Source organism: Citrobacter sp. wls619, assembly GCF_005281345.1.
GTDB lineage: Bacteria > Pseudomonadota > Gammaproteobacteria > Enterobacterales > Enterobacteriaceae > Citrobacter.
Window position 1 is genome coordinate 1 of the sequence record NZ_SZXJ01000098.1, and the last position, 57,671, is coordinate 57,671.

Here is a 57,671-nt window from a genome sequence, read left to right on the forward strand (position 1 = left end):
GATGGCGCTACGCTTATCCGGCCTACAAACAACAGCACTTCCTCGTAGGCTGGATAAGGCGTCAGCCGCCATCCGGCAAGACATCCGGCTACGCTAAACCAATAAAGAAACCGGCTATTGTGGCGCTCATCAGGTTAGAAAGCGTTGCCGCAGCCAGTGCTCTCATCCCAAGCTGTGCGATTTCCGGTGCGCGCTGCGGCGCAATGGCTGAAAACGCCCCGACGACGACACCAATCGAACCAAAGTTTGCAAAACCGCACAGCGCAAAGGAAATAATCGCAATGGTCTTCACATCCAACGTCCCACCGGTTTGCAGGTACGGCGAGAAGTTGAGATAAGCGACAAACTCATTAATCGCCAGCTTCTGCCCGATCAGGCTCCCCGCCAGCGTTGCATCGCTCCAGTCCACCCCCATAATCCACGCCAGCGGAGCCAGGATATAGCCAAAAATCCCTTCCAGGGTCGCGTGACCGAAACCAAACCAACCGCCAACGCCGCCAATAATGCCGTTAATTAACGCAATAATGGCGACAAATGCCATTACCACCGTCGCAACGCCTGCGGCAATCTTCAGCCCGGTCATCGCCCCACTGGCCGCCGCTTCGATGATGCTTTTCGGTGGTGTCTCAGTAAACGACAGGTTCTCGAAGGTGACGCGAGACTCTTCTGTTGCCGGGCTCAACATACGCGCGAACAAAATTCCGCCAGGAATTGCCATCAACGATGCCGCCAACAAATAATCGATGGGTACACCCATTCCGGCATAACCAATCATCATTGAACCCGCAATAGACGCCATCCCGCTACAAATTGCAGTAAACAGCTCATTGCGATTCAGGCGATCAATAAAGGGTTTCACGATTGCCGGAATTTCGTTTTGCCCGAGAAAAATTGTCGTCACCGCGACAAACGATTCGATTTTGCTGATGTTCAGCGCTTTCTGGAAAATACCACCGAGAATACGGATCAACAGTCCCATTACGCCAATGTAGTAAAGCAGGCTTATCAGCGCGGTAACAAAAATGATCGCGGGGAGTACCCTGAAGGCAAAGATAAAACCGGCACCGTCAAACAGCACATCCATTTTAGGACCGACCAACGAGCCGAAAATAAATGCACTTCCCGCATCGCTATATGACATGACCTTGTGGACGCCGAGTGCCGCCTGTTCAACCAGCCATTTCCCCGGAGGGAAATACAACATGATACCGCCAATGGCGATTTGCAAAACCAACGCGGCGCCAACGGTACGCAGACTAATCCGTTTTTTATTTACTGACAGCAGAAACGCGATGGCCAGTAATACCACCATACCCACAACACTTCTCATTATATCCATAATGAAATCCCTTCATGCCAGGAAACCCGGCGCTAACGCCAGGTTTTGGTAGGTTTGATATTCACGGGCGACCGCTTTCTGCCCGGTAAATTCGGTCAGGCGAGGCGTTGGTATTCCTTCGCAATCTCGCAAGCCAGTACGGCGTTGTTGAACACCAACTGAATGTTAGATTTCAGACTGTCGCCTCCGGTCAGTTCCGCAACCCGTGCCAGCAGGAACGGCGTACTATCTTTGCCCACAACGCCCTGCTCTTCAGCTTCTTTCACTGCCCGATCGATTGCCGCATTAATTTTTTCTTCTGCCATTGCGAACTGTTCAGGGATGGGGTTTGCGACAACCAGGCCACCGTTCAGGCCGGTTTGCCATTTCACCGCCATCGCACGGGCAATGTCTTTTGCGCTGTCCAGACGAATACTGACGTCAAACGGACTGGTGCGGCAGAAAAATGCTGGCAGTGAGGTTGTCTGATAACCAATGAGCGGCACACCGAAGGTTTCTAAATATTCGGTTGTTAATCCAAGATCGAGAATAGATTTTGCCCCTGCGCAAATAACCGTGACATTGGTATGTGCCAGTTCTTGCAGATCCGCAGAAATATCAAATGTATGCTCAGCCCCGCGGTGAACACCGCCGATACCACCGGTTGCAAATACTTTAATTCCCGCCATAGCGGCAATAATCATGGTAGAGGCAACGGTAGTCGCGCCATTTTTCCCCGCGGCGACAACAAACGGTAAATCTCGACGGCTAACTTTAGCAACGTTATGCCCTTCACGTCCTAAAAGCTCAATTTCGTCTTTACTCAAGCCCACTTTCATTACCCCACCAATAATGGCAATGGTTGCAGGCACAGCACCATGTTTGCGAATAGTTTCTTCTACTTCAATTGCTGTCTGCGCATTCTGTGGAAATGGCATGCCATGGGAAATAATGGTTGATTCAAGTGCAACAATGGGTTTTTTACTGTTTAATGCGTCCTGAACTTCTGGAGATATTTGTAATAATTCAGAGGAAAGAGTTAATTCAGACATTCTGTGTTCTCCACTAATGAGCTAACATTCGCAACAGACAAATCAGGGTTATTGGTATATTCACAGGCCAGTGCCATCGATGAGCAACCCTGCGCAAATCGAACCGAATCAATAAAGGGCAAACCGTCTACCCAGCAGGACGCCAGTCCCGCCATCATGGCGTCACCCGCCCCCGTGACATTAATGACGTGAGTTTTAATGGGCAGCGACCAGCCGCTACTCCCCGAGATATCACTATAATAAACACCGTCTCCCCCCATGCTGAGCACCAGGCGGTTTAGGCCGCGTTCATGAAACCACGTGGCAACTTTGCCAACATCCTCTCGCCCGGAGAGGGCAATACCACTCAGGGTTTCAGCTTCAAGTCGATTAGGTTTTAAGGTATGGATTTTGCCGAGCTGCTCGCGAATTTTAACGCACTTCCATGCCGATACCGGGTCAACAAACACCGGTACCTCACCCGCATTTTCCAACACCCATGTCAGCGCGTCTTCACTGATATTACAATCAGCGACAATGACTTTTGCTGCACGAATAAAATCACGATGTTGCGATAAAAAATCCGCTGAAATGTGGTCGGTAATACTCATATCATTAATGGCAACCAGCATCTCACCGGTATTATCAAGCAGCGACAAATAGCTTGATGTATTTTCTCCAGCAACAATCAGGCATTTTTCGACATGAACACCAGATTGATTAGTTTGCGCCAGCAGTGATTGCCCATAGAAATCGTTACCAACGGCAGTCAGTAACCATGAATTTTTCCCCAGTAGCGCCAAATTATGAGCGATATTGCGTCCCACGCCGCCTGGCGTAAATTTTATTTTCCCCGGATTCGAGTCCGCATAATTAAGAGAAGCATGCGAATACCCGGCGACATCCATATTGGCCGAGCCAATGGTTACTATGTATTCCTTTTCACGCATAGCACGCCCCCTGGCAATATAATTACCACTAATGAGTTCGTCAGAAATAACCCTTACCACACCAAAGATTATTAGAGCACATGTTCACTATCAAACATGTGTTCATGTTAGCCAGGTTTTTTGTAAAGTAAATCCATCCGCAAGATCTAAAACAAATAGATATGAACAGAATCACAATTTTTTATAGATACAGTTTGCAAGGGTGCGAAAAAATGAGAGGTAGAACGCAAATTGAGCAAGTCAGAAAAAAAACCTCCGGATAACCGGAGGTTTTTCAGATGCGCCAGGCGGACTGCGTGTATTAACTGAGCGAAACCAGATCCTCCGGCATGTGGTTGTACAAAATCCGCCAGAAGTGCTCAGCCGTTTTATTCAGGCGGGTATCCATCCGGTAAATATAGGCCTGAATAGGCACCATCAGTTCCGGCGTCTGCAGACAAACCAGTCGCTTGTCACGCAGTTCGTTTACGATAGTCCACGCCGGTAGCCAGGCGATACCATGCCCATCTAATGCCATATTTTTCAATAACTCACTCATCGAAGACATAAACAGTGTACGAGCAGAAATGCCCCCTACTTCCGCCAGATGACGGTTTACCAATCTTCCCATGTAGGATGTGCTGGTATAGTTCAGGATCGGCACCTGAGGCTGATAGATATCAAACAACGCCTTCCCCTGCGCGTCAGCCGCACAGACGGGATACAGCTCAGACTCAAAAACCTTCAAACCACAGAAAGGTGACTGCATTAAGTCTTCATCCCGAAAGGAGATAATAAAATCACTTTTCCCTTCACGTAGGGTATTCACCGCTTGCACCACATCAATCGCCTCGACGTGATAAACAAACTCTTCCCCCCAGGCCGCCATTGAGTGCACTAATCGGGGCAACATAGTCAATGACAGAGAATGTGCCGCCGCTATTTTGATATTAGGTACCCCAAGCAGGTTGTGCCCACTTAGCTCATCCAGATTGCATTCCAGCTGTTGCAGCAGGCTACGGGTTTGTGAATGGAATAACTTACCCTCCTCCGTGAGTTGCAGTGGACTCGTCGTGCGATCAAAAAGCTGTACCCCCACGGCTGATTCGAGCGCCTTGATCCGCCGGCTAAATGCCGGTTGCGATATATTGCGTTCCTCAGCCGCCTGGGAAAAATGACGACACGCTTCCAGCGTCAGGAAATCATATAACCATTTTGTCTCAATATTTTTCATGCCCGTCACGCGGATGTTTAAATATGCCAATTGGCTTTAAGCATCATGCCTGAATATTTCCAGAGATGAAATTCATCATCGCCACCTGGTGATTCGTTTTTTGCATCAAGCCTTCGTTTTTAACATTACCATACCTCCCTCCCACTCGGCCACAACCGCTCGCCTGCCGCGTATTGTCGGACCTCAGGATGAATACCGGCCTGATGAGATGACAAACGAAGCCACATCCATGCGGTTTTTGCATTGAACAAAACATTATTGCATTTCTCCTCACGCCTCACTGCTGTTAAACATTACCAGCAGATACAACGTAGCTCTGAATATTAATCATCGGTGAATTGAGGTATATATCGTGAAAGGTTTAATTGGCGTACTTGGTGGTATGGGGCCAGCGGCAACAGTCGATCTCTTTAATAAATTCGTCACCTTTACCGCGGCACAACGTGACCAGGAACATATCCCATTAATTATTTCATCTATTCCTGACATTCCTGACCGAACTGACGCGTTAATGCATCATGGTAATTCCCCGCTCCCGGCAATGCGCGATTATATGCATAAACTCGAAGATGCTGGCGCTGAGTGTATTGTGATCCCCTGTAATACCGCCCACTTTTGGTTTAATGAATTAAAAGAGTGCTGTCACACAGAGCTGCTCAGTATCGTTGAAACGACCATCAACGAGGTCAAGAACTGCGGAAAATCACGTATTGGACTGCTCGCCACCAACGCCACGTTGTACATGGGTCTCTATCAAAAAGGCATTGAATCTCTTGGGCTAACCTGCATCAGTCCTGACTCGGCCAGTCAGGAAAAAGTGATGGAAAGCATCTATTGCTTAAAAGCCGGTGATGCTAAGCGGGCACAAATGCTGATGAATGAACAGGCTCAGGCACTCTTCTCTCGCGGCGCACAAGTTATCGTACTGGGATGTACTGAGGTTCCCGTCATCCTTGCTGAGGCTGTCAAAACGTCACCTGAAAAATATATTGACTCAACCGGTTCGTTGGTTCGCGCCGGTATTAAATGGTACGAGAAACGCGTGGGTAAAAATCACCTTTTGGTGCAATGAAAATCTATGCCTGGTTAATTATTGTATTACATAAACACCCATTTTAATAACGAATTATTCTCTGGCGGAGGCCATTATGATTTGGCTGGAAATTATCGTAGTATTGGGCGCAATATTTTTTGGCATCCGCCTCGGCGGAATTGGTATCGGTTTATGTGGCGGGCTGGGGCTGGCTATATTAACGCTGGGATTTGGGCTGAGAATTGGTTCGCCGCCCGTTGACGTTATTCTCATTATTATGACGGTTGTCGTGGCAGCATCGGCGCTACAGGCCGCCGGGGGTATGGATTATCTGGTTCGCGTTGCCGGTAATTTCATGCGGCGTAACCCTAAATATATCAATATTATTGCGCCGATCATCACCTGGTCGATGACCATTATGGCGGGGACCGGGTTTATTGTTTTTTCTACCCTACCGGTCATTGCCGAAGTCGCAAAAGAATCCGGTATCCGCCCCTCACGCACGCTCGCAGGCTCCGTCGTCGCCTCCCAGGTGGCCATATCCGGCTCGCCGATCAGTGCTGCGATGGCCGCAATGTTAACCATCATGGAAGGAAACGGCGTCAGCTTTATACAGGTCATGGCGGTATGCCTGCCCGCCTCGTTCGTTGCCGCCATGGTGGCCGCATTAATCGCTTCACGCCAGGGGTGCGAGCTACAGGATGATGAAGTGTATCTGCAACGCCTGCAAAAAGGCCTGGTCCGTAAATATGAAAGCCAGAGTAGTACGACGCCGGGTGCCGTGCTTTCCGTGGCCCTGTTTATGCTGGCAACCATCGTCATCGTCATCCTTGCCGCCTGCCCGCAGCTACGTCCGGGATTCGACATCGGTAGTCCGATGAATACGCGGGATATTATTATTATCTGCATGTTATCTGCCGCTTGCCTGATGGTCGTGCTGTGCAAAACATCTACAGATGCCATTGTACTGACATCCACTTTTCGAGCAGGGATGAGTTCGCTGGCCGTCATTCTCGGCATTGTTACGCTGGGAACCACATTCATTGACGCACACTTAGCGGAAATTAAAGACATCGCGGGTAATATTCTACAGGCCTATCCGATGCTGTTGGCTCTGGTGCTGTTTGGGACCTGCGCGCTGCTCTATTCGCAGGGAGCCACCACGCCGCTGATTATCCCGCTTGCCGTCGCGCTCGGCGTACCCACCTGGGCCATTCTGGCTTCCTATGTGGCAGTGACTGGTGTATTTGTTCTCCCCACATACCCCACTTCACTGGCGGCAATGGAGTTCGACACCACCGGGACAACACGCGTGGGCAAGTATGTCTTAAACCATCCGTTTATGTTGCCAGGACTTGGCGGGATCATCGCGGGCGTAGCCTTTGGTTTTATCATCGCGCCAATGATTGCCTGACCCGTTTTATTCAGGGGGCCGAAAGCGATATCGCCCCCTGAATACTTCGCGACTTACCTGACCTGGCTCACCATAGCAATACCGTCCTACCTTTATCTATTTGCTTCACATCGCTGCTTTTAATCACGCGGTGATAGCCATAGGTGTCAGCATATTTTGTCAGTCCTGTCCCGGAATCCTGCTCAGGCTTGCCTTGCGTCTCTATCGTTGCCCCTGATGTTGTTGTCATCACATAAGTGGTTGAGCACCCCGTAAGCAACAGCGTAGCGAGTGACAGAGAGGCAAAAATGTGCGTTTTTTTCATATTCGATTTCCGTGACGAGTTTGATTTAAGGGCACTTTATCGAATTTGGTTAAGGCCGGATGGATGATTGTGGCGGTGCCGCAACTGTCGGGCTCAAAAAATAAAAAAGGGCAGAGGAATCTCTGCCCTGGGAAGTAAAGTAGAGTTAGGCGACTTTCGCGACGGCGTCCACTTCCGGGCGCTTCAGCACCGCGTAGGAGAGACCGGCCACCAGCGTACCAGCAACAATCGCCAACAGGTAACCAAGTACAGGGGTAATGGCGCCTGGGATCAGCAGTACAAACAGTCCGCCGTGTGGCGCCATCAACTTCGCACCCACAGCCATTGAGATTGCTCCCGTCACCGCGCCACCGACGATACAGCATGGCAGAACACGCATCGGATCGCGTGCCGCGAACGGAATTGCCCCTTCAGTGATAAAGCACAACCCCAGAACCAGCGCCGCTTTGCCACCTTCTTGTTGTGCTTTGTCGAACTTACGACGCGCAACCAGCGTTGCCAGACCCAGAGCCAACGGGGGCACCATACCTGCCGCCATAATGGCTGCCATCGGTGCATAAGTTTGCGTACTCAGCAGCCCCACCCCAAAAGCGTAGGCCGCTTTGTTCACTGGACCGCCCATGTCGGTACACATCATGCCACCAAGAATAGCGCCAAGCAGAACCGCATTCGCCGTCCCCATGGTTTGCAGCCAGTGAGTCAGGCCTTCCAGAATGCCCGCAACGGGTTTACCAATCAGGTAAATCATTGCCAGACCAACGACCAGGCTCGAAAGCAGCGGAATAATCAGAATCGGTTTCAGCGCTTCCATACTCTGTGGGAGTTTCAACTTCGTGCTGATGAGCTTCGCCACATAACCGGCAAGGAAACCGGCGATAATCCCACCGATAAAGCCAGAACCGGTGCTTACCGCCAGCATACCGCCGATAAGACCCGGCGTCAGACCGGGACGGTCAGCGATAGAAAATGCAATGTAACCTGCCAGAACGGGCACCATCAGTGCGAAGGCTGAGCCCCCACCAATCTGCATCAGTGCTGCCGCCAGCGTACCCTGTTCTTTGAATGCTTCAATACCAAAGGCGAATGACAGCGCAATACACAGACCGCCCGCAACCACCATCGGCAGCATGTAAGACACACCGGTCAGCAGGTGACGATACGCGCCCGCGCCCTCTTTTTTTCCTTCGGTGGCCGCAGTCTGATTCTTCCCGGCAGGCTGGTACGGGGTCGCTTCATCCAGCGCTTTATCCAGTTCCTGCTTCGTTTTCTTCAGCGCCAGACCCGTAGACGTGCGATACATCGGTTTTCCAGCAAATTTCGCCAGATCAACCTCAATATCAGCCGCCACAATCACCAGATCAGCCTCGGCAACCTCTTCTGGCGTAATGGCATTACCTGCCCCTACAGAGCCACGGGTTTCTACTTTCACCCACCAGCCGCGTTTTTTCGCTTCGGTTTCAATGGCTTCAGCAGCCATAAACGTATGTGCGACGCCTGTCGGGCAGGCTGTCACTGCCACCACACGTTTTGGACCATTGCTTGCCACTGGCGTGGCCACAACCGGCGCGGTATATGGCTGCGCATGGCCTTTTGCTTCACTGAGAAAAAGCTCGGGATGTGCAACCGCACGACCGATGTCACCCAGCCAGACCTTTTTGCCGTTCAGGGAACTGTCGACAGGCAGCTTATCGCCCAGGACAATCGCCAGCTCTGCATCATTTGGATTGTCGATGATCTCCAGATGCGCTTTCTGTGCCGCCGCTCCAAGCAGGGTTTTCGCCATATAGGCGCGAGCCTGGCCGAGATTAGCGTCAATAATCAGCAGCGTTTTCATTATGCCTCTCCTGCTGTCAGTTAAACGGTTTTAAGTCGACACGCGCCATCATTGCGGCCAACTGAGGACGATCGGTAATACCCACATTACTTTGGCTTACCGCCAGGGCGGCTACAGCCGTCGCCAGACGCAGGGTATGTTCGCTGGATTCACGCATCAGCAAGCCATAAATCAGACCGCCAACCATCGAATCACCCGCACCTACAGTGCTGACCACCTCAACAGACGGTGGCTTAGCAATCCATTCACCCGAAGCGTTGACCCACAACGCGCCTTCCGCACCGAGTGAAATCACCACGTGCGCAATGCCTTGCTCACGCAGAGCATGTGCCGCATCGATAACATCTTTCATTTCTGGCAGCTTACGGCCAGCCCAGATTTCCAGTTCACGACGGTTTGGTTTCACCAGCCACGGAGCTGCCTTCAGGCCGGCAACCAGCGCTTCACGACTACTATCAAAGATAATGCATGGGCACTGACTGCGCAGGCGGGTCATCCAGTCAGTGAATGCTTCAGGGCTCACGCCGGTCGGCAAGCTGCCGCTGACGCACACCATATCGAATTGCCCCAGCCAGCTTAGTGAGTCATTCACAAAGCGTTCCCAGTCAGCCGGTGTGACTTCAAAGCCGGAAAAATTGAAGTCAGAAACTTCACCATCTTTTTCAGTCAGCTTGACGTTAATACGGGTACGCCCCTGCACCACCTGAAAACGGTTAGCGATGCCCAGTTCACTGAACAACTGCTGAAAACCCTCCTGGTTGTCCTTACCCAGAAAGCCGCCGACCGTCACGTCAATCCCCAGGTCCTTAAGCACTTTTGCGACGTTTATCCCTTTTCCTGCCGCATGCAGACCGGTCGTTTTAACCAGATTGACTTCACCGCGTTCAATTTCCGGGCAAAAACCGACCAGATCGTAAGCCGGGTTCAGGGTGATAGTTGCAACACGTCTGCTCATTATGCGCCCTCCCCAAGACCTGCCGCGATGGCATCGCCAATGGCTTTCAGCGCCTGTTCAGCATCTTCACCCTGTGCGGTAAAGCGCAGGTGGTGTCCTTTTTTCACGCCCAATGCCACCACTTTCATCAAACTGCGTCCATTTGCCGGTTTTCCGGTTCCATCAAGATTTGTCACGGTTATTTCACTATTAAATTGTTTAATCGTATTCACCAGCATGGTGCCCGGACGGGCGTGTAAACCATGCTCATTACGCACTACAAACTCGGCGCTCAGTACATCATCAGTTAATGCATCGTCGCTGGTCAGCAGCGCCAGTACCGTTGCTGCATCCGCCTTCAGCAAACGGTCAGCTTTATTGCTCAGCAACAGATCGCCAAGACGCTTCAGCACCGCAACGGGCTGGTCATCATTCATCGCGACAGTCACCAGCAGCGCAGCGGCTTCGCCCTGCACGTCAAATGCGCTTGCCGCACGACTGACCGCGACGGCGCTGCGCACATTGCCTTCAGCACAGTCATTCAGCCAGATGCCCTGACCAAGATTCATTGGCTGCTCGTTAATCGCTCTGGCCACAAAGGTGGCATCTACTGCACCGGCTTCTTTCAGACGTGCGGCGTTTAGCGCCTGCAGCGTCACCAGCGAATTGGCGACGACGTCCAACGACAGCGTTTCGTTATCAAGCTTCAGCTGCTCGCTCTGCTTTTCGCCCATCAGCAATGCACGTAATTCTTCTGCCGTGGTGGCGGATTTCAGCTGTTCCGCAACCGAGTCATCACTCAATACATGAGTCAGTTGACGCAGCAACCCAAGGTGCTCATCTGAGCTGGCTGCAATGCCGATTGCCACATACGCAACCTGACCTTCGCCCCACGTCACACCCTGCGGAAACTGAAACACCTGCACCCCGGTTTTCAGCACCTGATCGCGTGTATCTGTCGTACCGTGAGGAATGGCAATACCATTGCCGAGAAACGTCGATGTTTGTTGTTCGCGTGCCAGCATGCCATTGACATAGCCGTCCGCAACGTTGCCCGCTTGCACCAGGGCTGCGGCAACCTGGCGAATAGCCTCTTCTTTATTCCCGGCCTGTTCGCCCGGGTGAATATCCTGAACAGATAACTGGAACATGATTCTCCTCTCCTGCTGAATTGAAACGATTCAGCTAACATGAGAAAAAAGGCGTCACCCGACTCCATCAGTTAAGGCAAGATGACGCTGAAACGTTTCAAGGAGTCTGGAACTTTCTGCTTCAGCACGCAAGTAAAGTTAACAATTAACTTGCTGAATTTAGATGTACCGCACATTTTCTCGGCGTTTCTTTAAAACAAGCTGACGCAAAAACGCGTTCAGCTACCCAACTTCAGCATCGTCAGCATGTGGACTTCTCAGACTGAAATGACATTTTGATTTTCCATATCGATTTTGATTTAGTGCCCTGTTTATTTTCTGGCGAGCAGCGTAAACTCCGCCTCTCTTCACTCCACTGATAGCTAAACATGCATAACACCCCCGTAGCCGCCACACCCAAGGCGTTTGATTTAACGTCTTCGGCGTTCCTGCTTGTCGCTTTTCTCACGGGTATCGCCGGGGCATTACAGACGCCCACGCTCAGCCTTTTTCTGACCGATGAGGTCCATGCACGCCCGGGAATGGTGGGTTTCTTTTTTACCGGTAGCGCCGTCATCGGCATTTTGGTAAGCCAGTTTCTGGCCGGACGCTCTGACAAAAAAGGCGATCGTAAAAACCTGATCGTTTTTTGCTGTGCGCTGGGTATGCTGGCCTGCGTGTTGTTTGCCTGGAACCGTAACTATTTTATTTTGCTGTTTGTCGGCGTATTTCTCAGTAGCTTTGGCTCCACCGCCAACCCGCAAATGTTTGCGCTCGCTCGTGAACATGCCGATCGCACGGGCCGGGAAGCCGTCATGTTCAGCTCGATTTTACGTGCTCAGGTTTCACTGGCCTGGGTGATCGGCCCACCGTTGGCCTACGCGCTGGCCATGGGGTTCAGCTTTACGGTGATGTATCTCAGCGCCGCGGTGGCATTTATTGTCTGCGGCGTGATGGTCTGGTTTTTCTTACCGTCAATGAACAAAAGCGTACCTCTCGCGACAGGTGCGGTTGAGGCTCCACGTCGTAATCGTCGTGATACGCTGCTGCTTTTTGCTATCTGCACATTAATGTGGGGCACCAACAGCCTCTATATCATTAATATGCCGCTGTTTATCATCAACGAACTGCATCTGCCGGAAAAACTCGCCGGTATCATGATGGGCACCGCAGCAGGGCTGGAAATCCCAACCATGCTGATTGCCGGATATTTTGCGAAACGTCTGGGCAAACGTCTGTTGATGAGAATCGCCGCCATCGCCGGGTTCTTTTTTTATGCAGGCATGCTGTTGGCACATTCACCGGCGGTTTTGCTCGGCTTACAGTTACTGAACGCGATTTACATCGGCATCCTCGGCGGGATTGGCATGCTTTATTTTCAGGATTTGATGCCGGGACAGGCGGGATCAGCCACAACGTTGTACACCAATACCATCCGCGTCGGCTGGATTATTGCCGGATCGTTGGCGGGTATTGCCGCAGAAATCTGGAATTACCACGCCGTATTCTGGTTTGCGCTGGTGATGATCGTCGCGACGGTTGTGTGTCTGGTGCGCATCAAAGACGTTTAAGGCGCAGTCAACGCTTCCAGCTCAATAAGGTACAGCATGGCCTGGTGTGTCGTTTTACCGCACATTTCCGCACTGGGTTGCAAACCGGCACACACTTTGGGGCGCAACGGAGACGCAAAAATTTTACAGCGCAGGGATTCATCTAGCTGAACGCAGGGCGTATTGGCGGGCTTGCCATCAGGCATGCCCGGGATCGGGCTGGAGATAGAAGGCGCAGTGCAACATGCGCCACAATCCGGACGGCATTCCATACAGTATTCTCTTTAGCATAACCATCGGATTGTTCAGGTAGCGAACAGTATACACAAATTCATTCGGCGCGCCTCAAGACGGCATACACACAGCCAACAACGAGGTAACCAGAAGGGCGAAGTGTATACCACCTTTTTTGCACCAGCAAAAGTATGAATTCCGCTTGCCTGAATGCCCCGGCGCGAGTAGTTTGACGCGATATTTTAGACACTCCTCACTACAGGATTTTTTCGATGCCAAGAGCGAACGAAATTAAAAAAGGTATGGTACTGAACTACAACGGCAAACTGCTGATTGTAAAAGATATTGATATTCAATCACCGTCCGCACGCGGTGCAGCTACGCTGTACAAAATGCGTTTTTCTGATGTCCGTACCGGTCTGAAAGTTGAAGAGCGCTTCAAAGGCGACGATATCGTGGATACCGTCACCCTGAGCCGCCGCGGGGTTGATTTCTCCTACGTTGATGGCAACGAATATGTCTTTATGGATAAAGAAGACTATACCCCGTATACCTTCACTAAAGACCAGATTGAAGAAGAGCTGCTGTTCATCCCGGAAGGCGGGATGCCGGACATGCAGGTACTGACCTGGGACGGCCAGTTGCTGGCGCTTGAACTGCCGCAGACCGTAGACCTGGAAATCGTTGAAACCTCACCGGGTATTAAAGGTGCTTCAGCGAGTGCGCGTAACAAGCCAGCAACCCTAAGCACCGGTCTGGTTATCCAGGTTCCTGAGTATCTGAGTGCGGGTGAGAAAATCCGTATTCATATCGAAGAACGCCGTTATATGGGCCGCGCAGACTAATACCTCTGCCACACATTGACGATCAGGGACAGCACCGGCTGTCCCTTTATCATTTTCAACGTTGGCTACTGAGATAAAAATCATCCATCAACAGTGATTCCAGATACTGTTCATCTTCCCGTATAAAACCCACAATTACGCTAATTGCCCGCGCATAAAATCCCTTCTCATCACGCTGCTGGCAGCTATCACGGAACAAGGGTACCCAACACATAATGTGATGATGCAAAAAGTAATATTGTGCAGATAGCGTTTCCTCTTTGGCCACCATCCTCGCCATCAACGCCAGCTGTATAGCGATATGATCGGAGGGCTCATTTTCCTGCGCAGCCAGCCCATGTTCAACCAACAGTACATTCATTTGTCGACGTTCTTCGGCCGCTGTTGTGTGCGGATAATGTCCCGCATACGGGGAAACACCGCCAGGCGGCGGCAGCAGGAATAATGTTGCAAAATCTGCAGCCAGCTCCAGTTGTCGACTTTCACGACGTAGAACCTGCGTCAGGCTACGCTCCAGTTTTTTGACATCCAACGAAAGCCCGGGAATACCCGCCAGCGACGCCAGCCACTGTCGGGTATCCTCGCTTTCAAGACGAGCGAGTTGTTTCTGGTCCAGCTCACGAAACAGCAATTGTGAAAACCACTGATAGACCGCGGCGCGTTGCTGGAAAATAAGGCTATGCTGCATTGTCCCCCTCCTCTTTCACTATCTCCGGCCCACCAAATCCCGTGACCGGTGGAACATGTTGCTGATAGTATTCGACATCCACCAGCACGGTATGCGCTGAAGGCCCTTGCGCCAGTTGAGACGTACCAATATCCGCGCTCAGAACATTAGGATCGCCATAGGTACATAGCGTCCCGGCTTTCCCGCCTTCCTGTGGGGAATACCATGCCCCTTCATGAATGCGGATCACGCCTGGGGTAAAATCAGGGCTAATCACCACCCCCGCCAACACCTGACCGCGCGCGTTAAAGACCCGCGCAATATCCCCGGCTTTTAACCCCCGCGCGGCAGCATCTTGCTCACTGATGTAAAGCGGTTCTCTTCCCGCTACCGCATACGTGCTGCGAAACGCATCACTTGAGCACAACTGGGAGTGCAGGCGTTTATCCGGGTGACAGGATTGCAGGTGCAGTGGATATTTGTCTTTCCTACCCTGATGGCTACGTTCAAACGGCTCCATCCACACCGGATGCCCAGGGCAATCGTCATACTGAAAACCGGCAATCGTTTTGCTGTAAATTTCAATCAGACCTGATGGTGTGCCCAGGGGATTAAGATCGGGCTGATCGCGGAATTCGCCATGACGCACCCACGGTTGTCCCGCGGGATATTCAACATACCCTTCACCTTTCCAGAACGTGTCAAAGTCTGGCAACGTAACACCGAGCGAGGCACCCATTTTGACCCCTTCGTCATAGAGTGCTTGTACCCACTGCATTTCATCGCGGTTTTCCCGGTATACCGACTCCTTGTCAAAACGTTTACAGAGTCCGGCAAACACGTCGAAATCATGCCGCGCTTCATATTGCGGTTTGACGACCTGATGCAGCGCCATCAGTCCCTTATTCGAATGGGTACCAAACTGCTCAATGTCGTTGCGTTCAAAGCGTGTGGTAACAGGCAGGACGATATCGGCAAAACGACAGGATGCGGTCCATTGGTGATCTAACACCACCACGGTCTCCAGTTTCTTCCACGCCTCAATCATTCGGTTACGATCCTGCTGGGCGTGGAACGGGTTCGCCGCGCTGTAGATCGCCATTTTGATGTCAGGGTAGATTAACGTCTCACCGTTAAAGGCGATTTTTTTGCCCGGTTCCAGCAGGCAATCAACAATACGTGAGGTAGGAATATGCTCAGATACGCCGCGAAAATCCGGTTTATACTTCGCCTCTGGCGGATTGTTAATGCTCCCCAGACCAGAAAGTACCGGCCCGGCTGACGTCACCGTCCCTCCGCCATTGTAGTGCCAACCAAACCCCACACCGCCGCCCGGTAACCCAATTTGACCGACCATACTGGCCAGCACCACCAACATCCAGGGATACTGTTCGCCGTGGTGCATACGCTGTACGCACCAGCCGCCCATAAACTGCGTCCGGCCTTTCACCAGCAGCCGGGCAAAATCACGGATCTGATCCGCCGTCAGCCCACAGATTTCCGCAGCCCACTCGGCGTTTTTCGGTTGCTTGTCTGTTTCTCCCATCAGGTAGGGTAAAAACTGCTCGAAGCCAACGGTGTAGTCGTTAATGAATGCCGTGTCGTACAGTTTTTCTTCATACAGGGTGTGTGCGAGCGCCAGCAGTAACGCAACATCGGTTTGTGGTCGTAACGCCAGCTGTTCACACCCAAGAAAATTTTGCGATTTGCTGCGCACCGGATCAACGCTGATGACGCGCATTTTTCCCTCGGCGACGGCCTCTTTGATCTGCTGCCAGTAGCCAAACGCGTCGTGATCGGGAACCAAAAATTCAATCTGCAAATTCTTAATGGGATCACAGCCCCACAATACGATGGTATTGCTGTTCTCGATAACCAGCGGCAGCGAGGTTTGCTGTTCATAGACTTCAAGCGAACCAATGACATGCGGCAAAATCACCTGGGCTGCAGCCGCCGAGTAGTCGCCTACGGTCGTCACATAGCTACCATGCAAACCGAGCCCTCTGTCCATTGCACCGCCAGCCTTGTGGTATTTGCCCACCATTTGCCAATCTGCCAGCCCGGTAAAGACGCCAGATGAACCGTAGGTTTTTTGCACCCGCTCAAGCTCTTCATAAAACAGGTCCAGCGCCTGATCCCAGCTAACCCGCACAAAACGATTATCTCCCCGCTGGCTACGATCCGACTTCTCGCACTTGCGTAACCAGTCCAGTCGAACCATCGGATAGCGAACCCGTGAAGGGTTGTAGACGATTTCACGTACCGCATTGAGCATATCGCACGGGTATTTATCATGTTTGAACGGACGCGTTTCCGTCCACTCGCCGTTAACCACTTTGGCTTCAAAAGCACCATAATGTGAGCCGGACTGGATCCATTGTTCGGGGTTTTCCCCCGCCGCCCATACTTTTGAGATCAGCGGATTAGGCGCCAGCGCACTGGCCGCGCCAACCGCCAGCATTCCGGTCAGGAAACGACGGCGGGACGGATTAAAGTCATGAATATCCATATCTTATCCTTATTATTTGTTGGGTTCAGACACATCGCTGGCGTGGGTCTGGAGGTATTTCAGCAACGTACGTTCTTCCACCGGATTGAGTCGATAATACGTCGACATCGCTTTCAGTCCGGCAATCCAGCCATTGGCGGTGTATCGGGTAGCCGGTGGCGTGCTGTGACAGGCGCTACACGTCGATTGCAGCATCTGTTCTGAGTACTCCCACACCGGAGTAATGCTATCGATGAGTCCCTGCGCGGAGGTCCATGCGGTCACGCTCACCTGCTGCCATTCCTGATGTGAACCTGGGTCAGTCTGGGTTTGCAGGACTTTCACGTTTTCCATCAGTGAAGCATCAAGGACCGCGGAGAAGACGCGTTTGCCCATATACTGGGTGATCACCCGCCCACGCCCCTTGCTTTCACGCCAGCCCGTCACTTCCAACTGGACGTTGCTCCCCTCTTTTTGCAGCACCTTGACCTGGGTCGCCGGAAATAACAGCGCTTTCCCCGCTGGTGCCCCCGCCGTGGCTGTCAGTGCTTTTTCGCTTAACGAAAACAGCGTCGTCGCAGTTGATGGTTTTTCTCCCTGCTGTTGTAGCTGCTTGTAGCGATCGCGAAAGCCATTGCTCATGTCCGGTTTGTGGTGCGCGATCCCTTTGTGGCAGTCAATGCAGTTGCTGTCCTTCGCTGCAGCCGCCGTCATCTGCGCCGCGGCATTGGTGGATTGTTTTCCATGATCCATCGCTTCATAGCTGTGACACGATTTACAGGCTGCCGAATTGTTGGCGCTCATCCGTGCCCACTCTCGCTGGGCGAGCTCAGCCCGTTTAGCATTGAACTTTTCTGGGGTATCGATAGAAGGTGAGATAAAGGTGTGGTAGAGATCGTTTAGGGCTTCGGTTTTACGCACAAGCGTCGGGACGACTCCTGGGGGAATGTGGCAATCCTTACACTCCGCTCGCACGCCAGAGGCATTACGAAAATGCACGCTGGTTTTATACTCCTCTCCTGATGTGCGCATCGAGTGGCACGATAAACAAAACTCCGTAGTACTGGTGTAATGGACTCCTTGCCATGTTCCCCAAATAACAATGGCCATTACGACTGCGCCACCTAACGCACACCAAAGCGCGTTCTTTTTTATCCACGACATACCTGCCTCCATTTTTTTAATAGCATCACGCTAAGGGATATTAAAAAGCAAAAATAGAGACAGCGATTTCAGATTATAGGAACAGCCTTAACTCTATGAGGCGTGTCAAAATAGCAATATTCTGCAACGTGTAATATGCCGCTATTGTCTAAACAAGGAATTTTCTCATGCCGACACTGTCTCTCAATAGGGAAAGTCGCACCCCGCTACAATTGCAGATCTTTCAATTCTACTTTCAGGCAATTCAGCAAGGCGATTTGCTTTGCGGGGATAAACTGCCCTCTATCCGCGAGCAGGCGCAGACGTTAAACGTGGCCAAAATCACGGTGGTGATGGCATATGAAAAACTGATGGCGGCCGGTTTTATTAAAAGCAGGCAGGGTATCGGCTATGAAGTCACATTTACAGCACCTATGCGTAGCCCCCCGGTACACGTGCCATCTGCGGAGGGCTCACCGCCGATAAAACCTAAGCCCGCCGGTGTTTCTACCGATGTTTACGCTGAAATGGGGCGTGAGTGCTATTGCCGGATGGGCGTCCCTGACCCCAATGCATTTCCCTGGTCAAGCTGGCGTAAATGGAATAATGCCCCCAGCGTACTTAAAGAGCAGCTACTGACTCGATATCATTCACCAAACGGATTATTTTCATTACGTGAGCAAATTGTCAGATACCTTAATTTATCTCGCGGAATTAATACCAGCGCACAAAACATCATCATTACTGATGGAATTCAGGAAGGGTTATCGCTGCTCAGTCAAATATTCATTATCCATCATGCGCTAAGCCAGAATAAAAAATGTCACGTGGTCGCCGAATCACCTTGTTATTCTGGCGCATGGCATCTGTTTAATTATTATGGTGCCGATATTACGTCTATTGCCGTGGATAATCACGGGCTGTGCACCGATAATTTACCCGAGGTTGAAACCCAGCTTTGTTATGTGACACCCGCTCATCAGTATCCAATGGGCAGTGTTCTGTCGCTTGAGCGACGTAAGTCATTACTCACGTGGGCACAGCGAGTGGGCGCCTGGATTATTGAAGACGATTACGACGCCGTATTTACGTATGGTGAGAATCCCCTTCCGGCACTGAAAGCCATGGATTACCACAACCGGGTTATCTACATGGGGACCTTCTCAAAAACGCTGGGACCGGGGGCACGTCTCGGTTACCTCGTTTGCCCTGATGAACTGCTGCCCGCCGTTCAAAATATGAAAGCGCTGAACAACAATGGTAGCCAGTGGTTATTGCAGCAGTTCTTAGCCGAGTTAATGCAAAACCAGGTGTTTTATACCCATCTCGGCAAGCTAGCCTGCAACTACGCAGCACGCCTCGCATTACTGCGTGATGGCTTATCAGCCCTGTTCCCTGAAGGCAAGATCGATGGTGCCACGGCAGGGTTACATCTCTCATTGCGCATTAACTGGTCGCCTGACGTCATCGCACAACTACGCCAGCGCTGCCTGCGGGCAGGAGTACGCTTTGATACATTACAGGAAATTGAAAACGGCTCAGAAACAGCCTGGCGGCAAAAAAATTCCGATGCGGTGATGTTCTTTGGTTTTGGCGGGCTGCAGGTGCCGCACCTTAGAAAGGTATTAAACGTACTGGAGCAGGAGAGGTGTGCGTTATTACAGCAATAATAACGCACCTGAGTATTGCCGGGAGGCGGGACAAGCGCCATCCGGCAATGTATCGCCTGGTGTTGAGGCGAATTACAGCAGATCGCGGAACTGCGTTTTTTTCAGCGCCAGCTCCACGCCGCGAACTTCTGCCAGCCCTTTCAGACGACCAATTGCGGAGTAGCCCGGATTCGTTTTCTTGTGCAGATCGTCAAGCATCTGATGCCCATGATCCGGGCGCATGGGGATCGGACGCAAATCACCCGCTTTCTTACGGCGTTGCTCTTCACTCAAAATGGCTGCCACCACCGATACCATATCCACATCGCCCTGCAAGTGTGCGCCTTCGTGGAAGGTTTTCGGGTTTTCTTCACGGCAGGTTGAACGCAAGTGTGTGAAGTGAATACGATCGCCAAAGGTCTCAATCATTTTTACCAGATCGTTATCGGCGCGCACACCGTACGAGCCGGTACACATGGTGAAGCCATTATTGATGCTATCTACCGTTTCTTTCAGCCATTGCATATCTTCAATGGTCGACACGATACGTGGCAGACCGAGGATTGGCCGTGGCGGATCGTCAGGGTGCACTGCCAGACGTACGCCCACTTCCTCAGCAACAGGCACAATCGCCCGCAGGAAGACAGCCATGTTATTGCGCAGATCGTCTTTGCTGATCCCATCATATTCCGCCAGGCGCGCGCGGAACTGATCCAGCGTATAACCTTCTTCGGCACCGGGCAGGCCAGCAATAATGTTGCGGGTCAGCTTTTCAATGTTGGCAGCGGTCATTGCATTGAAATAATCCAGCGCCTGGCGCTGCTCTTCAGGGGTGTAATCGGCTTCGGCACCGGGACGTTGCAGAATGTGCAATTCAAAAGCCGCAAACGCAATCTGGTCAAAACGCAGCGCTTTGGACCCATCCGGTAGCTGATATTCAAGGTCGGTACGCGTCCAGTCCAGGATCGGCATGAAGTTGTAGCACACGGTATCAATACCGCAGGTCGCCAGGTTACGAATACTTTGCTGGTAGTTTGCAATCCACGTCAGATATTGGCCTGACTGTGTTTTGATGTCTTCGTGGACGGGGATACTTTCCACCACCGACCAGGTCAGCCCTTTTTCGGCCAGAATCGCCTGGCGCTTTTGAATTTCTTCTACGGGCCACACTTCACCGTTTGGAATATGGTGCAAGGCGGTCACAACACCCGTTGCGCCAGCCTGACGCACATCATCAAGCGATACTGGATCGTTTGGTCCGTACCAACGCCAGGTTTGTTCCATTGCTTCACCTCACAAGTTGTTATACCAAATTAAACGACTTTTATGACGACTACCATACAGGCATCCGGTATACGATCAACATATCACCCATCATTGATTGATCCAGCTCACACTACCCGGATAAATGAGGCACACCAATTCAATTTGTTGTCATATAACTTTATACTACCATTGTTAATTAATGGTTAATCAGGTGTATTTAATGAAGACTATTGCCTCAGCGTCTCTTGCGGAAAATGTCATGATGCCTCAGTACGATCGCCAACAGCTAAAAACGCGGATCGTACATTTTGGTTTCGGTGCATTTCATCGCGCCCATCAGGCGTTATTGACTGACCGGGTGCTAAATTCGCAGGGCGGAGACTGGGGGATTTGTGAGATCAGCCTGTTCAGCGGCGACCGGTTGATGAGCCAGCTACGTGAACAGGATCATTTATTTACCGTGCTGGAAAAAGGTGCGACCGGCAACCAGCCGATTATCGTCGGGGCCGTCAACGAGTGCCTGAATGCAAAGCTGGATTCACTGGCGGCTATTATCGAAAAATTCTGCGAGCCTCAGGTCGCGATTGTCTCGTTAACCATTACGGAAAAAGGCTACTGTATTGATCCTGCCACCGGGTCACTCGATATCGCTAACCCGCGTATTATTCACGATCTGCAAGTACCGGATGAGCCCCACTCTGCACCGGGTATTATTGTTGAGGCACTGCACCGCCGACGTCAACGTGGACTGCAACCGTTTACCGTCCTCTCCTGTGATAACATCCCGGACAATGGTCATGTGGTAAAAAACGCCGTACTGGGAATGGCGGAGAAACGCTCACCTGAACTGGCTAACTGGATTCGGGAGCACGTCAGTTTCCCGGGAACCATGGTAGACCGGATTGTCCCGGCAGCGACTGAAGAATCACTGGATGAAATTGCCCGAGAATTAGGCGTGGCAGACCCTTGCGCAATCAGCTGCGAGCCGTTTATTCAGTGGGTCATTGAAGATCATTTTGTCAGCGGCCGTCCGCAATGGGAAACGGCCGGTGTACAGATGGTTGATGACGTTTTGCCGTGGGAGCAAATGAAACTACGGATGCTGAACGGGAGTCATTCGTTTCTCGCTTACCTCGGTTATCTGGCGGGATTCCAACATATCAGCGACTGTATGCAGGACCGCGCATTTCGCGAAGCGGCTCACCGCCTGATGCTCAGCGAACAAGCCCCGACGCTGCGCATCACCAATGTTGATTTAGACCAGTATGCCGACAGCCTGCTGGAACGCTTTGCCAATCCGGCGCTGAAACACAAAACCTGGCAAATCGCGATGGATGGCAGCCAAAAATTACCCCAACGTATGCTGGACGGGATTCGCGTTCATTTAGCACGTCAAAGCGAGTGGCCGCTGCTGGCACTTGGCATTGCGGGCTGGATGCGCTACGTAAGCGGGATTGATGATTCAGGTGCAATTATTGATATTCGTGACCCGATGAGTGACAAAATCCGCACTATCGTCGAACAGAGTACGGAATCAGAACGCGTCAGCGCGCTGCTTTCACTGCACGAAATCTTCGCCACTGACCTCGCACAGAACCCACACTTCGTCGATACCGTGGAACGCGCCTGGCAACGTATCGCCCAATACGGTGCACATCAGGCGGTCATCGAGACGTTAAAAAGTTAACGATTTCTGCCATTAAACAGGACGAAGTTCGTCTTCGTCCTCTCTGCCCTTCTCTTTTCCCCCGTTTTTCGCCAGGATTGTTAACAGCCATTACGGTAATTTATGATTCTGGAGTAAACGTGACTAAAACCAATCTCATCACGGGTTTTCTCGGCAGTGGCAAAACCACCTCTATTCTTCATCTATTGGCCAACAAAGATCCCGCAGAGAAGTGGGCTGTGCTGGTCAATGAGTTTGGCGAAGTGGGTATCGACGGCGCACTGCTCGCCGACAGCGGCGCAATGCTCAAAGAGATCCCCGGCGGCTGTATGTGCTGCGTTAATGGTTTGCCCATGCAGGTTGGCCTCAATACGCTGTTACGTCAGGGAAAACCGGATCGGCTGCTGATTGAGCCCACCGGTCTCGGGCATCCCAAACAGATTCTGGATTTACTGACCGCGCCGGTTTACGAACCGTGGATCGACTTGCGCGCAACGCTTTGTATCCTGGATCCACGCCTGTTGCTGGATGAAAAAAGCGTAGCGAATGAGAATTTCCGCGATCAGCTGGCCTCTGCCGATATCATCGTTGCCAATAAATCCGATCGTGCCACGACAGAAAGCGAAATTGCGCTGCAAACCTGGTGGCAGCACTACGGCGGTAACCGCCAGTTAGTTCATGCCGATCATGGACAAATCGACGGACAACTCCTGGATTTGCCCCGGCTGAATCTGACGGCGCTTCCCTCCAGCGCGGCACATACTCACCAGCATGCTGATAAAAAAGGGCTGGCAGCACTAAGCCTGCCTGCGCAGCAACGCTGGCGTCGCAGTCTGAACAGCGGTCAGGGGCATCAGGCCTGCGGCTGGATTTTTGACGCTGACACGGTGTTCGATACCATCGGCCTGCTGGAATGGTCACGTCTCGCCCCTGTCGGCCGCGTAAAGGGAGTGATGCGTATTAAAGAGGGGCTGGTGCGTATCAATCGTCAGGGTGAAGACTGGCATATTGAGACGCAAAACGTCGCCCCTCCTGATAGCCGTATTGAACTCATCTCCGATACCGAGACCGACTGGAATGCATTACAGAGTGCATTGTTGAGGCTTCGTTTAGACGTTGGCGCGTAAGGTTGCCTGCGTTTTATAGCAACGGTAAACGACGATGAAAACCCGATACCCACTCATACTCCTGCTTAATATTGCTGGTCTGGCGCTATTTCTGTCCTGGTATCTTCCACACGGGCATGGGTTCTGGTTTTCTCTTGATTCGGGCATCTTCCACTTCTTCAATCATAAGCTAGTTGAGAGCCCACTCTTCCTGTGGATCGTCGCTATCACCAATAACCGGGCATTTGACGGCTGTTCATTATTGGCGATGGGTACATTAATGCTGAGTTTTTGGCTAAAAGAAACGCAGGAAGGCCGTCGCCGTATTGTGGCAATTGGGCTGGTGATGCTGCTAACAGCGGTGATATTAAACCAACTGGGCCAGGCGCTTATTCCGGTTAAGCGCGCCAGCCCCACTCTCACATTCGATAATATTAATCGCGTCAGCGAGCTGCTGCATATTTCAACAAAAGATGCGTCCAGAGACAGTTTTCCTGGCGATCACGGCATGATGCTGCTTATTTTTTCCGCATTTATGCTGCGTTATTTCGGAAAAGTCGCAGGAATCATCGGCCTTATTATCACTGTGGTTTTTGCCTTTCCACGCGTAATGATCGGCGCACATTGGCTCACAGATATCGTAGTAGGTTCAATGACCGTCGTATTGATTGGCTTGCCCTGGTGGTTAATGACGCCATTAAGCGATCGCCTGGTTATGCTGTTTACCCATTATCTTCCCGGCAAAAACAAACAATTTTTAAACAAATAACGCAGAGTAATTAACATCATCAGGGATACTTCTGATTTCCTGATGATATCTGCCGGAAAATTATCATTCTGACTGTCATTCTCCTGTCATATTATTCCTGTTTAAAATGAATGAATTGCGTGTTTTTTGCCCTATCTGTTCTTAATTTAGCCAATGCAGTTTATTCACTTTCTGTATCACTTTTTCTTATAAGAAATCACATAAAATCACTCGCAATGACCGGAGCGATCGGGTAACCTCAGACTCGTTTTGCCTCGCGGGATAATTATTCACTATAAGAATAAATTTGTGCGTTCTGCCACAGATTTGACCTTAAAGAATTGTCTCATCATGCGTTGGTAATTAGTCTCGTCACGTTTGGCATTTTTTATAACGATATTTATCGTTAAGGACTTCAAGGGAAAACAAACAAAATGGTCAAATCTCAACCGATTTTGAGATATATCTTGCGGGGGATTCCCGCGATAGCAGTTGCGGTTCTGCTTTCTGCATGTAGCACAACGAACACCGCGAAGAATATGCATTCTGAGACGCATGCTGTGGGTAATGGAGATAACTCTTCACTGCAAGCCTCTCAGGATGAATTTGAAAGTATGGTACGTAATATCGATGTTAAATCACGTATTATGGATCAATACGCTGACTGGAAAGGCGTGCGTTACCGCCTTGGCGGCAGCACTAAAAAAGGTATTGATTGTTCAAGCTTCGTACAGCGTACGTTCCGCGAGCAATTTGGTTTAGAGCTTCCGCGCTCAACCTACGAGCAACAGGAAACGGGCAAATCCGTTTCGCGCACTAATCTGCGTACAGGCGATCTGGTTCTGTTCCGTGCGGGCTCCACAGGCCGTCACGTCGGTATCTATATCGGCAATAACCAGTTTGTACATGCCTCGACCAGCAGTGGCGTTATCATTTCCAGCATGAACGAGCCTTACTGGAAAAAACGTTACAACGAAGCTCGCCGGGTCCTGAGCCGCAGTTAATTTCGTTTGGCAGCTATCCCTTGGCTATCCTGATGAGACTTATCAAAAGCACTGCTTCGGCAGTGCTTTTTGCGCTGCGCTATGTTTAAGAAAAATCTCACTATACGGATCAATCCAGGTTATAGTTTTACAGATCAAGCCGTTTAATAATAAGCAGATACCCCAGGTAAACATAAGGAACTATGTTCAGACGTCCTTCATCTTCCAGTCGAAATGTCCTTTTTACCTGTATTTTTACGGGGGTAGTCGTCGCGGTACTTGTCAGCACCCTGCAGTTTTTTGCCACCTGGCACAAACGAGATGTTAAGTACGAAACACTTCTTTCCGATATCGAGTATTACATCAGCAGTTATCTCTCAGACCTCAAAAGCACAACAGATGCCCTGCAGCCGCTAGTCTCATACAATTGCCAACAAGTTGCCGCCAGGCTGACCGCCAGCGCAGCGTTTAACCTCAATGTACGCGCTTTTTTATTGGTAAAAGATGGTATTGCTTTCTGCTCCTCCGCAACTGGCGCGATGGACTCGCCTATTCTGTCGCTGGTTCCGAAGCTGGATCTCAAGCAAGATGTCGATGTGGAATTACTGTCCGGTACCCCGATGATGCCGGACAATCCGGCGATCATGATTTGGCAGCGGAATCCTTCATTTAAGAATAGCGGCGTGTTTTCCTCACTGAATATCAATCTGGCGCCTTACCTGCTCTATACCGCCCGAGAAGATGATTTTGACGGTATTGCAATTATTGTTGGTGATACCGCTATCACGACATTTTCATCCCGACTGATGGACGTCTCCGCGCTGCCGGATACCACCTGGCGCCAGACGACGCTGAAAGGGATCCCGATGAAGATCCGGCTATACGCGCAAGAGTGGACGTACACTGACGTCTGGTATGCCGTCATGTTGGGATGTATGGCCGGGATCATGACCGGGTTGCTTTTGTGGTACTACAACTACGCCGTTCGTTTACGCCCGGGAAAGGATATTCTCAACGCTATCAAGCACGAACAGTTTTATGTGGTCTACCAACCGGTCGTTGAAATGCAGACGCTGGAAGTAAAAGGCGTTGAAGTATTGTTACGCTGGCGTCACCCGACAACAGGTGAGATCCCGCCAGATGCGTTTATTCACTACGCTGAATCACAGCAAATGATCGTGCCGCTGACGCAGCATTTGTTCAAACTGGTGGCCCGTGATGCCCCCGCATTAAAAAACGTGTTACCGCAAGGCGCAAAGCTCGGGCTCAACATCGCCCCAACGCACCTGCATGGTGAGAGCTTTAAAGACGATATTCAGCGCCTGAACGCCTCCCTGCCGCCACACCATTTCCAGGTTGTACTCGAAATCACCGAACGCGATATGCTCAATCAGCATGAAGCATCAAAGCTTTTTGAATGGCTACACGCTGCCGGATTCGAAATTGCAATTGATGATTTCGGCACCGGCCATAGCGCACTCATTTACCTGGAACGCTTTACCGTTGACTATCTGAAAATCGACCGAGGATTTATCAACGCCATTGGGACAGAAACCCTAACGTCTCCGGTACTGGATGCGGTGTTGACACTGTCTAAGCGTCTTAATATGCTGACGGTTGCCGAAGGGGTAGAAACGCCTGAGCAAGCCCGATGGCTGCGCGATCGCGGGGTTCATTTCTTCCAGGGATACTGGATCAGCCGCCCATTAATGCTTGATGATTTTGTGCGTTGGATGGCGCAATACGATAAGCCAACGTGGTGATCACACCAGGCGATTATATATTTTCACTCGCCACCCCAACCGCTATTTCTCGGGCAAGAAGCCTGTCGGGTTGTGGCAGGACAAGGAAACCTCTGTGATATGATGCCTCGCGTACTGCTTCTGTTTATCGCCCTTATCGGGTTTAACGTTGATGCCCAATCCATCAAAGAAAGCTACGCCTTTGCCGTGTTGGGTGAACCCAAGTACGCGTTTAATTTTAATCACTTTGATTATGTAAACCCCGCAGCCCCTAAAGGCGGGCAGCTCACCCTCTCCGCCCTGGGTACCTTCGACAACTTCAACCGCTACTCGATGCGCGGCAACCCTGGCGCACGCACCGAAACGCTCTACGATACGCTGTTTACCACCTCGGATGACGAACCCGGCAGCTACTACCCGCTCATCGCTGACAGAGCGCGTTACGCCGATGATTATTCGTGGGTAGAAATCGCGATTAATCCGCGGGCCCGTTTTCACGATGGTTCCCCTATTACCGCACGCGATGTCGAATTCACCTTCCATAAATTTATGACCGAAGGCGTACCGCAGTTTCGTTTGGTCTACAAAGGGACAACGGTAAAGGCAATTGCCCCGTTAACAGTGCGAATTGAACTCGCCAAACCGGGCAAAGAGGATATGCTCAGCCTGTTTTCCTTACCCGTTATGCCCGAAAAGTACTGGAAAAATCACAAGCTCAGCGACCCCTTGTCGTCGCCACCGCTCGCCAGCGGCCCTTATCGCATCAGTCAATGGAAAATGGGACAGTACATTGTTTATTCGCGCGTTAAAGATTATTGGGCGGCAAACCTGCCCGTCAATCGCGGACGCTGGAACTTTGATACCATCCGCTACGATTACTATTTAGATGATAACGTCGCTTTTGAAGCATTTAAGGCTGGAGCATTCGACCTGCGACTTGAAAACGATGCTAAAAATTGGGCAACCCGTTACACCGGTAAGAATTTCGCGAATCATTACATTGTCAAAGACGAACAAAAGAATGAGTCCGCGCAGGATACACGATGGTTAGCCTTTAATATTCAACGCCCAATGTTTAGTGACCGACGTGTACGGGAAGCCATCACACTGGCCTTTGATTTTGAATGGATGAATAAAGCTCTGTTCTATAACGCCTGGAGCCGGACCAACAGCTATTTTCAGAATACCGAATATGCCGCGACAAAATACCCAGATGCGGATGAACTGGTGATACTCGCGCCTTTGAAAAAAGATATCCCCCCTGAGGTCTTTAGCCAAATATACCAGCCGCCAAAATCAAAAGGCGATGGCTACGATCGTGAAAACCTGTTGAAAGCCGATACGTTACTCCAACAGGCGGGATGGATACTGAAAGGGCAACAACGGATAAATAGCACCAGCGGTAAACCGCTGACCTTCGAGTTATTACTCCCGGCAGGCAGCAACAGCCAGTGGGTATTGCCATTCCAGCACAACCTGCAGCGGTTAGGTATCACGATGAATATCCGCCAGGTCGATAACTCGCAAATCACTAACCGCTTGCGCAGCCGTGACTATGACATGATGCCCAGGCTCTATCGCGCAATGCCGTGGCCAAGCTCAGACCTGCAAATTCTCTGGGCCTCTGAATATATAGACTCCAGCTATAACGCGCCCGGTGTGCAAAGCCCGGTCATTGATAAACTGATTAGCCAGATCATTGCCGCACAAGGGAATAAAGCTAAACTGATCCCGTTGGGGCGGGCACTGGACCGGGTATTAACCTGGAACTACTACATGTTGCCGATGTGGTACATGGCAGAAGATCGTATCGCCTGGTGGGATAAGTTCTCGCATCCGGCTATCCGCCCGATTTATACCATTGGCATCGACAACTGGTGGTATGACGTCAACAAAGCGGCGAAACTTCCCGCAGCCAGACGACAGGGAGAGTAAATGGGCGCTTATCTGATTCGACGTCTGCTGCTGGTGATCCCCACGCTCTGGGCCATCATTACTATCAACTTTTTTATCGTACAGATTGCACCTGGCGGTCCTGTTGAACAGGCCGTCGCCGCCATTGAGTTCGGACAAAGCGGTGCGTTGCCCGGTGCGAGCAGCGAAGGTGTTCGCGCCAGCCACGCGCAAACCGGCGTTGGGAATATCAGCGACAGTAACTACCGTGGCGGCCGGGGCCTTGACCCGGAGGTGATTGCGGAAATTACCCGTCGCTACGGATTCGATAAGCCCATTCATGAACGCTATTTCAAGATGCTCTGGGACTATATCCGCTTTGATTTTGGCGACAGTCTGTTTCGCAGCGCCTCTGTTCTTACGCTAATCAAAGACAGCCTGCCGGTGTCCATTACTCTGGGGCTCTGGAGTACACTCATCATCTATCTGGTGTCGATTCCACTTGGTATCCGCAAAGCAGTCCACAACGGCAGTCGTTTTGACGTCTGGAGCAGTGCTTTCATTATTATCGGCTACGCCATCCCCGCATTCCTGTTCGCGATTTTGCTGATCGTCTTTTTTGCCGGGGGCAGCTATTACGACCTGTTCCCGCTACGCGGACTGGTGTCCGCTAATTTTGACGCCCTGCCCTGGTATCAAAAAATTACCGACTATCTGTGGCACATTACCCTGCCTGTGCTGGCAACCGTGGTGGGTGGGTTCGCCGCGCTGACCATGCTGACTAAAAACTCATTTCTGGATGAGGTACGTAAGCAGTATGTCGTTACTGCGCGTGCCAAAGGCGTTAGTGAGAAAAATATTCTGTGGAAACATGTGTTCCGCAATGCCATGTTGCTGGTAATCGCAGGATTTCCCGCCACATTTATCAGCATGTTTTTCACCGGTTCACTGCTGATTGAAGTGATGTTTTCGCTTAATGGTCTGGGATTATTGGGGTATGAATCTACCGTATCGCGCGACTACCCGGTGATGTTCGGCACACTCTACATCTTCACCCTGATCGGCCTGTTGCTCAATATCCTTAGTGATATCAGCTATACGTTGGTCGATCCTCGTATTGATTTCGAGGGACGCTAATGTCGCGATTAAGCCCCGTCAATCAGGCCCGCTGGGCGCGTTTTCGTCATAACCGCCGCGGCTACTGGTCATTATGGATTTTTTTGGTGTTGTTTGGCCTGAGCATGTGTTCCGAGCTGATCGCGAATGATAAGCCGCTGTTGGTTCGCTATGACGGCAGCTGGTATGTCCCTCTGGTTAAAAACTACAGTGAGAGCGATTTCGGCGGCCCGTTAGCAACAAAGGCTGATTACCAGGATCCATGGCTGCAACACCGTCTGGAGAGCCAGGGTTGGATACTATGGGCCCCCATCCGGTTCGGCGCTACCAGCATCAACTTTGCCACCGATAAGCCCTTCCCTTCTCCGCCCTCTGCGCAAAACTGGCTGGGCACTGACGCAAATGGTGGTGACGTGCTGGCGCGTATCCTTTACGGCACCCGCATTTCAATTCTGTTTGGCTTGATGCTGACCCTGTGTTCCAGCGTCATGGGGGTGATGGCCGGCGCACTACAGGGCTATTATGGCGGTAAGGTTGACCTGTGGGGGCAACGGTTCATCGAAGTGTGGTCTGGTATGCCAACGCTGTTTCTGATTATTTTGCTATCCAGTGTCGTTCAGCCTAACTTCTGGTGGCTCTTAGCGATCACCGTGCTGTTTGGCTGGATGAGCCTGGTTGGCGTGGTACGCGCGGAATTTCTGCGCACCCGCAACTTTGATTACATTCGCGCAGCGCAAGCGCTCGGGGTTAGCGATCGCAGTATTATTTTGCGTCATATGTTGCCGAATGCGATGGTTGCCGCCCTGACCTTTTTACCGTTTATTTTATGCGCCTCAATCACCACGCTCACCTCATTGGATTTTCTCGGGTTCGGATTACCGCTCGGCTCTCCATCACTGGGAGAATTGCTGTTGCAGGGTAAAAATAACCTTCAGGCCCCGTGGCTTGGGATCACCGCGTTTGTCTCCGTTGCCCTCTTATTATCGCTACTGATTTTTATTGGTGAAGCGGTACGCGACGCATTTGATCCCAATAAGGCGATTTAAGATGACACAACCTCTGTTAGCCATTGAGAATTTATCGGTTGGTTTTCGTCAACAAGAGACCGTGCGCACCGTGGTCAATACCCTCTCACTACGGGTTGATGCCGGACAAACGCTGGCGCTGGTGGGTGAATCTGGTTCAGGTAAGAGCGTCACCGCGCTTTCGGTGTTGCGTCTGTTGCCCACGCCGCCTGCGGTGTACCTCTCCGGTGATATCCGCTTTCACGGTGAATCATTACTTCACGCTAACGAGCAGACGCTGCGCGGTGTACGGGGAAATAAAATTGCCATGATTTTCCAGGAACCCATGGTGTCGTTGAACCCATTGCATAACCTTGAAAAACAGCTCTATGAAGTCCTGTCTTTGCATAGGGGAATGCGTCGGGAAGCCGCACGGGCAGAAATTCTGACCTGTCTGGATCGGGTAGGCATTCGCCATGCAGCGAAACGCCTTACAGATTATCCGCACCAGCTTTCCGGCGGCGAGCGCCAGCGCGTAATGATTGCTATGGCGTTGTTAACCCGCCCGGAGCTGCTCATTGCTGACGAACCCACAACCGCGCTGGATGTCTCTGTGCAGGCGCAAATTCTGCAACTGCTGCGAGAATTGCAGCGTGAGCTGAACATGGGATTGCTGTTCATCACCCATAACCTCAGCATCGTGAGAAAGCTGGCCGATTCCATTGCCGTCATGCAGAACGGTCAATGCGTTGAACAAAATCGTGCCGAGCCACTGCTTGCCGCGCCAACCCATTCCTACACACAGAAACTGTTAAATAGCGAACCCTCCGGCGATCCCGTCCCTTTACCCGCCGGACAACCGCCATTACTGGAAGTGAATGGGCTGAGCGTCGCCTTTCCTGTACGTAAGGGTATCCTCAAGCGCGTGGTGGATCATAACGTGGTGGTTAACAACGTCAGCTTTGCCCTCAGGCCCGGTGAAACATTGGGGCTGGTGGGCGAATCAGGGTCCGGGAAAAGTACCACCGGTCTGGCGCTGCTGCGATTAATCACATCGCAGGGCAGTATCGTGTTCGATGGTCTGGCGCTGCATACCTTAAACCGTCGCCAACTGTTGCCAGTACGTCACCGCATTCAGGTTGTCTTTCAGGACCCCAACTCTTCACTGAATCCGCGTTTGAGCGTATTACAAATTATTGAAGAGGGATTGCGCGTTCACCAGCCAACGCTTTCCGCTGACCAGCGTGAAGCGCAGGTAAAAGCAGTGATGGCTGAAGTCGGACTCGATAGCGAGACCCGCCATCGTTATCCTGCAGAGTTTTCCGGTGGTCAACGCCAGCGCATAGCCATTGCCAGGGCATTGATTCTCAAACCCTCGCTGATCATTCTGGATGAGCCGACATCCTCGCTCGACAGAACCGTACAGGCGCAAATCCTCACGCTGTTAAAGTCCTTACAGGAAAAGCATCGTCTGGCCTATATCTTTATCAGCCATGATTTGCATGTCGTACGTGCGTTATGCCATCAGGTTATTGTGTTGCGGCAGGGAGAAGTCGTGGAACAGGGGCAATGCGAGCACGTATTTAACGCGCCACAACAGGCCTATACGCGTCAGCTGCTCGCGCTAAGCTGACGCTCAAAATGGATTGTTATTTGAAAAAGGTTCTGCGATGGCCACGCCGAAATTTTTCAGCCTGCAGGTCGCGGCAAACTCATCCTGGCGATTTACAAACAGGCACGGTTCCCCTTCACATTCCAGTACGGAACAAGGAACTTCGATATCACTAAGCGCCTGACTGAGTTTATGCATGACCGACCACGCACTGTCGCCATCGGGACTGAGTAATTTTAGCGCTACCAGGCTATTTTCTGTACTTTGGCCGTTTTGCGGAATCGGTTCAACTTTTGAGCCTGCGAAACCCACCGACCAACGATAGCACTGCGGCAGACGATGAACGATTGAGAGTTGTAATGTCATCACTTTCTTTCCCTGGAAGTACAGTTACTTCACAATTATTTTACATCAATATTAACACATCATTGACAATACGTCTTTAGACAGTTGGTAAACGTTTACACCCTGTCTTTAAGCCGCTTTCCGAACCCCGTATTTAAATTTATTCAATGGGTACGGCATGTTTCCGCGCTATATGTACGCGTTTCTGCGATCTAACTCAACCTTTTTAACTACAATGATGTGACTTTTTACATAAATTGATTTTACATAAAATAAACATTACTGGGGGGAATGATGGATTTGCGGTTGATATGCATCAACTCCGGAGGCGTTATAGCCCCCAGGTTGTGTATTAGATCACCGTTTTTTGCTGCGACTGGCGTAGAGATAGAAGAGAATTGAGCTGGTGGCGCAAAACGCAATCGACCAAATCATTGGCCAGGCTGAGTTAAAGGTCGCCAGTGACAAGAGCGCGCCAACAATCGCGCCGATACCAAAACGAAACGTCCCCGCCAACGATGAGGCCGTCCCGGCCATGTGCGGAAACTCATCCAGAATGACCGCCATCGCATTTGATGACACCATCGACACGCAACCTACAAACGCCGCAACACCGACAACCAGAGCCCAGAATCCAACGCCGAACAGCGCGCTGAATACCATCCAGCCCGCCATCACAAACTGGATCCACAGCCCGGTACGGAACATATTTAGTGCGCCAACCCGACGAACAAAGCGACTGTTAATGATTGTCATCACAAACAGGAAAACGATGTTCAGTGCAAAGTAATAACCGAAGTGCTGCGGTGAAACATGGTTGATTTCAATGTAGACAAAGGGACCTGCGCTCAGGAAAGAAAACATCCCTGCAAAGCTAAACCCACTGGCCAGCATGTAACTCAGGACGCGCTTGTGGCGAAACAGGGAGGCAAAGTTGCCCAGAGTAGTACGCAAGCGAAACGGCTGACGACGCTCAACGGGCAAGGTCTCTTTGATCAGCGTAAAGATCATCACCGAGGCCAGAATCGCCGCCACAGCGAGGATCCAGAAGATATAGTGCCAGCTCAGCCATACCAGCACCCAACCGCCCACAATAGGTGCCATCAGTGGTGCAATCGTCGTCACCAGCATGACAAATGACATCATGCGCGAGAACTCTTCCTTCGGATAGATGTCGCGCATCAGGGCATTGATGACCACGCTTGCCGCCGCGGCCGCCAGACCGTGGAAGAAACGCATAGTGATCAACTGATCGATAGTTTGCGCCAGCGCACAAGCGACCGCTGCCGCCGCAAACACCAGGGTCCCTCCCAGTATCACCGGTTTACGCCCGATGCTGTCGGCCATCGGACCATAGATCAACTGCCCCACCGCGAACCCCAGAATATAGGTACTGAGGGTCATTTGCGCGCTGCCTGCCGGCACGCCAAATTGAGCAGAGATCACCGGCAGTGCCGGAAGATACATATCGATCGACAACGGCATCAACATGGCCAACAAGCCAAGGATAAAAACAATGGCAATTGAAGAGTTCTGCCGGGTGGTCACATTTAGCTCCTGATATTAACGCGGGGTTAAGTTAACGCTGGCGATTTCTTCTTCAGTCAATGGACGGTATTCACCGGGCTCCAGATCCTCATCAAGTTTGATGGCACCGATGCGTTCACGATGCAGTTCCACAACGTGATTCCCGACAGCGGCAAACATGCGTTTAACCTGATGATAGCGCCCTTCACTGATGGTCAAACGTACCTGAGTCGGCGTAATCACTTCCAGCACTGCCGGCTTCGTCAGATCTTTCTCGTTATGCAATTGCACACCGCGGGCAAACTGCTCAGCGGTATCGTCTGCCACCGGTGATTCCAGCGTCACCCGATAAGTCTTCTCACAATGGTGACGCGGAGAGGTAATGCGATGCGACCACTGACCGTCGTCGGTCATTAACACCAGCCCGGTGGTGTCGATATCCAGACGTCCTGCCGCATGCAGTTTGTGCGCGACAGGTTCATCGAGAAAATAGAGAACGGTCGGGTGATCCGGGTCATCCGTGGAGCAAACATAGCCCTGAGGCTTATTCAGCATAAAATAGCGTGGACCCGTCTGTTGAACCAGAGAATTGCCGTCATATTCAACGTCATGTTCTGGCAGCAGCTTAAAGGCGCTATTTCTGACGATTTCGCCGTCGACGGTAACACGGTTACCACGGATCTCACGCCCGGCAATAGCGCGGCTGACGCCGAGTTGCTGAGCGATAAATTTATCAAGTCGCATGAGTGTGATTTTGCCTGTAACAATACGGAAATCGGGCGTTATGCCCGAAAAGTGGAGCCGTTTTCCGCTCAGTATAACGAGCTAACAACTTCCCTCAAGGGAAAAAGATTCGTGGCATACTATACGCGAGACTGTTACATATTGTGAGCCCATGATTTTTACTCTTCGTCCCTACCAAAAAGAAGCCGTGGATGCCACGCTCAACCATTTTCGCCATCACCGCACGCCGGCAGTTATCGTCCTCCCCACAGGCGCGGGCAAAAGCCTGGTGATTGCTGAACTGGCGCGGGTTGCACGTGGGCGCGTATTGGTGCTGGCACATGTCAAAGAGCTGGTTGCGCAGAATCATGCCAAGTACTGCGCTCTGGGGTTGGAAGCCGATATCTTTGCCGCCGGGTTAAAGCGCAAAGAGAGCCACGGGAAAGTGGTTTTTGGCAGCGTTCAGTCGGTGGCACGTAATCTGGACGCCTTCCAGGGCGAATTCTCCCTGCTCATCGTCGATGAATGCCATCGCATTGGTGATGATGAAGAGAGCCAGTATCAACAGATCCTGACGCACCTGACCAACGTAAACCCTCATCTACGCCTGCTCGGGCTCACCGCCACGCCTTTTCGCCTGGGCAAAGGCTGGATTTATCATTTTCATTATCATGGTATGGTGCGCGGCGATGAAAAAGCGCTGTTTCGCGACTGCATTTATGAATTACCGCTGCGCTACATGATTAAACACGGCTACCTGACGCCGCCAGAACGCCTCGATATGCCGGTCGTGCAGTATGACTTTAGCCGCCTGCAGGCGCAGAGTAATGGCCTGTTTAGCGAAGCGGATCTGAATCAGGAGCTAAAAAAGCAGCAGCGAATAACACCGCATATCATCAGTCAGATTGTCGAGTTTGCTCAGACGCGCAAAGGCGTCATGATATTTGCCGCCACCGTTGAGCACGCCAAAGAGATTGTCGGCCTGCTCCCTGCTGATGATGCGGCGCTTATCACCGGAGAGACACCGGGATCGGAACGTGATGTATTAATCGAAGACTTCAAATCACAGCGCTTTCGCTATTTGGTTAACGTTGCGGTCTTAACCACCGGATTTGACGCCCCACATGTCGATCTGATAGCCATCCTGCGCCCAACCGAGTCGGTCAGCTTGTACCAACAAATCGTTGGACGCGGGTTGCGCCTGGCACCGGGGAAAACGGACTGTCTGATCCTTGATTACGCCGGGAATCCGCACGATCTGTACGCACCGGAAGTGGGTGCACCGAAAGGGAAAAGCGACAACGTTCCGGTACAGGTATTCTGCCCTGCCTGCGGATTTGCTAACACGTTCTGGGGGAAAACAACCGCTGATGGCACGCTGATCGAACACTTTGGCCGTCGCTGCCAGGGATGGTTTGAAGATGATGACGGTCATCGCGAGCAGTGCGATTTCCGCTTTCGTTTTAAAAACTGTCCGCAGTGTAATGCGGAAAATGATATTGCCGCTCGCCGCTGTCGCGAGTGCGATACGATACTGGTCGATCCGGATGATATGCTGAAAGCCGCGCTCAGGCTCAAAGATGCGCTGGTTCTGCGCTGTAGCGGCATGGTGTTACAGAACGGCGAGGATGAAAAAGGCGAATGGTTGAAAATCACCTATTACGATGAAGATGGTGCCGACGTCAGCGAGCGTTTTCGTTTACACACGCCCGCGCAGCGAACGGCCTTTGAGCAGCTGTTTATTCGCCCACATACCCGTACCCCCGGCGTGCCCTTACGCTGGATAACCGCCGCCGATATCCTCGCCCAACAGGCCCTGCTGCGGTATCCTGATTTTGTGGTGGCGCGCATGAAAGGCCAGTACTGGCAGGTACGTGAAAAAGTCTTCGACTATGAAGGTCGTTTCCGGCGGGCACATGAATTACGCGGTTAATCGTACTTTTGATTGATGTGCCAGCCGTTTGAGTATAGAATCTCGCCCGCTTTTGCATACGCAAAGCAGATCACTTACCTGTTGCTGGGTCGCCTGTAGCAGGAATTATTAAAGAGAGATTTAAATGTTTACTATCAACGCTGAAGTACGTAAAGAGCAGGGTAAGGGTGCGAGCCGCCGCCTGCGTGCCGCTAACAAGTTCCCGGCAATCATCTACGGTGGCGCAGAAGCCCCGGTTGCTATCGAACTGGATCACGATGCAGTTATGAACATGCAAGCTAAAGCTGAATTTTACAGCGAAGTTCTGACCCTCGTTGTTGACGGTAAAGAAGTTAAAGTTAAAGCTCAGGCTGTACAGCGTCATCCGTTCAAGCCGAAGCTGTCTCACATCGACTTCGTTCGCGCGTAATCGCCAACAAGTTGAAGAAAAACCCCGCCTCGGCGGGGTTTTTTTATGGGCGTTGTTTATCGATGGCGACAAAACCAAAGGCCGGATAAGGCGATTAAACCGCCATCCGGCATCAACGAGATTACTTTCCGCCTGATGTGCGACGCTGGAGCTGATCGCGCAGATTCGGCGGCGTACCTTTGATGGTCAAGGTGTCTGTCGCCGGGTCCCAGAAAATACGCTCGCCCAATAGCATGGCATCGAAGTTAATCGTCAATCCGCCGCCGCTTCCGGCAAATTTCGTTAACTGACGCAGCGTACTGCGATCTGCCGGGAAGCTCTCCTCCAGCTCATACCCTTTATCAGCGGTAAACTCACTAAAGCTGACTTCACTGACGCCGGAAAGCTCTTTGGACAGCGACTCCAGTTCGATCTCTTCGCCTGCCTGCAGCTGCTCGTTACAGTAGCTGTAGACCTGCTGGCGCACGTTCTGACGCTCAGCTTTATCGAGCTGCGCCTCAGCGGTAAAGTCGTCCACGGCCTGCAGCAGGCCACGGTTTTGCGCTTTGGCATTCAGACCTTCGCTGGCGCCGAGGAAATCCATAAAGAAATCGGCAACTTTACGCCCGACCCGCCCTTTCAGGAACGTCAGGTATCGCGTGGACTCCGGGTTGGTTTCCCACTCGGTTAAATCAATACGCGCGACGATGTCCGCATGATTGATATCCAGATAGTGTGTCGGATTGATATCCAGATTTTCATTGACGCGCATGCTGCTTAAATTATTCAGCACCGCGACCAGAAGATACTCTACCGCCAGATAGCGATAATGGCAGAACAGTACGATACCACCGTCGGCAAAAGGATATTTCGCCAGTTCGTCGCGCAGACGTCCCGTCGCAGCACGACTAAAAGCCAGAAAATCCTCTTCACCCTGGCGCTGTAAGCGCAGCGTTTGCGCCAGCTCGCTCTCTTCGCTAAAGAGGCCATAGGCTTTATTCTTGGCGCTATACACCCGGTGCAACTCAGCCATCATCTCGACAACCGTCGCTGTCGGTTCCAGTAATGAATCGCGCAAGACCAGCTCAAGATTCTGCTCGTCACGTTTGATAAGCTGGTGCAGGGCAATCTGGTTGATATCCAGACTCATGATAAACTCTCCTTTTAGACCGGGCGGTATTCAACCACCTGCCGGGCAGTGACGCAATAGAAGATAAAAAAGCAGAAAAAAAACTGTCTCTACGGTAATATGTTGCCCTTTCATGAACAGACTGATTTCGATTTATGCCACAAATTTCCCGCTATAGTGACGAACACGTTGAACAATTACTGAATGAGATGCTCAACGTACTGGAAAAACATAAGGCACCAACCGATCTTTCCCTGATGGTTTTGGGAAATATGGTGACTAACCTTATCAATACAAGCATCGCACCGGCCCAGCGCCAGGCGATTGCGAACTCTTTTGCCCGCGCATTGCAGTCTTCGGTAAACGACGACCAAGCGCACTAAGAGCCTGCTCCGGGGAAACGAACAACAGTTTATGGTAACTCATCATCAGCGCTACCGTGAGAAAGTCTCCCAGATGGTTAGCTGGGGGCACTGGTTTGCCCTGTTCAACATGTTGTTGGCCATGGTACTCGGTAGCCGTTACCTGTTTGTCGCCGACTGGCCGACAACGCTTGCAGGGCGTGTTTATTCTTACCTGAGCGTTGTCGGGCATTTTAGCTTCCTGGTGTTTGCCACCTATCTGCTAATCCTGTTTCCTCTGACGTTTATCGTCATGTCCCAGAGGCTGATGCGCTTCTTATCAGCCATTCTGGCGACAGCAGGTATGACGCTGTTGTTGATCGACAGCGAAGTGTTCACCCGCTTCCACCTGCATCTCAACCCCATCGTCTGGGAGCTGGTCATTAACCCTGACCAGAATGAAGCGGCTCGCGACTGGCAGCTGATGTTTATCAGCGTGCCAATCATTCTGCTAATCGAAATGCTGTTTGCGACCTGGAGCTGGCAGAAACTGCGCAGCCTGACGCGTCGCCGCCATTTTGCCAAACCGTTAGCAGCATTCTTTTTCGTTTCATTTATCGCCTCACATGTGGTGTACATCTGGGCTGATGCCAACTTCTATCGCCCGATTACCATGCAGCGTGCAAACCTGCCACTTTCCTATCCTATGACCGCACGTAAGTTTCTGGAAAAACATGGTCTATTGGATGCACAAGAGTATCAGCGCCGCCTGATTGAACAGGGTAATCCGGAAGCAGTCTCCGTCCAGTATCCGCTCAGTGAGCTGCGTTACCGCGATATGGGTACGGGTCAGAATGTCCTGCTGATCACCGTTGACGGTCTGAATTACTCGCGCTTTGAACAGCAAATGCCTGCTCTGGCTGAATTTGCCGGACAGAATATCTCCTTTACGCGTCACATGAGTTCGGGAAATACTGCCGACAACGGGATATTTGGCCTGTTTTATGGCGTTTCGCCAAGCTACATGGACGGCATTTTGTCGACCCGAACGCCTGCCGCGCTAATCTCTGCGCTGAATCAACAAGGTTATCAGTTGGGATTGTTCTCCTCTGATGGTTTCACTAGCCCACTGTATCGCCAGGCATTGCTGTCAGACTTCTCGATGCCAAACGTGCAAACGCAATCTGATCAACAAACTGCAAGCCAGTGGATTAACTGGCTGGGCCGCTATGCGCAAGATGATAACCGCTGGTTCTCATGGGTTTCCTTTAACGGAACGAACCTTGATGACAGCAACCAGAAGAATTTTGCCAAACGTTACGCCAGCGCGGCGCAAGATGTGGATGCCAACATCAACCGTATACTCAGCGCACTGCGTGATTCCGGGAAACTGAACAATACGGTAGTCATTATTACCGCAGGCCGCGGCGTGCCGCTGACGCAGGAAGAGAATAACTTCGCCTGGTCGCGTGGCCATCTACAGGTGCCTCTGGTTATTCACTGGCCGGGAACGCCTGCGCAGCGTATTAATAGCCTGACCGATCATACTGACCTGATGACAACACTGATGCAGCGTCTGCTCCACGTCAGTACCCCAGCAAGCGAGTACTCACAGGGTCAGGATTTGTTTAATGCAACACGCCGCCATTACTGGGTCACAGCAGCTGACAGCAGCACAATGGCCATTACCACACCAGAGATGACGCTGGTGCTGAATAACAACGGTAATTACCAGACCTATGATTTACGCGGCGAGAAAATTAAAGATCAGAAACCGCAGCTGAGTTTGCTGCTGCAAGTGCTGACGGATGAGAAACGATTTATCGCTAACTGATTAATTATAAATCAGTTAGCAGTCCATCCTCTTGCATTCGTGGTGGAAAGCAGTAGTATTAGCAGCCATAAGTGTCGGCACGTAGCGCAGCCTGGTAGCGCACTGTCATGGGGTGTCAGGGGTCGGAGGTTCAAATCCTCTCGTGCCGACCAAAAATTCCCAAAAAAACCAACCCTTGTGGTTGGTTTTTTTATGCCTGTTTTCTGTACGGGGAAGCAATGGGGAATTATCGGGGAAAAACCCCGGCGCATCTGTGAAGGATCTTTGGTGAATTTAGGGACCAGTGCATCGCTACGTTTATCGGCATTCTCCAGCTTGATAAGTCATTAGCAGTTGCTAATGACTTATCACCGTTCTTAATTTTCTCAACGGCCTTATCAAGTTTGTCTGAAGATGTTGCACAAAGGAAATTATTCTCAACAACAACTACTTACGATTATATTTTAGTACTTGTAAATAGAGCAGTAGCCAAACTCCTGCCCCTCCCCACACACCAACAATTGCACCAATTTTTCCAGCTAAGATATATTCCGAAAAGGGAACCTCTCCTTTACTGATCAGCCAGGTACTAGCAACCATTCCAATAGAGAACGTAACTGCCAGTATAAACACCAACTTAATAAGTTCTAATAGAGGATGTTTCATTTACTCTCTCCATTAGCTTCTTTTTGCGTCACATTGCCAGTCCATTCTGAGATTACAGAACCACCAAAACCACCCAGTATACCAGGGTATGGGCTCATTTGACTGCCCTGATATATACCGTATCCGATAGACTTTTCCGAATATTTCAGTGAATACTTACTGGCATCCATTCCTGGCTGATTTTTTATATACTGTCGATCTATATCCTCCTTTGTCTGATCAAAAACGCTATATAGTCCTGATAAAAAGGTTGATATACGCAGTAAAGCTGTCTGCATTGCCAACTCATCGTAATTTTTTTGCATTAAAAAACAATTCGATGTCAAGTTAAGGTTTATTATATCTCTTTGAATAATCTCAACTATTGAATAACCTTCTGCCAAATAAAGATCATCTGTATCAAGGACTTTTCCTGCCTTCTATTTTAACAGCTCCAGATAAGAATCTTTGAATTTATATAGCATACTAATATCAATCATTTTGGTAACTTCAGCTCTGGCGACCTTAGTTTTTGCATCATTAAAAGACCCATCAATATTCAGGACAGCTTTAACTTTTCCTTTGTTATCAAAAACCTCAATATGATATTTGTGTAACCCATCGAGGTAATACTTATCACCTTTCGCAATATAATCTCCAACAGGTCCCTGCGCTTGATAGACGCTTTGCCTCTGAAAGAGCTGGCTTGTGTTCTGAGCACTTTCTTTCATTTGGCTACCAAAACCAGACTGTTTAAAAAATTCCCCCATATTCCCAACCGCACCGGCATTAGGCGTATGTGGAACTTTCTTACCCGGCAACATAATACTTGCCAGCATCCCGCCTGTAGCTTCCAGCGCGGCCTGATTTCCGTCAGCCGCCTGTTTGACCGTATCCGCTACCGCTGACCAGGTTTCACTCTGCATCAGGGCTGTAACGGTATCCGCCACCGCCTGATTTTTCCCGGCCAGGTCGCTCATGGCTTTGCTGCAGTAGCTGTCACCTGCAGCACAGGAAGCCAGTGCCATGGCCGCATCCGCAGCGTAGTCCGCCGAGCCTAATGCCGCATCGCCGGCATCAGCAAGACCAGTGATAATGGCGTTCGCGATAGCAGAAGTGGTACCGTCACCGAGCTTTTCCCGGACCTGCTTTTTCAGAGATTCGGCAGCCTGTTTCGCCGCTTCACGAGCCTGGTCACCACTGAGCGAGTTATTCTCAACAACAATCCCAACTGCAAATACAGGGATTGTTGTTAACCTCACTTAGGATCTGAAGGTGGTTTTTTACGGGCGTTAATTTTGTCTATCAGATTAAAGACGATTGTGGCCAAAGTGATCGCAGATCCTGCTATACAACCGAAAACAATAGCCCTTTTTAATTGCCCTAGTGGAAAATTAAACTCATTACCTTTTAAAAAGTAAAAAATAGCAATCCCTCCACCTAAAAGCAACAGCATCAATATGGAAGACAAGCAACTATAAATAAATAACATTACATAACCGTATAGTTGCTTCATTGTTTTTTCTCCTTAGTAGACTCTTTTGGTTTACTAAGATCTTTAATTAGTCCAGATGAGAATTCTGAGGCGACACCGCCCCAATAATCATAAACAAAACCAGGAATTTCTTTGCCGGTAACTGAGTTTACAATTCCAGGTGCATATTCCCCGAACAGTCCACCGGCCCATGCTCCAGCCGCAGCCCCTCCAATAGACCCTGCATCCGGTCCATCGGTGAAAAATGCGCTGCCAGCCGCTATACCGACGTTTTGTCCAATAGTCCTTCCCGGTGCAAGCATACCTGTAATGCCAGCACTGGCACTACTTTTCCAGTCCCAGCTTTTGTTTTCATTACCCGGCTGGCTCAGATCAAACCACTGGTAGCTTCCGTTGGCTATTTCAGCAATAACTCCGCCACCAATCACCTTACCAACTGATGCGGCAGGCCCCAGATACCATGCCCCGGCAATCATCACACCATCCTGATAACTATCCACAATCACTTTCGTGATATTGGTGCTGTCCGGCATATCACCTTTCACGATCTTATCCAGCCCGGCCTGTGTTTGTTCCGGAGTCAGATTATTGTCCACCGCGTACTTGTTCCATGATGTAGCCGCCGCAGCATTGCTTTCAAAACCATCACCGAAGCTGAGTGCATTATTCTCCTCCGCATTTTTCCCGGCCTGCGCCCCGGCAGCCGCCGACGCCGTACTGTCACCCGACAGACCACCGGCCATCCCTGCTGATATCGTTGCCAGCGTGCTGATGGTCTGCTTCTGATCCTCACTCAGTTGCGACAGGTCAGTCACATCAGGATACAGCATACCTGCAATCGCCCGGGCCGCAAGTTCACCCGTTGCCGCACCCGCTGCGCCCGCTGCCGCGCTGTTTCCCTGCATCGCCGCCACTGCGCCGCCCAGTATCGCGTGGGCAATAACATTTACCGCACTATTGCCCTCTGTCGATTTAAGCAGATGCGCTAGCTCCGGTGCTGACGCCCCCGCCAGCGCGGCCCCCATATCACCGCCAGCCAGCCCCTGAAGCGCCGCCGTTGCCGCCTGAATTCCCCGCTGAATATCGCTGCCCGTGCCATACTTCGCCAGTTCTTCCTTATACTTCGGCGTATCTTTCAGCTTATCCGCAGGCAGATTCGGATTGTCCCTGCGCGCCTCTTTCAGCGCATTTATCTCTCCCTGTGTTCTGGCAATATCCGCTGCCTGACCGCCAATATCACTGATGAGACTTACCGTCTGCAGCCGCTTCTGCTCTTTCTCTTTGTCAAAAATCGGACTGATGCTGTCGTTCGCATGTTCCGTATCACGGCTCAGACCGGATATATCCTGCTGCTGGTTCGCTGTATCACGAACCGTAATTGATCCTTTCGCTACCGCCGCCTGCGTAGTTCCTTCCGCATGCCCGCTGTTGCCACCCGCTGAAATCATTCCACCCGGCATATTGCCTTTGAACGTGCCGCCGCCAAAAGAACCGCCCCCGCTCAGGCTGACACCTGAATGACTGACCTTAAAGTCCGCTTCGTTATGAATGTCCCTGAACCCCAGCGTTCCGGTATCCAGGCTGTTTTTGTCCCCCGTTGCCGTCGAAGCGATTACCGCCCCGTCCAGTTGCGTGTGACGTCCCACCGCCACATCAAATCCGCCATCGCCTGCAAAAAGCCCTGTCTGCTCCTGAACCGAGTCATAAGTGCTTTTCATCTTGTCCTGGCTGGCGCTGATATAGCCCGAACCGGTCATGCTACCGAAGGTAAAACTGCCGCCTGCCGCTACGCTGTTCTGCTTCGATTTGTAGTCGTTGCTGTCCTGCTGGCTGCTCATCCACAGGTCTCGACCAATATCCGCGACCACTTTATCGCCGCTGACCTGCGCGCCATTCAGAAGGGCATCGCGACCACTGGTCATCGATACTTTGCCACCGCTGTCCAGCGTGGTCTCCGTCCACGCCGTGCCGTTACCCTTCTCATGTCCTTTTGCCGCATTCACGTTGGCGAAGACGCTGATACCATAGCCATTGGTTCCTCCGCCAATGCTGACCCCTACACCGCCGCCACTGCTGCTATTTTTCCCGGTTGTCTGTTGAGTGTTTGCCGCACCGCTCAGTACGATATCATTCGCTGCTGCAAGCGCGGTGTCCCCACCCGCCTTTATCTGGCTGCCGCCGATCAGAATATCGCCGCTGTTCCCGCTCTGACCTTTTCCCGTCGCCGTAATAGCCAGATTGTTGCCTGCATTCAGGGTGCTGCCTGCCACAGTATCACTCCGGGCATGCTGCTCAGACTTTGATTTCTGGGAAGTCAGAGAAATGCTGACGCCTATACCGTTATTCGGATCGCCGCCAGCCTGAGCAACTACAACCCCCTGCGCAGCCTGCACGCCGGAAAGCGCCGCTTTCGTTGCCTTCAGAGCCGCAAGACGATCGTCACTCTCATCTTTCGCATCCTGCGCTGCTGAAACCGCGCTGTTCACCGCACTGCCCACAGCCCCTGACAACGCCACCGTCAGTCCGCTGGTTTTCTGCTCAAACTTCTCATCACGGGTGCGTTTGTCGTGTCCCGGTTCAATAAGTACACTATCGCCGCGAACAGCAATATCTTTCTGGGCGATAATATCCGCGCCGCCGATATGTGCCTGCTGGCCTGCGGTGATACTGACGTTGCCCCCCGTAGAACCGACCGTACTGAAGCTCTCGCTTTGGGTGGTGCCTTTTTCGCGCAGATCGTGCGTCGTTTTACTGCTACCGATGGTGAAGCCGATCCCGCCCGACCCCATCAGCCCGCTCTTTTTCGTCTCTTTAAAGCGCCATGAGGTATCCGTATTGGTGGCGGCAACGATATCCACATTGTTGCCAGCCCCCAGCGCTACATTGCCGTCACCGGCAACGGCTGAGCCCTGTACCAGAATGTTATTCCCGGCGGCGACAGTCACATTGTCCCCGCTCAGCAACGCGCCTTTTTCCCGCGTAGCGCTGTCTTCTTCAATCGTATGGGTAGTCTTTTTACTGAGGAATCCTTTTTTGGTTTTCGTGGTTTCCTGGTAGTGATAATCGCTCTCTGTGGCGGTCGTGAGATTCACATCCCGGCCTGCCGTGACGCCGATATCGCCCTGCGCCGTAACATCCGCTGCCTGCGCACTCACATCGCGCCCGGCGATAATGACGGTGTCGCCGCCGCTGGCAATTTCCGTCCCCTGCTGGCGTACGGCGTCATTGACCACGGTTTTCTTCTTCGCACGATAGCTGTCGCCGTCGGTTGTTGCTTCAGCCAGCAGGTTGACATCACGCCCGGCCAGCAGACCCACATCATTTTCCGCTGCCAGCCCGGCCGCGTGAGAATTAATATCCTGACCCGCTTTCAACACCAGGTTGTCACCCGCTGAGACGGTAGTACGGGAAAGCCCGGTGCTGTGCGATTCACTGCCGCCGTTACGGCTATTCTGCTGAGTGGTGGCCGCATTCAGATTGAGATCGTTACCCGCTGTAAGCTGAGCATTCCCCCCCGCGTTAACATTGCTGGCGGTGACGTTGAGGTTATTCCCGGCATTGATACCGAGGTTACCGCCCGCGCTGATGGTGCTCCCCTGCCAGTCCACCGACGAACGACCGGTCTCAGTGACCCTGCGTCCGGAATGGCTCCGGGCATCGTTTATCTGGTTGGCATTTACCGCAATATCCCCCCACGCATCCATCAGCAATGAGCCACCCGCAGAGAGATTCGCGCCAGTAACGGTGATATCCTTGCCTGCCGAGAGCGACAATCCGTCCTGCGCGGTAATGGACGCCACAGAACCCAGCAACGTATCTTTAAAGCTCACATTGCGGTATTTGTCCCTGGCACTCACATCAATCTGCTCCGCCAGCGTCAGGTTATTGATGTTGCCGCCGAGGCTTTCCAGCGTCACCGTTTTTCCGCTGATGGCGGAGCTGACGTTGTTGATATCACCAATCGCATTCAGCGCAAGGTGGCCCCCGGCCTGCATCAGACTATTGTTAAGGTTGCTGATGCTGTTCTGACTGTCGAGAGTGAGATCGTTTCTCGCCAGCAGCGTACTGCCAGCGTTGGTGATATTCCCGCTGGTAAGCTGAACATTATTCCCGGCAATGACGCTACCGTTGTTCACCGCGATATCTTTCGGCGAGAGATACAGCTTCGGTATCATGACCGTCTCACCGTTGACGGTCGCGGCTTCCCACCACAGCATGCTGTGCTCAAGGGACGCTATCTGATCGGCCGTCAGGGCCACCCCAAATTTCAGCCCCAGCGACTGCTGGGTACTGGCAGCGCTGTCCATCAGATAACGCATCTGGTCAAGATCAGAACCTATACCGTTGATGTAACGACTTCCCGTCTTATTCAGCATAGCGTTACTGACATAGCGGGTATCGAACGCCGCATCACCGAGGAAACGGTAGTCATATTCCGGGTTCAGTTTGAGACGATCGAGCATATAGGCCGATCCCAGAAACTGGTTTTGATCGGTATACGCAACGTTAGTTTCACGCGGCGCTTCGCCCGGTTTGATACCCAGCATGGCATTCAAATCACCAAACAGGCTGGGATCGAGTTGACCAAGGCCATTCAGTTTCGGGTTGACGTTGATCAGGTACGGGCTTTTCGGATCGTCGGAGACGACGAAATAACCGTTCTTTCCGGAAGGCAACGGATACGCGCTGGTATCCACCGTTTTGCCCTGATTTTGCCCGGCGGTATTCACGCCCTTCTCGCCTGGGTTAATCAGGCCATTCAGTTGGCCGAGGCTGGCATCACCTTTCTGCGTGGTAGAAACAGAGCTGAGCGTAGCGTCTGATACGCCACCGCTTTCCAGCGTGCCGCCGCCGTTAATCTGCTGCAATGCGTCATGCAGTCGATCGTTCCACTGTGGGGAACTGACGCTCACCGTGTCATTGCTTGCCAGCGCCTGCTTTTGCACCCCATTACTGAGGGTTTGGTTGCTGAGAGTGTTGAGGGTTGGCACAGAAATAGTGGTACCAACTCCACTGTTCGCTGTTGTATTGGTGTTACTGATGTTATGAGTGAATGTCGCGCTGATATTGCCAGCGGCGCTTATCACTGCACGATAAGCATCACCATCAGCGACAAACTCAGTTTTTCTTTCACCCAGGATATAAGAGACCGATGTCCTGCCACGTTCTTTGTCCCGCCACCAGTACCATTTATCCCCCTCACCAGAAAGTGGACGCCAATCCTCACTGCCGCACTCATTGCTGAACCATTCACAACGGTACTCTGCCTGAATATAAGTTACTCGCCGCCCGCTCTCAGCGGAGAGATTATTCAGTGTTTCTCCGCTAAGCCCTGCATTGCGTCCAGCCAGTATCTGGCTGGCGCGATTATCCAGGTTACCAGCATCAACAATAATATCACGGGCGGCCACAATACGGGCTGCCCCCCCCGTTACAGAGACCGTGACAACCGACTCACTCTGTACAAACTGACGGATATCATTACCTGTAAGAAGGTAAGAAACACCTGTCCGGCAGTTGTCATTCTTACCACCGGTACACTGCTCCCACTCCTTCCAGACGACATTATCACCCCGGTCAATCCACTCGTTCAGACTGACAGCAAAATCCGCATATTGACCCAGAGAGCTGGAGTAAGCAGGATACTTATCCCGAGCAGGAACAGCATCCGGATAGTTTTTATCGGACTGGTTAATCGTCAACCCATCCCGCTGGTTCAGCAGATGCCCGGTTTTGATGGTGATATCACCATTCTGGGTTTCGATATTGCCGGAGGTGTTGCCCACTTCGCTGTTGGCATTTCCCGCCGCATCTCGCTGCATCCACAGATTGTTGCCTGCGAGGATATCGCCGCGCTGGTTGGTAATGGTGTTGGCATAAAGCGCCAGATTATTTGCCGCGTACAACAGCGCCGTATTAACGATAGCGCCAGGCGCATTGAGCGTCAGAGAACCACGCGTGCCGGTGAAACCATCGACTGAAATATTACCGCGACTGGTCAGCGTAATATCGCCACCGCCCTGTAACGTTCCGGCGGCGTTGAGCGCCACGTTGCTGCCGCTGAGGTGGCTCGCACCGTTGCCCGTTGTGATTTGTCCGTTATTGCTGAGCTGCCCGCCCGCCGTCAGGTTGAGCGACTGCCCCTGAAGCACGCTACGGTTGTCGATAGCACCTTCGCTGGTCATGGTCAGCGTTTTACCGGCGGCAAACGCGCTTTGCGCAGTAAAGCCATTCACCAGTTTCAGCGTCAGATTACCCAGCGCAACCACCTGCCCCAACGCATCCAGCCCGTGGCTTTCAACGGTCAGATCGCCACCGCTGAACAGTTTGCCTGCCGCATTCTGATTAACCTGACTGGCATTAACACTCAGTTGCGAGTTGCCCAACAGCGTACCGTTATTCGTCACCTGCGTGTATTTCACTGCCAGTTGACCGGCCTGTGTCGTTCCCTGGTTGGTAAAATTGTTACCGGTAAGCGTGGCGCTGTCGGCCAGCCAGTTCCCGCCATTGGTGGCCGTTGCCGCATTCAGAATGAGGTTTGTCGCTTGTAACCAGCCTGCGCCGGAATACTGCGGCGTGATCAGCGTCATTCCCGCGCCGGAAAGCAGTTTGCCGTCATTGAGCGCACGAGTTGTGGCGTTAAGATGGGTCTCTCCACCGCCCTGCATTAAACCGTAGTTGGACAGCACTGGCGTAGAAAGCGTCAGCCCCTGACGGCTGACAATCTCCCCGGAAGCCTGGTTTATCAAATCGCCGCTCAGCGACAGCGTTGCGCCATTATCCCCTTGTAGGCGTCCGCTGTTGGTCAATGTGCCGGACGTCATGCCCAGCGTCGCACCCTGAATTTTGCCCTCGTTGGTGACTGACGCCGCAGTCAGATCCAACGCGCCACCGCTCAGCATACTGCCCGCTTTCTGCTGCCTGACCGCGCCGTTCATGGCAAGCGTGAGCGCATTTACGCCGCTAATTGCCGCACTGTTATCGAGGGTTGTCCCCTTCAGCGTAAGATTTTTCGCCGTCCATTGCCCGGAGTTAGTCAGAGAAAGCGCCTGTAGCGTCGCGTTACCCAGCGCGGTAATTTTGCTGCCCGCTGTGGAAGTCAGGTTATTCGCGAGCGTAAGCTGCAGGGCGTCGGCGCTGTGTATTGCCCCATTGTTTGTCAGCGTTTGTGCATTGAGCAGAATCGACTGCCCCTGCCATGTGCCATTATTCGTCACATCGCCAGAAGTGAGTTTCAGCGTACCCTGCGTCAGTAGTGAACCACCTGCTGCGTTAATCAATTCCTGTTGCGGTGAAGCCATCGCCATGCGCGCCATCAGACGCTGACGTGCTTCCAGCGTCAGGCTTTGCAGGCCGGTCAGCGTGCCCTGGTTGTGGATCCGGTTTTGCTGCAGGGTCAGGGTCTTTCCCTGTACCGTGCCGCTGTTATCAAGCTGTGCGCCGTCGAGCGTTACGTCGCTTTCGCTGAGCAGTTTTCCACTGTTATCAAGCTGCTGCGCGGTCAGTGACATTCCGCCATGACTCATCATGTCGCCTGACGTGGTAAGGCCGTTGTTTACAGTCGCCGTCAGATTACCCAGGCTTATCAGCGAGCCTTTGTGCAGCCAGTCATCAGCGGTCAGCGTAAGTTGCTGCCCCTGCAGCGTTCCTTGCGTCGTTATACTGCTGGCATCAAAGGTCAACGCGCCGCCGCTCAGCGTACGGGACGTTATGCCCGTCGTGAGTACATCACCAGACAGGGCCAGTCCGTTTGTCCCCTGCCACAGACCTGTATTGTTTAACGTCGAGGCTGCAAGTGTCAGCCTGTCACCGGCAATACGCCCGGCGCTGTTGATATCATCAGCCGTCAGCGTCAGTGCGCCGCTACTTTGAATGTGTCCGGGGTTGATAAGTTGCCCGGATAGCTTGCCTTCCAGGCCATGTAAACCGTTAAGCACGCCGCTGTTATTCAGCGAGTCGGCAGTGAATGTCAGGACATCGCCCTGCAGTACGCCGGCGTTTTCCATCGCACCGGTATGCACCAACAGCGCATTACCGGCCAGCCATTTACCTGTGGCATCCGTGGTGAAAGTATTCGCAGAAACCGAGGTACTGTCATTACCCTGAACCAGACCGCTGTTACGGATGGATTTTCCATCCAGAGTGACACTTTTCGCCGCCAGCGTACCGCGGTTATCCAGAGAGGCGGTGTTTATCGACGCCCCCTGCTTCGCCACCAGGTTCCCCTGGTTTTCAACTGAGTTTGCCAGCGTCAGGTCCAGGGAATCGGCCTGAATATCACCGGGGTTAATTAATGTGTTGCCGCGCAGCGTGAAGTCGGTATTCGTCAGCAGCAGACCGTGGTTTTCCAGCGTATCGAGACCTAAATCCAGCCCCGCGCCGCTAACCAGTTGTCCCTGCTGACCATTAAACAGATTGCGGATGGCGAGCTGTAGCACCGAATTACCCTGCACAGTGCCGCTATTCATAAGCTCCGGCGCGGAAATGCTAAGGGATTTTGCTGCAATCGTTTTGTCGTTAAACAACTGCGCTGCAGCCAGTTCGAACAGATTCAGACTGCGCAGCGATCCCTGGTTATCCAGTCGCCCGTTAGCCTTAATTTTCAGGCTATCCAGTGCCTGAATGCTGCCGCCGTTCCGCAGGTTGTCCAGCGTAATCGCCGCCGTACGGGCCTCCAGTTGGCCATCGTTGTCGATACGCTTTCCGCTAAGATGCAACGCTTCGCCGCTGGTTACCTGCCCACCCGCAAGGTTAGTGAAGCGATTGCCATCCCAGGCAAGCGTCTGATTCCCCTGCAGGATCCCGCTATTGCTGAGATCGCTGTGTAATGCCAGCACCTTCGCCGCCAGCATTCCGCTGTTATTCGCACTGGCGGCATGCACGGTCATACCTTGTTGACTGAGTACCTTGCCCTGGTTAGTGAACGCGTCGTGTACTGTCGCCGTTACCCCCGCTTCACCTAACGCATTACCGCTGTTTTGCCACGTATTTGCTTCCAGATTCAGCGTGCCGCCCTGCAGCAAGCCGGTGTTGTGCAGGGTCTGATTCTTCAGGCTCAATTCCCCCACCGACAGCACATTGCCGTCGTTATTCACGTCCTGACTGTTCAGCACGAGCGTATCGGCGGCCATGAGTCCGAGGTTATCTGTCTGCTGTCCGTTCACAGATAATGACGTGTCCGCCAGCAGGCGCCCCGCGGTTTCGTTTTTTACCGTCGCATATTCACTTTGCAGATTAACGCCGTTAATTTCTCCGCCGTTAACTAACTGACGACCATTGAGGTGCAATGAACCGTCGGTGGTAATCAGCCCATGGTTGGTCAGATACGGTATATCCAGCGCCAGAGAACGCCGGGCATAGAGCGAGCCGCCGCTAAGGTTATCTAACGTATCAATCTGCAGATCCAATGCCGCGTTGCCCTGCATCAGGCCGCTGTTCACAACATGCTGACTGTGGAGAGTTAACGTGTCGGCTACCAGAGAGCCGCTGCTGGTAAGAAGTTCAGGTGCAATAATCGAGATGCGTTCAGCGCTGGCGCTACCGCTATGAGTCAGCGTCGCCGCGCTGAGCGTCAGAGTATCGGCCAGCAGTTCACCCTGGTTATCAACTGACTGCTGCGCGCTGAAACCAACGCGTGTGCCGGTGGATTTTCCGCGATGACTGAGCCTGTCCGCCGTTACGTCCAGCGAACCTTTTGCCGCCTGTACACCGTCCAGTGTGATGCGGTTGCCGGTAATCGTAAGGTCCAGACCGCTCTGCAGATGACCGTCCTTGCCGGTAGTCAGCTGCTTTGCGCCTACGTTAAGCGCACCAGCGGCATTAACCTGACCGTTCAGGTGCAGGTTTTGCGCAGCGTTTAACTGTATGCCCTGTTGTCCGGCGATCAGCGAATCTTTCGCGGCGGTAAGGTTTTCAGCATTGACTGTCACCCCCCGGTTGCCAGAGAGGACGCCATATTGTTCAACTGACGCGGCCTGCACCGTTAGAGTGCCATCAGAGAGCAACTTTCCACTATTACGCAGCGTGGCATCCGCCCGGATATCCGCATCGTTTTTCGCGCTGAGGGTGCCCTGTTGATTCAGCGTTGTTGTCTGTACTGAAAGCTGGCTCCCGCTCGCCAGCGTGCCCTTATTATCCAGCGACCCGCTATGGACCGATACGCTGTTACCCTGCATCAGACCTGTGTTGCTAAGACTGCTGACAGAAGCATCAAGACTGCCGTTTGCCGCCAGTTGACCACCATTCACGAGGTGGTCACCGGAAAGAGACAATGCGCCTCCCGCATTGACCTGTCCCTGGTTGTTCATTTCGCTACCGGCCAGGCTTAATGCTCCTTTCGCATCGGCCCGACTGGCGTTATCCAGTGCTATGTGCTGCGCCTTCAGCGTGAGTCCGTTACCTGCAGAGAGCAATCCCCCTTTAGCCGACAGGTTGCCGTGACTGTTAAGGCTAACATCAGCATCACTCCCCAGCGTGGAATGGGTCAGCGTCAGCCCATTAGTACTCGCGACATCCAGTTTTTCTTTACTGGTCAGGCTACCGTCGGTGATTGTCAGCGAACCGTCACTACGCAATGAAGTGTTTTTTTGGCTAACCAGAGTGGTTGCGGCAATGGCGACATCCTGTTTAGCCGTAATCTGCAACTCGCCAGCTGCAGCAACCCCGCCCCCCTCGATCGTCATCTTGCCATCGCTACCCAACTGCACGCCTGCGCCACTGGAGAGATTTGCACCTTGTAGCGCTAACGCCCCGGTGCTGTTGATGGCCATCCCGCTTGCGGTCTTATGGTTGCCGGTCAACGTGACGCCTTCGCCACTGGCGGAAAGACCACCGTTTGCCAGAGTGTTGCCAATCGTTAATTTCCCGTTAGCATTGAGGGTGATATCACCCTGGCGGGCATTCAGATTCCCGAGATTGACTCCCAGCCCTTTCTCGCTGGAGACCAGATGAATACGGTTAGCGTACATCCCACCTAATGCGCCGGTGTCTACCGCAATTTTCGGTGCTTCCCCTTCGCCATTCAGCGGGCTCGTCTGGCCATTCGCCGCGACGCGATTCGCCCCAGCGATAACCGTCAAATCTTTGGCGTGTAGCGCAGCGTTAATTTCCGTGGCGCGGGCAATAATTGACACCGCATCGCTCTGACTACCATCCAGCCCTTTGCCTTCAATGGTAATGCTGCCTTTGCTCACATCCAGTGACTGCAGGTTACCGTTAGCATCCAGCACCGGTTTACCGGTAGTCAGGGTGGCGTTAGGCGTGTTGATAAATCCGCACCCGTTACAGGTAATGCCGTAGGGGTTGGCGACCATGACGTTGGCGGCTTTCCCCGCGACTTCGGTATAGCCCTGTAGCTGCGAACGGTTAGCGCCGGTAACTTCGTTGATGATCCCTGACGCTTCCTTTCCGGGACGCAGGTTCGGGTTATTCTGGACGATGCCGCCGAGCTGGGTTTGGGTAAATTGCCCGGTCGCGTTGTTGAGGATCAGCCCCTCTTTTCCCACGTTGTAGTCGTTATATTTGTTGTGTGAAATCCCGGACTGGTTCGGCGTGGCAATATTCACCACCGGAACACCATTGGCGGCTTTATCCATCTGCGTATTGCCTTCAGGCGTGATGGCAGCAGCCATCGCCGGGAGCAGCGGTTGGGTAGCCAGCAGGAAACTCAACATGCCACTTAGCAAACGCTGGGAGAAACGCACCTGATCCTTTTTCATCATCCTTGTTCCTTAAAATGCCACCGCAACGCGGTAATACACATTGAGATGATCCGGTACCAGCCAGTCCGGATAATTCACTGGCGTTCCTACGGTAAACTGACTGGAGAACCAGCGCCCTGAGCTGGTTAATCCCAGCGCGGCCCCCCACAACGTGCCGGAGGCATACCTGTCAACGCTATCTTGTTTCAGCCAGCCGCCGTCGAATGCCGCTATCGCGCCAATCTGTCCCAACACCGGCAGCGTAAACAGAGAGTAATTCACTTCGTTGCGCCAGTAGCCGCCGTTATCTCCTGAAATGTATTGTTCTTTATAGCCACGTACCGATGTTTCACCGCCCAGCGTCAGGCGTTCGCTGCCGTAAAGGCGGTCCGGTGACCATTGAAAATAGAGGCTGCTCAGCCACCACAGTCTTTCTGTCAGCGGGCGCTGAAAACTGCCGCTGACGCTCCACTTGCGAAATTCTGCCTTTGGCACATCACCCTGTTTATCATTGTCATCCTCTGCGCCAAACCACGGCACGCCCTGGGTGAATGAGGGGTTAAACGTCGCAACGCCGGAAGCAATTTTTTGCGTATGGTTGATACCCAGCGAAACGCTGGAAAGCTTGCGGCTACTGGTTTCCAGCAGGACATCATTCAATCTGTTACGATTGATTCGATGCGTGAGACCCAGCGATGCTGCGGTTTTGATCTCACCGTTGCGAAACAAAACCCAGGAGCCGGTCAGACGATGGGTTTCGCTGTCGCCGGTGGAGCGCCAGGCATAGCCATTGTTATCAATGGTGCTGAGGTAGTTACTCCAGCTGTAGCTGTAATCCAGCAATCCGTAGCCGTAAGGAACACTCACGCCAGCAGCAACGTTCTGCGCATCTTTACTGCTGGAAAAATCGCTGCTACGCCCGCCGCTGATAAACCATTTATCCGCCAGCCCAAGCATATTATTGAAAAATAATGCCCCGCTCAGTTGTCCGGTGCCGGTACTCTTTTGTCCGCTGTTATCAAAACTGACGGAGCCGTTAACGGGGAATTCAGGCGTGGCGCTCAAATTAACTATTGATAACCCCTGCTGGCTGCCCGGCAAAATTTCAATTTCCACCGGCGTCTGGCGAATCCGGTTCAACTGCTCCATACCCTGTTCAATGTCACGCAGATTGAGAATCTTTCCTTCCAGCCCCGGAAAGATCATTTTCAGCGTGCGCGATGGGACACCTTCCAGACGTATTTGCTGCAATTTTCCCTCAAGCACCGCAATGTGCAGCACCCCAGAGGAGAGATCCTGTTCGGTTAAAAAGGCACGACTGGTGATGTAACCTCGGCTGATATACCAGTCGGAAATTGCATTTGTCAGTTCCGTCAGGCGAGGAATATCCAGGCATTGATTCACCCACGGCGCGGTAAGCTTTGCCGAGGCAGCGGCGGACAACGTCGTTGCGCCGTCAATATCAATGCGCGAAATCATAAAACACGGCCCTTCAGTCGGGGCTGGCGTTTTCGACGTGACGGTTTCGGGCAGCGTAACGCTACGCTCCAGCTCTTCACGCTGGCGCTGGTTTTCATTAAGTAGCTGCTGTTGTTGCTGCTGAATGGTATTACGATCCGCAGGAGAGAGTGGTGCGGCAGAAACCGTTGTGAACGGCAAAACTAACATCCCAATCAGTAATGCCAGCTTTCTTTCATCCCTGAACTTCACCCTATCCCCCAAAGTACGAAACCGAACTTAGCTGTGCGCCTCTTGCCAAAAAAGCACAAAATGCAAACAAAAGTAAAGGCAATAAATGCGTTTTCACTTTATTCCTATTGCATTTTAGGGTTTTTTATATTCTTAAGTTAAATTACGCTTACTCTATTGGCTCAACCCCATCGCTAGTCACCCATTTGCATGAAGAGCGCTGGGATGAGTATGTCGCGCACGTCGTGCCGCCTGGGTGACGTCTGCGGAGTTCTCTTCCAACTGCTTGCACCTTCAATATCAACATTGCTTATTATTGCCACTTGTTAATGTTGATATTTAATTAATGTTGTCAAACAGCAAATCGAGAATTCTTTCGTCTCGCAAACCGCCAGCACCTTGATTCAAATCATAAAGAGTTTTCTTTGTAAAAATTCCAATGAGAGCTTTTTGAGTCAGGATATACTATTTGCACCTGTAAAAAGTAAGGTCACGTTGCCTTATCATCTACGTGATAAATCAGGATTATCCCATGCCCCGGAATATAACGAAATTAAGAGTGCTCAGGAGAAGAAGATGCCTGAATTAACACCTTTTAAGGTGATGATCGTTGATGACCACCCACTCATGCGGCGAGGAATCAGTCAATTACTGCAGCTGGATAGCGCATTTGACGTAGTTGCCGAAGCTGGCGACGGTGCGAGCGCTATCGATCTGGCAAACCGTCTGGATCTAGATGTGATCCTGCTGGATCTCAATATGAAAGGCATGAGCGGACTGGATACCCTGAATGCGCTGCGCCGGGACGGCGTCACCGCGCAAATTATCATTCTTACCGTATCGGATGCCGCCAGCGATGTGTACGCCCTGATTGATGCCGGCGCAGATGGCTACTTGCTTAAAGACAGCGATCCTGAAGTTCTGCTGGAAGCCATTCGCGCTGGTGCAAAAGGAGGTAAAGCCTTTAGCCAACGCGTCAGCGATTATCTGCGGGAACGGGAACTGTTTGGCGCCGAGGAAGATCCGTTCAGCGTACTCACCGAACGCGAGCTGGATGTGTTACATGAGCTG

Annotated in this window: 42 protein-coding genes and 1 tRNA gene (1 of these 43 running past the window's edge); 20 read left to right on the plus strand and 23 right to left on the minus strand. The window is 52.0% G+C overall.

Annotation, left to right across the window (positions count from 1 at the left end; genetic code table 11):
- Positions 1 to 88 precede the first annotated feature (88 nt).
- From FDX19_RS19925 to hypT, 4 genes are all read right to left on the minus strand, one after another.
- A complete protein-coding gene (locus tag FDX19_RS19925) occupies positions 89 to 1,339 on the minus strand; it encodes a NupC/NupG family nucleoside CNT transporter (RefSeq protein ID WP_040230612.1) in 1,251 nt (416 codons plus the stop codon).
- A 95-nt stretch (positions 1,340 to 1,434) separates the two neighbouring features.
- Entirely contained in the window at positions 1,435 to 2,370 is a 936-nt protein-coding gene (locus FDX19_RS19930) for a pseudouridine-5'-phosphate glycosidase (protein ID WP_137384073.1), read from the minus strand.
- Positions 2,358 to 3,299 carry a pseudouridine kinase gene (locus FDX19_RS19935; protein ID WP_137384074.1) on the minus strand — a complete coding sequence of 314 codons (942 nt, stop codon included), beginning with the start codon at positions 3,297 to 3,299 and terminating at the stop codon, positions 2,358 to 2,360. Before FDX19_RS19935 ends, FDX19_RS19930 begins: the two co-directional genes overlap by 13 nt.
- Before the next feature lie 301 nt (positions 3,300 to 3,600).
- On the minus strand, positions 3,601 to 4,512 hold the full coding sequence (hypT, locus tag FDX19_RS19940) for a hypochlorite stress DNA-binding transcriptional regulator HypT (protein ID WP_061068168.1): 912 nt from the start codon (positions 4,510 to 4,512) through the stop codon (positions 3,601 to 3,603).
- Between the two features lie 352 nt (positions 4,513 to 4,864).
- On the opposite strand from hypT, the gene FDX19_RS19945 reads away from it, so the two are divergent.
- Both FDX19_RS19945 and FDX19_RS19950 read left to right on the plus strand, forming a co-directional pair.
- A complete protein-coding gene (locus FDX19_RS19945) occupies positions 4,865 to 5,584 on the plus strand; it encodes an aspartate/glutamate racemase family protein (RefSeq protein WP_137384075.1) in 720 nt (239 codons plus the stop codon).
- 76 nt (positions 5,585 to 5,660) lie between these two features.
- Positions 5,661 to 6,959 (plus strand): anaerobic C4-dicarboxylate transporter, encoded by a 1,299-nt coding sequence (locus tag FDX19_RS19950; RefSeq protein WP_137384076.1) that lies wholly within the window; start codon positions 5,661 to 5,663, stop codon positions 6,957 to 6,959.
- Positions 6,960 to 7,026: 67 nt separating this feature from the next.
- On the opposite strand, the gene FDX19_RS19955 is transcribed toward FDX19_RS19950, so the two are convergent.
- From FDX19_RS19955 to fruB, 4 genes are all read right to left on the minus strand, one after another.
- Positions 7,027 to 7,263, minus strand: coding sequence for a YgdI/YgdR family lipoprotein (locus FDX19_RS19955; protein WP_137384077.1), 237 nt, complete (start codon positions 7,261 to 7,263; stop codon positions 7,027 to 7,029).
- A 145-nt stretch (positions 7,264 to 7,408) separates the two neighbouring features.
- Complete coding sequence (fruA, locus tag FDX19_RS19960) at positions 7,409 to 9,097, minus strand: PTS fructose transporter subunit IIBC (protein ID WP_137384078.1); 1,689 nt, start codon at positions 9,095 to 9,097, stop codon at positions 7,409 to 7,411.
- Between the two features lie 16 nt (positions 9,098 to 9,113).
- Complete coding sequence (fruK, locus tag FDX19_RS19965; RefSeq protein ID WP_137384079.1) at positions 9,114 to 10,052, minus strand: 1-phosphofructokinase; 939 nt, start codon at positions 10,050 to 10,052, stop codon at positions 9,114 to 9,116.
- Positions 10,052 to 11,182: a fused PTS fructose transporter subunit IIA/HPr protein gene (gene fruB / locus FDX19_RS19970; protein ID WP_137384080.1), complete on the minus strand. Its 1,131-nt coding sequence runs from the start codon at positions 11,180 to 11,182 to the stop codon at positions 10,052 to 10,054. Before fruB ends, fruK begins: the two co-directional genes overlap by 1 nt.
- Positions 11,183 to 11,550: 368 nt before the next feature.
- On the opposite strand from fruB, the gene setB reads away from it, so the two are divergent.
- Complete coding sequence (gene setB, locus FDX19_RS19975) at positions 11,551 to 12,732, plus strand: sugar efflux transporter SetB (RefSeq protein ID WP_137384081.1); 1,182 nt, start codon at positions 11,551 to 11,553, stop codon at positions 12,730 to 12,732.
- Here setB and FDX19_RS19980 read toward each other — a convergent pair.
- On the minus strand, positions 12,729 to 12,983 hold the full coding sequence (locus FDX19_RS19980) for a YkgJ family cysteine cluster protein (RefSeq protein ID WP_005129254.1): 255 nt from the start codon (positions 12,981 to 12,983) through the stop codon (positions 12,729 to 12,731). The two genes, setB and FDX19_RS19980, sit on opposite strands and share 4 nt — an antisense overlap.
- A gap of 234 nt (positions 12,984 to 13,217) precedes the next feature.
- Here FDX19_RS19980 and yeiP point away from each other — a divergent pair, with 234 nt between their 5' ends.
- On the plus strand, positions 13,218 to 13,790 hold the full coding sequence (yeiP, locus tag FDX19_RS19985; protein WP_005129255.1) for an elongation factor P-like protein YeiP: 573 nt from the start codon (positions 13,218 to 13,220) through the stop codon (positions 13,788 to 13,790).
- A 55-nt stretch (positions 13,791 to 13,845) separates the two neighbouring features.
- Here the strand turns inward: yeiP and torD are convergent, their stop codons facing one another.
- Genes torD through torC form a run of 3 tightly spaced genes read right to left on the minus strand, consistent with a single transcriptional unit; the run spans position 13,846 to position 18,109 of the window.
- Entirely contained in the window at positions 13,846 to 14,478 is a 633-nt protein-coding gene (torD, locus tag FDX19_RS19990; protein ID WP_137384082.1) for a molecular chaperone TorD, read from the minus strand.
- On the minus strand, positions 14,468 to 16,966 hold the full coding sequence (gene torA / locus FDX19_RS19995) for a trimethylamine-N-oxide reductase TorA (RefSeq protein WP_137384083.1): 2,499 nt from the start codon (positions 16,964 to 16,966) through the stop codon (positions 14,468 to 14,470). The genes torD and torA overlap by 11 nt, the downstream gene beginning before the upstream one ends.
- A gap of 12 nt (positions 16,967 to 16,978) precedes the next feature.
- Entirely contained in the window at positions 16,979 to 18,109 is a 1,131-nt protein-coding gene (torC, locus tag FDX19_RS20000) for a pentaheme c-type cytochrome TorC (protein ID WP_137384084.1), read from the minus strand.
- 167 nt (positions 18,110 to 18,276) lie between these two features.
- Between torC and FDX19_RS20005 the strand changes: the two genes are divergently transcribed.
- Positions 18,277 to 19,758: a PLP-dependent aminotransferase family protein gene (locus FDX19_RS20005; protein WP_137384085.1), complete on the plus strand. Its 1,482-nt coding sequence runs from the start codon at positions 18,277 to 18,279 to the stop codon at positions 19,756 to 19,758.
- Between the two features lie 72 nt (positions 19,759 to 19,830).
- Here the strand turns inward: FDX19_RS20005 and uxuA are convergent, their stop codons facing one another.
- Positions 19,831 to 21,021, minus strand: a complete 1,191-nt coding sequence (gene uxuA / locus FDX19_RS20010) for a mannonate dehydratase (protein WP_121584821.1) — start codon at positions 21,019 to 21,021, stop codon at positions 19,831 to 19,833.
- 202 nt (positions 21,022 to 21,223) lie between these two features.
- Between uxuA and FDX19_RS20015 the strand changes: the two genes are divergently transcribed.
- The 9 genes from FDX19_RS20015 (at position 21,224) to yejF (ending at position 32,894) form a co-directional block, all read left to right on the plus strand.
- Entirely contained in the window at positions 21,224 to 22,690 is a 1,467-nt protein-coding gene (locus tag FDX19_RS20015; protein WP_137384086.1) for a mannitol dehydrogenase family protein, read from the plus strand.
- A 119-nt stretch (positions 22,691 to 22,809) separates the two neighbouring features.
- The gene (locus tag FDX19_RS20020) at positions 22,810 to 23,796 is read left to right on the plus strand and encodes a GTP-binding protein (RefSeq protein WP_137384087.1); all 987 of its coding nucleotides are present in this window, start codon (positions 22,810 to 22,812) and stop codon (positions 23,794 to 23,796) included.
- Between the two features lie 34 nt (positions 23,797 to 23,830).
- Complete coding sequence (locus FDX19_RS20025) at positions 23,831 to 24,544, plus strand: phosphatase PAP2 family protein (protein WP_121584824.1); 714 nt, start codon at positions 23,831 to 23,833, stop codon at positions 24,542 to 24,544.
- Positions 24,545 to 24,957: 413 nt separating this feature from the next.
- Positions 24,958 to 25,527 carry a bifunctional murein DD-endopeptidase/murein LD-carboxypeptidase gene (gene mepS, locus FDX19_RS20030; protein WP_121584825.1) on the plus strand — a complete coding sequence of 190 codons (570 nt, stop codon included), beginning with the start codon at positions 24,958 to 24,960 and terminating at the stop codon, positions 25,525 to 25,527.
- A gap of 182 nt (positions 25,528 to 25,709) precedes the next feature.
- The gene (locus FDX19_RS20035; protein ID WP_137384088.1) at positions 25,710 to 27,269 is read left to right on the plus strand and encodes a cyclic di-GMP phosphodiesterase; all 1,560 of its coding nucleotides are present in this window, start codon (positions 25,710 to 25,712) and stop codon (positions 27,267 to 27,269) included.
- A 99-nt stretch (positions 27,270 to 27,368) separates the two neighbouring features.
- Positions 27,369 to 29,183 (plus strand): extracellular solute-binding protein, encoded by a 1,815-nt coding sequence (locus FDX19_RS20040; protein ID WP_137384089.1) that lies wholly within the window; start codon positions 27,369 to 27,371, stop codon positions 29,181 to 29,183.
- Positions 29,184 to 30,278, plus strand: a complete 1,095-nt coding sequence (locus tag FDX19_RS20045) for a microcin C ABC transporter permease YejB (RefSeq protein ID WP_137384090.1) — start codon at positions 29,184 to 29,186, stop codon at positions 30,276 to 30,278.
- Positions 30,278 to 31,303: an ABC transporter permease gene (locus FDX19_RS20050; protein ID WP_137384091.1), complete on the plus strand. Its 1,026-nt coding sequence runs from the start codon at positions 30,278 to 30,280 to the stop codon at positions 31,301 to 31,303. The genes FDX19_RS20045 and FDX19_RS20050 overlap by 1 nt, the downstream gene beginning before the upstream one ends.
- Before the next feature lies 1 nt (position 31,304).
- Positions 31,305 to 32,894, plus strand: coding sequence for a microcin C ABC transporter ATP-binding protein YejF (gene yejF / locus FDX19_RS20055; protein WP_137384092.1), 1,590 nt, complete (start codon positions 31,305 to 31,307; stop codon positions 32,892 to 32,894).
- A gap of 3 nt (positions 32,895 to 32,897) precedes the next feature.
- Here the strand turns inward: yejF and FDX19_RS20060 are convergent, their stop codons facing one another.
- The 3 genes from FDX19_RS20060 to rsuA all read right to left on the minus strand — a co-directional run bounded on the left by FDX19_RS20060 (position 32,898) and on the right by rsuA (position 35,489).
- Positions 32,898 to 33,242, minus strand: coding sequence for a YejG family protein (locus FDX19_RS20060; protein WP_137384093.1), 345 nt, complete (start codon positions 33,240 to 33,242; stop codon positions 32,898 to 32,900).
- Between the two features lie 333 nt (positions 33,243 to 33,575).
- On the minus strand, positions 33,576 to 34,766 hold the full coding sequence (locus tag FDX19_RS20070; protein ID WP_137384094.1) for a Bcr/CflA family multidrug efflux MFS transporter: 1,191 nt from the start codon (positions 34,764 to 34,766) through the stop codon (positions 33,576 to 33,578).
- A 15-nt stretch (positions 34,767 to 34,781) separates the two neighbouring features.
- Positions 34,782 to 35,489: a 16S rRNA pseudouridine(516) synthase RsuA gene (gene rsuA, locus FDX19_RS20075; protein WP_137384095.1), complete on the minus strand. Its 708-nt coding sequence runs from the start codon at positions 35,487 to 35,489 to the stop codon at positions 34,782 to 34,784.
- Positions 35,490 to 35,640: 151 nt separating this feature from the next.
- On the opposite strand from rsuA, the gene FDX19_RS20080 reads away from it, so the two are divergent.
- Positions 35,641 to 37,401 (plus strand): DEAD/DEAH box helicase, encoded by a 1,761-nt coding sequence (locus tag FDX19_RS20080; protein ID WP_137384096.1) that lies wholly within the window; start codon positions 35,641 to 35,643, stop codon positions 37,399 to 37,401.
- Positions 37,402 to 37,525: 124 nt separating this feature from the next.
- Positions 37,526 to 37,810 (plus strand): 50S ribosomal protein L25, encoded by a 285-nt coding sequence (gene rplY / locus FDX19_RS20085; RefSeq protein WP_137384097.1) that lies wholly within the window; start codon positions 37,526 to 37,528, stop codon positions 37,808 to 37,810.
- A gap of 121 nt (positions 37,811 to 37,931) precedes the next feature.
- Here the strand turns inward: rplY and yejK are convergent, their stop codons facing one another.
- Positions 37,932 to 38,939 carry a nucleoid-associated protein YejK gene (gene yejK, locus FDX19_RS20090; RefSeq protein ID WP_005129293.1) on the minus strand — a complete coding sequence of 336 codons (1,008 nt, stop codon included), beginning with the start codon at positions 38,937 to 38,939 and terminating at the stop codon, positions 37,932 to 37,934.
- 134 nt (positions 38,940 to 39,073) lie between these two features.
- Between yejK and FDX19_RS20095 the strand changes: the two genes are divergently transcribed.
- From FDX19_RS20095 to FDX19_RS20105, 3 genes are all read left to right on the plus strand, one after another.
- A complete protein-coding gene (locus FDX19_RS20095) occupies positions 39,074 to 39,301 on the plus strand; it encodes a YejL family protein (protein ID WP_003027506.1) in 228 nt (75 codons plus the stop codon).
- Between the two features lie 31 nt (positions 39,302 to 39,332).
- A complete protein-coding gene (gene yejM, locus FDX19_RS20100) occupies positions 39,333 to 41,093 on the plus strand; it encodes an LPS biosynthesis-modulating metalloenzyme YejM (RefSeq protein ID WP_137384098.1) in 1,761 nt (586 codons plus the stop codon).
- 75 nt (positions 41,094 to 41,168) lie between these two features.
- Positions 41,169 to 41,245: transfer RNA gene (locus tag FDX19_RS20105), tRNA-Pro, on the plus strand.
- Between the two features lie 274 nt (positions 41,246 to 41,519).
- Here FDX19_RS20105 and FDX19_RS20110 read toward each other — a convergent pair.
- The 6 genes from FDX19_RS20110 to FDX19_RS20140 are packed head-to-tail and all read right to left on the minus strand — an operon-like array spanning position 41,520 to position 56,579.
- Entirely contained in the window at positions 41,520 to 41,738 is a 219-nt protein-coding gene (locus FDX19_RS20110; RefSeq protein ID WP_137384099.1) for a hypothetical protein, read from the minus strand.
- Positions 41,735 to 42,121 carry a hypothetical protein gene (locus FDX19_RS25365; protein WP_212734724.1) on the minus strand — a complete coding sequence of 129 codons (387 nt, stop codon included), beginning with the start codon at positions 42,119 to 42,121 and terminating at the stop codon, positions 41,735 to 41,737. The genes FDX19_RS20110 and FDX19_RS25365 overlap by 4 nt, the downstream gene beginning before the upstream one ends.
- A gap of 36 nt (positions 42,122 to 42,157) precedes the next feature.
- Positions 42,158 to 42,979 carry a hypothetical protein gene (locus FDX19_RS25535; RefSeq protein WP_249357578.1) on the minus strand — a complete coding sequence of 274 codons (822 nt, stop codon included), beginning with the start codon at positions 42,977 to 42,979 and terminating at the stop codon, positions 42,158 to 42,160.
- Positions 42,976 to 43,233 carry a hypothetical protein gene (locus tag FDX19_RS20130; RefSeq protein ID WP_137384100.1) on the minus strand — a complete coding sequence of 86 codons (258 nt, stop codon included), beginning with the start codon at positions 43,231 to 43,233 and terminating at the stop codon, positions 42,976 to 42,978. The genes FDX19_RS25535 and FDX19_RS20130 overlap by 4 nt, the downstream gene beginning before the upstream one ends.
- Positions 43,230 to 54,929, minus strand: coding sequence for a hemagglutinin repeat-containing protein (locus FDX19_RS20135; protein ID WP_249357584.1), 11,700 nt, complete (start codon positions 54,927 to 54,929; stop codon positions 43,230 to 43,232). The genes FDX19_RS20130 and FDX19_RS20135 overlap by 4 nt, the downstream gene beginning before the upstream one ends.
- 12 nt (positions 54,930 to 54,941) lie before the next feature.
- Complete coding sequence (locus FDX19_RS20140) at positions 54,942 to 56,579, minus strand: ShlB/FhaC/HecB family hemolysin secretion/activation protein (RefSeq protein WP_137384267.1); 1,638 nt, start codon at positions 56,577 to 56,579, stop codon at positions 54,942 to 54,944.
- 597 nt (positions 56,580 to 57,176) lie between these two features.
- On the opposite strand from FDX19_RS20140, the gene narP reads away from it, so the two are divergent.
- Positions 57,177 to 57,671, plus strand: the 5' portion of a protein-coding gene (narP, locus tag FDX19_RS20145) for a nitrate/nitrite response regulator protein NarP (protein WP_137384101.1). 153 nt of this gene lie beyond the right edge of the window; 495 of the gene's 648 nt are visible here — the first part of the coding sequence; the start codon lies at positions 57,177 to 57,179; its stop codon lies beyond the right edge, outside the window.

Coding starts and splice junctions, on each gene's coding strand:
- FDX19_RS19925 (WP_040230612.1), bottom strand. CDS start 1,339: ATGGATATAATGAGAAGTGTTGTGGGTATGGTGGTATTACTGGCCATC.
- FDX19_RS19930 (WP_137384073.1), bottom strand. CDS start 2,370: ATGTCTGAATTAACTCTTTCCTCTGAATTATTACAAATATCTCCAGAA.
- FDX19_RS19935 (WP_137384074.1), bottom strand. CDS start 3,299: ATGCGTGAAAAGGAATACATAGTAACCATTGGCTCGGCCAATATGGAT.
- hypT (WP_061068168.1), bottom strand. CDS start 4,512: ATGAAAAATATTGAGACAAAATGGTTATATGATTTCCTGACGCTGGAA.
- FDX19_RS19950 (WP_137384076.1), top strand. CDS start 5,661: ATGATTTGGCTGGAAATTATCGTAGTATTGGGCGCAATATTTTTTGGC.
- FDX19_RS19955 (WP_137384077.1), bottom strand. CDS start 7,263: ATGAAAAAAACGCACATTTTTGCCTCTCTGTCACTCGCTACGCTGTTG.
- fruA (WP_137384078.1), bottom strand. CDS start 9,097: ATGAAAACGCTGCTGATTATTGACGCTAATCTCGGCCAGGCTCGCGCC.
- fruK (WP_137384079.1), bottom strand. CDS start 10,052: ATGAGCAGACGTGTTGCAACTATCACCCTGAACCCGGCTTACGATCTG.
- fruB (WP_137384080.1), bottom strand. CDS start 11,182: ATGTTCCAGTTATCTGTTCAGGATATTCACCCGGGCGAACAGGCCGGG.
- setB (WP_137384081.1), top strand. CDS start 11,551: ATGCATAACACCCCCGTAGCCGCCACACCCAAGGCGTTTGATTTAACG.
- FDX19_RS19980 (WP_005129254.1), bottom strand. CDS start 12,983: ATGGAATGCCGTCCGGATTGTGGCGCATGTTGCACTGCGCCTTCTATC.
- yeiP (WP_005129255.1), top strand. CDS start 13,218: ATGCCAAGAGCGAACGAAATTAAAAAAGGTATGGTACTGAACTACAAC.
- torD (WP_137384082.1), bottom strand. CDS start 14,478: ATGCAGCATAGCCTTATTTTCCAGCAACGCGCCGCGGTCTATCAGTGG.
- torA (WP_137384083.1), bottom strand. CDS start 16,966: ATGGATATTCATGACTTTAATCCGTCCCGCCGTCGTTTCCTGACCGGA.
- torC (WP_137384084.1), bottom strand. CDS start 18,109: ATGTCGTGGATAAAAAAGAACGCGCTTTGGTGTGCGTTAGGTGGCGCA.
- FDX19_RS20005 (WP_137384085.1), top strand. CDS start 18,277: ATGCCGACACTGTCTCTCAATAGGGAAAGTCGCACCCCGCTACAATTG.
- uxuA (WP_121584821.1), bottom strand. CDS start 21,021: ATGGAACAAACCTGGCGTTGGTACGGACCAAACGATCCAGTATCGCTT.
- FDX19_RS20015 (WP_137384086.1), top strand. CDS start 21,224: ATGAAGACTATTGCCTCAGCGTCTCTTGCGGAAAATGTCATGATGCCT.
- FDX19_RS20025 (WP_121584824.1), top strand. CDS start 23,831: ATGAAAACCCGATACCCACTCATACTCCTGCTTAATATTGCTGGTCTG.
- mepS (WP_121584825.1), top strand. CDS start 24,958: ATGGTCAAATCTCAACCGATTTTGAGATATATCTTGCGGGGGATTCCC.
- FDX19_RS20035 (WP_137384088.1), top strand. CDS start 25,710: ATGTTCAGACGTCCTTCATCTTCCAGTCGAAATGTCCTTTTTACCTGT.
- FDX19_RS20040 (WP_137384089.1), top strand. CDS start 27,369: ATGATGCCTCGCGTACTGCTTCTGTTTATCGCCCTTATCGGGTTTAAC.
- FDX19_RS20045 (WP_137384090.1), top strand. CDS start 29,184: ATGGGCGCTTATCTGATTCGACGTCTGCTGCTGGTGATCCCCACGCTC.
- FDX19_RS20050 (WP_137384091.1), top strand. CDS start 30,278: ATGTCGCGATTAAGCCCCGTCAATCAGGCCCGCTGGGCGCGTTTTCGT.
- yejF (WP_137384092.1), top strand. CDS start 31,305: ATGACACAACCTCTGTTAGCCATTGAGAATTTATCGGTTGGTTTTCGT.
- rsuA (WP_137384095.1), bottom strand. CDS start 35,489: ATGCGACTTGATAAATTTATCGCTCAGCAACTCGGCGTCAGCCGCGCT.
- FDX19_RS20080 (WP_137384096.1), top strand. CDS start 35,641: ATGATTTTTACTCTTCGTCCCTACCAAAAAGAAGCCGTGGATGCCACG.
- rplY (WP_137384097.1), top strand. CDS start 37,526: ATGTTTACTATCAACGCTGAAGTACGTAAAGAGCAGGGTAAGGGTGCG.
- yejK (WP_005129293.1), bottom strand. CDS start 38,939: ATGAGTCTGGATATCAACCAGATTGCCCTGCACCAGCTTATCAAACGT.
- FDX19_RS20095 (WP_003027506.1), top strand. CDS start 39,074: ATGCCACAAATTTCCCGCTATAGTGACGAACACGTTGAACAATTACTG.
- yejM (WP_137384098.1), top strand. CDS start 39,333: ATGGTAACTCATCATCAGCGCTACCGTGAGAAAGTCTCCCAGATGGTT.
- FDX19_RS20110 (WP_137384099.1), bottom strand. CDS start 41,738: ATGAAACATCCTCTATTAGAACTTATTAAGTTGGTGTTTATACTGGCA.
- FDX19_RS20130 (WP_137384100.1), bottom strand. CDS start 43,233: ATGAAGCAACTATACGGTTATGTAATGTTATTTATTTATAGTTGCTTG.
- FDX19_RS20135 (WP_249357584.1), bottom strand. CDS start 54,929: ATGAAAAAGGATCAGGTGCGTTTCTCCCAGCGTTTGCTAAGTGGCATG.
- FDX19_RS20140 (WP_137384267.1), bottom strand. CDS start 56,579: ATGTTAGTTTTGCCGTTCACAACGGTTTCTGCCGCACCACTCTCTCCT.